A 57,671-nucleotide genomic window follows, 5' to 3' on the forward strand; every position below is an offset into this window, starting at 1 on the left:
CCATGATTTCACGCTGCGCCGCACCGATCTGGAGCAGCCAGTCCGAAAGGACCCACCCGGCGACACCGACGCCGACGGCGGCCATCCACCCGGCATGCACCCACCGGGCCGCGCGGGCCTGATTCGCCGCCTGAAGCACACTCAGAATGGCCAGGATGATCAGGAACGCCTCAAGTCCCTCGCGCAGCAGGATGGAGGCCGCCACCAGGAACGAGAACCAATACGACCGCGGCCCCGAATCCAGGACGTCCCGTGTCGCTTCAATGGTCGCATGGGCCCGGGCCACGGCAGCCGCGACATCACCCGCGTCCGCGAGCTGTTCGATTCCCGACCGGACGTCCATCATCCGACTCTCCAGCTCGATGAGCAGCGTCCTGTCCCGGGCTCCGATGGCCGGCTCGACGGGTTCAATGCCTTCCAGGTACGCCGCCAGTGCATGCTGGCGCGCCGCACCCGGATTTCCGGACCGGTAGGCGGCCAGCGCCTGGTCCAATTGCTGGGCGGCCAGGTCCAATCCGGTGCCGGATTCGAGCGTGGGCGTATGGGTCCGGAGCGCGGACACCGCCGCTTCTGCAGGAATGGCCGTTGGACGGTCCGCGGTCGCCAGATGCGCCGCCAGCGCCACGTCATCCAGCATGGCTACCTGTTCGAGCGTCGCCGGGATTTCGGACACATCCCCGAGCGGATCGTTATTCCCATCATCACCCGATCCTGCAGTCCCGCTGTGCGCCAGGGATTTGACGAAGAACGCCACGTCCCAGACCTCCTGATCGGAAAGCATGGAGTACGCAACCATGGAGGTGCCGTCAACGCCGAGACGGATGGTATTGTAGGCCTGGAAAGGAGATATGGATGCGATGCGCTCGCCGCTGTTGAACACCGTGGGTGCCGGGTCCAATCCGGCTGCCTGGACCCCGTCTGCGGCACCCCCGGCGCCGTGGCACGCCGCGCAATACTGCTGGTAGATACGTTCCCCGGATGCCAGGTCAGGCCATGCGGCAGGCGCCCGAAGGACATCCGTTCGTCTGAGGATTTCGTTCCGTATGGAGCGCGCCAGGCTCGCTACCGAGTCCGGATGCGCCTTCGCGTCTACCTGACCGGCCAATCGATCGAGCCGGGTCTGCAGTGCATGGGCCTCGTCGAGCGCGTCCGCTTCCACCAGATCGTCGAGAAGTGCCCGCGCCGTTGCCGCGAAACTGACCATTTCTGCGAACTCGGCCTCGTTGACGATGTCGCCATCCTGAACCGCCACGGCGTAATCGGCAGCCATGTAATCCAGGACATGCACCAGCGAACGGGTAACGGACTCCGGGGACTGTGCTGCGGCGTGGTCGGGACGCCCCGCAGAAGCGGCCAGCACGAGCAGGAGCAAACAACAGGAAGGGAGACGCACGAGCGTTTTCGGGGCTTATTTAGACCGGGTCCAAATATACGTCGGGGCTGCCCGTCATGCCATCCGCAACACACAGGTGGCACTCATCCCGAACCGACATCCCGCTCGCGGCGCCTCCGTAGGGCGCGGGACCAGACAATCACACGAGTTCCGACATGCGCACACGCATCGCATCCTTTGCATTCCTGCTGTTCCTTGCATCATCCGCCACGGCGCAGGAGTCCATCACGGCCGTCTATGCCGAGACGCCTCCCCGCATTGACGGTGTGCTGGACGACCCCATCTGGGATCTGGCCCCCGTTGCCGACCGCTTCGTGCAACGCGAGCCGAATGACGGAGCGGAGCCGACGCATCCGTCGGCCATGCGGATTGCCTTCGATGAAGAGAACCTCTATTTCGGGCTCAGCTTCTACGATTCGGAACCGGAGCTCATCCGGGCGCGCAACCTGGAGCGGGGCGGTCCCAACGGAAACGATGACATGTTCTGGTTGCTCATCGATACGTACAACGATGATCGCAACGCCTACCTGTTCGAAACGAACGTTCTGGGGACGCAGGACGATGCCATCATTTCGGACGAGAGTATGCAGCACAGCGACTGGCAGTGGGACGGCATTTATCACAGCGAGGGGCGGATAGCAGAGGACGGCTGGCATGTCGAGCTGGCCATCCCGTTCAAGACCATCCGGTTCGACAACAAGGAGGAGTTGACCATGGGCGTGGCGCTCATGCGGTTCCTGAACCGCACCGGTGAACGATCCATGTGGCCGCATATTCCCCGCTCGTACTCCGCCGGAATTTTCCAGGTGTCCCAATATGCGGATCTGAGAGGGGTCCGCAATGTCGAGCGTGGCCGGAACGTGCTCATCAAACCCTTCATCATCACGGGAGCGCAGGATGTGCGCACGTCGGGCACGTCGGTGACGGACACGCAGCAGGACGTTGGATTGGACGTGAAGTGGGCCGTCAATCCGAACGTGACGGTCGACGTTACCCTGAATACGGATTTTGCCCAGGTCGAGTCCGACAACGTGCAGCTGGACCTGACCCGGTTCAACCTTTTCTTTCCCGAGAAACGGGAATTCTTCCTGGAGCGTCAGGCCCTGTTCACGCTCGGCAATACCGGGGAGACCGAAACCTTCTTCTCCCGTCGGATAGGCATTTCGAATGATATCCTGGCCGGGGCCCGGGTCGTGGGCCAGTTCGACCGGTTGTCCGTGGGCGTCATGAACATCCAGACGGAAGCCAATGATATCCTGGATGCGACGAACAATACCGTCCTGCGCCTGCGCGCCGATGTGTTCGGGCGTACCACCGTCGGTGGCATCCTGACCAACCTTGAGCAGGGCGACCGGTTCAATCGGGCGTTCGGGGTCGATGCGCGCAGTCGTTTCATGGGCAACAGTGAGGCATCCGCCTGGTATACGCGGGTGGAAGACTCCAATCCGCTGGCATCCGATGCCGCAGGTGCGATTGCCCTGTCGTGGCGCCGCGCAGACTACCAGATCGGGGTGAATCATACGCAGGTCGGCAAACGGTTCAATCCGGCGCTGGGCTTTGTCAGCCGTCGGGACATGAAGCGGTACCAGGTCAACGCTGGATACAACCCGCAGGTAAACGGGAAATGGGTGCGGGCCTGGTCGGTTTCGGGTGTCGGTGCGCTTGTGAATGGCCAGGACAACGAGCTGCAATCATCGGACGTGCAGTTGAACGGCCAGGTCCACCTGCAGTCCAACGACATGCTGCTGTTCAACGCCGGGCAGAACTTCGAACGGCTCGAACACTCGTTTTTCGTACGTCCCGATGCCGAAATCCTGGCGGGAGATTACACGGCACGTACCGTGGCAGCCGGGATCCAATCCGACAACAGCCGATTCCTGTCCGGTCGGGCCATTGTCCGGACGGCCGAGTTCTTCGGGGGCGACCGGATGGCGTATCAGTTCGGGTTTGGTGTTCGGACGGGAAAGTACTTGAACTTCGACGCCATCATGACGCACAACCGGTTCGATCTGCCCATCCCGAACGGCGAGTTCACGGCGACCTCATTCGGCATGAACATCAACGCGGCCTGGAGCCGGAAGCTGTTCGCCAAGGCACTCATCCAGTACGACAACTTCTCCGGCAACGTGCAGGCCAACATCCGGATTGACTGGATCCATTCGCCTGGCGCGGACCTGTTCCTCGTTTTCAACACCAACTACAACATGCTGAACGCCGAAGACCAATTCGACGTGCGCGCCGCCACGCTCAACAACCGGGTCGGCGTCGCCAAGCTGACATACGTGGTGCAGTTGTAAGGAGATCGTGTAACCGCGTACAGGTGGACCTGTCAGGTCTGGCCAGTGGGGTCTATATTTACAGGCTCAGTGCTGGCGCTTCAGTCCTGACTCGAACCTTGCAATTGCTGAAATAGGCACGGCAGAGCTTTTCGACGTCCCGATGGGCGTAACCCCCTAACCAATCTCCATTGTGAGAACACACGCCGCGCTGCTGTGCATGGTGTTCGTTGCCGCCTTCGCGGCGGGAACGGCATCGGCGCGCCAGGTTCCTGTGTTCGAGCGGTTGTCCGTGACAGATGGGTTGTCGCATCCCAAAATCAACGGCCTTGCGTTGGATGAACAGGGGTTCCTTTGGATAGCCACCGGGGGCGGACTTGATCTGTACGACGGAATCCGTGTTCGCCATCTTGCAACGGGAAAGCCGCCTGGTGGGTATTCCTCGTCGGTCGGGCCGCTTCTGCTTGGCCGCGAAGGGATGATGTTCGCAGGGACGGAATGGGGGATCATGATGATCGACCCTTCAACGTTCACGTCAACCAGATTTCCGTATTCGTTTCCCAGCGGCGGCGCGCCCGTGGCGCTTGCAGAAGACGCCAACGGGGGAATCTGGGTTGCCGCGTGGACGGACGGATTGCAGATCCTGGATCCGGATTCGGGGGTGTTCACGCGCAAAATGTCCGACTCGCTGCAGGCCCTGGACGTGGTACGTGGACAGGATGACTCCATGTGGATTGCGACGGCGACCGGCCTGGCCAGGCTCATGCCGGATGCCGATGAATTCACGTTCATGCGGTACGATTCAGAAAGGCCGCATTCCATCCGGTCGGACCGGGTCCGCCGAATAACGGTGTCGGACGATGGCCGGATATGGGTTGGAACGGAGTCAGGTCTGGACGTACTTGATCCACGGAGCGGGGTGTTTTCACCTGTGGATGTTGGAACCCGGTCGGACAAGATGATCGCCGATCTGACGTGGGACGTCTCCGGCACGCTCTGGATTGGCTACGATGACGCATTGGTTTCGCTGGACGCGGACTCGGGTGACTATCATGTGTTTGAACATGCCCCGGGTGACCCTGAACGTATGGTGGCCGGTCGGATTACGGCCATCCAGACCCTTTCGGGCGGAGGGCTGGCGGTCGGCTCCGATAGATCGGGGTTGAGTCTGTCGTCACTGAATGCAGCTGCCTTGACCCGGGTGTCGAAGACGAGTGACGCAAGGTGGGAATTCCTCGGCTTGGTGGGCGCATTCTCTGAACTTCCGGATGGCAATGTGCTGGTCGGCGGAAGCGAAGGATTGTTCAAATACCGCCCGGCCGACGGGTCGGTCGAAATGCTGGCAGACGTAGTAACATTGACCGGGGGATCATCCATCAACGTGCTGCACGTCACGCGCGACGGGCACGTATGGATGGGCACGGAGGGCGCGGGGTTCGGACAGTTGGACATGGTTTCCCTGACCTTCAACTCGATTCCCTCTACCCGTCGGGACGAAGCCTTCGTCTATGATATCCAGGAAGATCCGGACGGCATTATCTGGGCCGGCACGTTCGGCGGCTTGATTTCCGCCGCGTCACACGGGGAACGATTGGATGCGTATCGCCATGATGACGGATCCGGTCTGGCCGCCAACTGGGTGTCCCAGTTGGACTTGGACGCAAACGGCAATCTGTTGATAGGCACAAATCTTGGATTGAGCATTCGTGGCCGGACATCGGGTACGTTTCGTCACATTGGATACGGTGAGGGCGTGACGCTTCGGAATGCAGGTATTGTCAGCGGGTTGTGGGCGACGCCAGAGGGCATCTTCCTGGCGACGGGAGGCGCGGGACTGATCGAATTGAACCCATCCGATTGGACGGGGCGACAGTGGGACGTCGATGCCGAGCTCTCCGCGGTGATCGAAGACCGGAACGGGTACATTTGGCTCCAGAGCCCTTCCGGATTCACGCGTCTGGACCGGTCATCCGGAGAAACCATCCGGATCGCGTCAGACGTGGGTGTCATGCCCTTTGATTTTGCATTGGGTGCGTATACCGCCACGACGGGTGGCGATCTGCTTTTTGGAACACAGAACGGATTTTTTGTCCTCGACCCTGAACAATTGGCCGGCAACAATGACGTTCCGCGAGCCAGCCTGGCCGGTGTAACCGTACGGGGTGCGCATGTGCGTACGGAAAATGGTCAGTTGGTCGCTCCGGTTGCCAGCGGAGACATGCCCGTTGTTTTCCAGTATGCTCCCGACATCTATCCAGGCAACAAGCCCTTTGCGCTCGTCTACCGTCGTGCCGATGCTTCGGAGCCCTGGATTCGTCTGGAGGGTCCAGTCGGAGATCTGACATTCAATTCGTTGCCCACAGGAGAATTGGTCTATGAAGCGGCATTTCAATCCGTTGACGGCCGGGTCGGGGTCCCGGCCACCATCGCACTTACGGTCCTTCCGGTGTGGTACCGGAGTTGGTGGTTCACCACACTGTCGTTCTTCGGCGTGGCCCTGGCCGGATCCGGCGCAGTGGCGTACCGTGTACGAAGCATCAAACGTGACAATATCCGCCTGGAGCAGGTCGTAATAGATCGGACGGCGGAACTGGAGGACAAGCGCCTGCAGCTGGCAGAGCGGAACGACCAGTTGGCCGCATTGGACGAAATGAAGTCCCGGTTTTTCATCAATATCAGCCATGACTTCAGGACACCTCTTACGTTGATCCTCGGACCCCTTCAGGATTTGATCGACGCATCCGAAGGGGAAGAAAAGCAGTCCATCGAACGCGCGTTGCGGAACGGTCAGCGCCTGTTGCGACTCATCAATCAGGTCATGGACCTCGCCAGACTGGAGGCCGGAGCATTCACACTTGAGGTCGTGCCGACGGACGTGCGTGACCTGGCGCGCAAGACGCTGGGGGCGTTTGAGAGTATTGGTGCGCTGCGCCGCATCCAGACCGGGCTGTCAGGAGGTGACGAGCCCTTGGTGGTCGGCGTAGACCCGGCACAGGTGGAGGTTATTCTCCTGAATCTGCTTTCAAATGCCTTCAAGTATACCGAACCGGGTGGAACGGTATGGGTGGACGTGCGTGCGGTCCATGAGGACGGCGTGTCGATCTCAGTCACGGATTCAGGGATCGGCATACCCGAAGAGCATTTGCCGTATCTGTTTGATCGGTACTACCGGGTACGAGCGCCCATGGGAGACCTGCTGCCCGGGTCGGGCGTCGGCTTGGCGTTGGTGCATGAGTTGGTTGAATTGCACCAGGGCAGCATTTCCGTTGTCAGTCGCGTGGGTGAGGGGAGTGGGACGACGTTCACGATTACCCTTCCGTCCCTGCCTTGGGAGCACGGTCCGAGACCTTCCGCGCGTCCCGAGTACGAGGGGTATTACGATGTTTTCGGCGCTGCCAGTGACGCTCGGGATGTAGCTCATGAAGGCGATCGTCCGACGGTCCTGGTCGTGGAGGATCACGGCGACTTGCGGGCCTACATCCGTGAGCATCTGGATACTGCATATGCCGTCGCTGAGGCTGCGGACGGTGAGGATGGACTTGCCTTGGCCATTGAACTGGTGCCTGATTTGATCATTTCGGACATCATGATGCCGCGCAAAGACGGACTGACCCTGGTTCGCGAGCTCCGGAGCGATACACGAACCAGCCACATTCCGGTCATCCTGCTCACCGCGCGCGCCGATGTGGAGAGTCACATTGAGGGTGTGGAAACCGGAGCCGATTCGTTTCTGCCAAAACCGTTCAACGCGCGCGTCCTGAAAGCGCAGATCGCTTCCTTGCTGGAGCGTCGAAACCTGCTCTGGAATGCGTACAGGCAAGGAACGCTGCACGAACCTGACGACCCCGTCGTTTCCGCCCTGGATACGGCATTGGTGGAGCAGATTTCGTCTTTCGTGGCGTCGCGGTTGTCCGACCCCGATTTCAGCGTGGATGAACTGGCCGAGTATTGCGGGATGAGTTCGCGACAGCTCTCCAGGAAAATGGCGGTCGTGTTGGATACGTCGCCTGGTTCCTACATCCGGACGCAACGAATGCGCGAGGCTCAGCAGTTGTTGTCGGACCCGAATTCATCTGTAAAGGAGGTATCGTTCCGTGTCGGATTCCGGAGCGAGACGCATTTCTCGAAGCAGTTCAAAGAAGCGTACGGTGTGACGCCAGGCAACTGGTCCCGGCGTTGAAACGCGCATTTGGAGCCAATCTGTCCGGATACCATAGGCATTTGTCCGGATAGCAGAGGCCTTCAGCCGGCGGAGAGGAGACCTGGGGGAGTAGACTATGCATGCCGTTTCCCGGCACCCGCATTTGCGGTTCACCCCCTCTGGAAATTCTGTTGGCTTCCGACGAAAACGAACCCCGAAAGAACGAATCTGCTCCGGTATCGGAAGCCGTTCGATTGGAACTGGAAGCATTGGCCGCCGACCTGGCGGAGCAGAACGAGAGGGAGAATCGCAAGACATCGTCCAGCGACGAAGCTGGATCCGAAGAATTGCCTCCAACCAATCGATCCCCTCGATGAAACGCTTTCCCCTCCTCATCGCCCTGCTGTTTTCTGCCACTTTGCTGATCGCATGGGCCGGTCCTGGCGACCCCGGCTCCCTCGAGGTGACCAATCGTGATGGAGAATCGCTTCACCTTGGCGACGCGGGGACGTCTATTGTCAACGGCGTCTATCTCCCGAATGGGACAGCGAATGGGTACCCTAAATACCAGAAGGACAACTCAATTTTCGTGTACAAGGTGGCCAATGGGCGCTGGTACATATCGATGGTGGACGGCAGTGAGGTCGAAAGCGATGTCTATTACTACAGCCGTCCGGCCAGCACAGTGGATTTCGTCACAGACGGACGTGTATTCTTGGATTGGGTGGGTTGGGCCAATGGAGCTAACCCGGCTCCCGAACGGTGGTTGGACGGCTTTGGGCAGGACGTCATATTGGTGAACGATGAAGTTTCATCCTACGTTAACGAGGACGACGAAGGCAGTCGCAACCTAACCGTATTGATGCCGTCTCCGTCAAGCAACGATGTGACGGTGAACCTCAGCTATGCAGGCACCGCGACCGGCGGCGGCGTCGATTATACCGCTCCGGCATCGGTCATCATTCCGGCCGGCCAAAAGACGGCGACCGTCACGATCACGGCGGTGGACGATGCTATCGAAGACACGGATGAAACCATCGACGTCAGTATCGGCTCCGTCACAAATGGGACGTTCCAGGCGCCGAACACACAGACACTGACCATATACGATGATGACGCCCCGTTTCCCACGGTATTGATTGCGTCTGGTGCTGCTGTCGGCGGCACGGGAGTGACGGTGAACGGAACGTACACGCAGGTTGGGACCCGCAATGGTGTTCCGGAATACTACCGTCCCGATCCCGGTATCTACCTTTTCATGGATGCGGATGAATTTTGGTACTTCAACACTGAGGACGGCGATTACGATGCGGGTAGATCCCTGTACTCGACCGATGACAATTTCCGGCGCCCCTACCTGGAGGACGATCCTGCACCCGACAATTGGGTACCCGGAGACGTGTCTCCCGGGGCGCCCGGACCAACCATGTCGATCGGCGCGACGCCGCCACCGGCACCCGTCCTGGTCGAGTGCTTGATCAACGGGAGTTTTGAACTGCCAGCCGAAAACGACTACATCGGGTCACCGTCCGAAGATACCGTTCCCGGGTGGATGACGGTCAATTTCGACTATTTTGAGTATTGGCAAGTGCCATTGGCACCGTCCGTACCTGATGGTGTCCAAGTCATTGAACTGTATTCCGGCGGCCAGGAGACCATCTATCAAGATTTCCAGACCACGCCGGGTGAGGTGCTGTCGTATTCGTTCTACCATCGCCAACGGGACTCCGCCCAGGAATTGGCCAATGTTGCATTTGGTGCACCGGGTGCCACAACTGTTGTAGGCACCACAGAGGGCAGCACGACGTCGGCGTGGACGGAATTCACGGGGACCTACACGGTGCCGAGCGGCCAGACGCTTACCCGATTTGAAATCCAGGGTGCCGTCGCGTCTGTCAACTATAGTGGAACGGGAGGCAATCTCATTGATGCGGTGTCTGTTCAGGGCACATCCTGTCCGCCACCGGCAGCTGCTTCGCCCACCATCTGGTTTACCACATCGTCATCGTCCCTGGATGGCATGCCAGAAGGTTCATTCGGTGAAGAAGAAGGCACGATGACGCTCAGTGCCACGGTTCTGGACAACGAGCCGGTGGTTTCCGACGTCACCGTCGACTTCACGTTTGCCGACGTGACGGCGACCCGCGGCGAAGTGTACGACTACTCCGCGCCTATGAGTGTCACGATTCCGGCCGGTGAGTACTACGCAGAACTGGTCGTGTCGCTCTTCGACGATGATGTGTATGAAGGGGACGAGACCTTTACGGTTCAGATGGGATCGGGTAGCGGCTATGACGTAGACGATGACACGCCGCAGACCATCACCATCGTGGACGATGAAACTTCCCCGGTCATCTCGTTGGCCGCAACGCCATTGACCGTGATCGAAGGGAATAAAAAGGGGGGCACTGTGGAGTTGACGGTATCCCTGTCCGGCAAAAGCGCGTCGGTAACGGGGGTGGAGCTCAATTACGGAGGAACGGCAACCAAATCTGACTTCACCGGCGCAGGTGTCATCAAGATTGGGGCCGGAGCGCTGTCGGCCGTGACGACCTTGCAGATTGTGGGTGATCTGCTCGATGAGCCGGATGAGACGATCGTCGTGGCGTTGGCCTCACCCAGAGGCGGCACGATTTCGCCGGACGCCAGTTTGAATACGCAGACCATCACCATCACGGACGATGATGATGCGCCGGTCGCTACACTGACGCTGGACCCGCCTGGAAAGGACGAGGGACTCCGCATATTCACGATCGATGAAAATGGTGGCGAGACCACAGGAAAGGTGAAGGTCATAGCCACGCTCGACGCGCCCAGTGGATTCAATATCCAGATTCCATTGACCTTTCCGGACTTGCAGGAGGGTGGACTGACACTCGCCGTACCCGTTGTGGAGTGTGGAGCCTCAAAGAACTGCTCACCGGGAGCCGGCGACTACAGCATCTCACAGAACTTCATTTACATCCCGGCCGGACAGACCGCTGGTGCGGTCACCATTCTGGCGATTGACAACGCCGACTATGCGGGCGACCGGAATGCGTACGTCGTGGTCGGATCGCCATTGAGCAATGTAACCGCCAAGGCCTCTCCTGACGACCGTGTTACGGTGACCGTGAAGGAGGATGAAGCGTTCCCATTGAGCGCGAACACCTATTCGCAGGTCATCCAGGAGAATGCCACCCTCGTCATTGATCTGCTGACGATTGCTGCCGGCGCCACGAGCGTCACTGAGGTCACGAATCCGAACAACGGAGGCACGGCAACCCTGGATGTGGCGACGGGCAAGGTCACGTATACGCCGAAGGCCAATTACGTGGGAACGGAGAAATTCAGCTACACCGCATCCGGTGGCGGTCAGAACCGTTCCGGCGATGTGTACATCACCATTACGGCAGTTCCGGACAATCCCGTTGCTGTCGACGTGGCCCTGACCGGCTCGGACTACAAGGAAGACACCCCGTTCCAGGTGGCCCTTACAGAAATGGCGACCGATCCCGACGTCGGCGATGTGCTCACGTTCACCTTCGAAAGCCAACCGGCGAACGCCACGGTGACCGTTGATGGAAATGTGATCAAGGTGGTTCCGACGGCAAACGCGAACGGTGCCGATCAATTCACGTTCTCGGCAAAGGATCAGACGGGACTTGCATCGGAGACGAAAACCGTGTCATGGACGCTTGCTGCGGTGTATGACACCCCGACGTTTGCGAATGGCTCGACCTTCGATGTTGAGCTGGGCAAGAGTCGTGCATTGAATATCAATGACATCCTGAATGGGGTGGATGGTCCGTCCACGGTGTACCGGATTTACGCGATCACGAGCCCTGATCCCGGGCCGAAGCCGTGGGTGGCTGGAATCGATGTCACAATGAAGACCACGAATGGAAATGGTCTTGTGATGGACAAGGATCAGAAGACACTGACCTATACCGCCTCATCGGACTTTGAGGGATCTGAGGAGGTCACGGCTATTGTCGTCAACACCCTCCCGGGTCCGTTTGTACTGAATGATATCAACAATCCGTTGAAGTCGTTCGGTGCGGACTTCGTCACGCTGACTTTCAAGGTCGTCTCGCCGTCGACGGTTGTCGCACTGACGGCCCCTGACGGAGACCCGGCCCAGTATCCGATCTACCGGACGGACGGTGGAACCGGATCTCCGAATACGCGGACATACGCGCTGGATGCCGGCTCGGCCGTGGGCCTTGAAACCACGGTTGTCCTCGAATCCACCGGTTCGGCGGTACTCGGCACCGACTTCAGGATCACGGACATGAATGGCGCCGAAACGACGACGTTCAAGATTGCCGCGGGCTCGAAAAGTGCATCGTTCAAGATTCTGGCACTGCCGGGGACTGAGTCCCGTGTCATTGGACTGTCCATCAAGTCCGTCACACCGGGCTCGGCCTCGACGACGGCCAAAACGCTGACTATTCCGCTTGTTGCCGGGAAGGCTCCGACGGTTGAGATCGCCGAATCGAATTCCTCGTCCACCAGCATTCACGAGGGCGGTCCGCTGACCGACGGCGGTGCCGGAACGTCATTGAAATGGGTTGGACTGCGTTTGGCCGATGGTGCCACCGCTGCGGCGGACATCCCGGTTACCGTTTCATTTTCCGGAGCGACGCAAGGTGTGGACTTTGAAGTCCGTTACCACAAGAACAGGGTCGAAGGTTCAGTCGGAGTCCTTTCGAATGGTTCCATGTTCGAAATCGGGAAAGGCCTGAAGGATGCGTGGTTGGAAATCCGTGCACTGGACGATGAGATGTACGAAGGCGACGAGACGCTGATGATTACGATCGTTTCGGCCGTGGGCGCGCAGCCCGCCATGTCCTTCACTTCACTCGCCATCAAGATTGTGGATAATGACGTGGCTTCGATCGAGACCTTCGATGACTACGTGTCTGTACAGATGGAACTCCAGTGCCCCGACTGTCCATTCCCGACCCCGGACATTGGCGAGGTGGTGATTGACCCCGCTGACCTGCTGGCCAACGACTCGCAGGCCGGTCGAAGTGTCAACATGCTGCAGGTGACCTCGTTGACCAGAGGCACGGATCGATCATCAAGTGTGGATGTGGACATCGTGATTGGCAAGGAAGGGAGCACGTATCGGGTTCGCGTGGAAAGGGGCCCTGGTGGCGAGTTTGGTACGCCTGTGCTTGACTACCGGGTGATTGGCACGGAAGGTGCAGCTACGTTCCCGTTCAATGGCACAGAGGCTGATAAATCAGCGTGGTATACGGCGAATGCTGAATTGTGGGCAACGGGCCACGTGGTAATCGAAGAAGGCGTAAGGTCGAATCGCGCGACGGTTAGTGTCACCCAGACCGGAGCCTACCAGAACCAGCCGATTCAGCTTGAGTCGCCGCTAAACACAACGCTTGAAGCCGTGCAGAGCACGACCAATCCGTCTCCCAAGCCGCTTCCTGCGGGCGTGGAGTCGCCCGTCGGATTCCTGCGATTCAATATCACCAACGTTCAGAACGGTGCCGCGCGGGTCGCAGTGACACTTCCACCCGGCGCTACGGTGTCGGAGTATTGGAAATACGGTCCTCGCGTGGGAGCCAATGTTGAATGTCCTGCCGCCGCCGCATCTGCCGCCAATAGCGCCTGTGAGAAGGGGAAGGAAGCCAACTGGTATAAATGGGACTACGACGAGGCCAAGGGTTACGGCGCAAGGCAGGAGTCAATCCCAGGCGGCAAAGTACTCGCCTTGTACTTCAAGGATGGCCAGCTCGGCGACTTCGACATGGAAGTCAACGGCGTCATCGTTGACCCGGGTGTGCCGGTATTCACGACCAATGTCGCTCCCGTCGTCGTATTGGACAGCGCAGTCGTTGTGGAAGACAACGCGGTCGATATCGACTTCCTGACCAATGATTCAGACGCTGATGGCGATGCGTTGGTCTATGCCATTACAACCGATCCTGCCAATGGTACATGGTCCGATAACGGTGACGGCACGGGTACCTACACACCGAACGCCGACTTCTTCGGCACGGACTCATTCACGTACACGATTGACGATGGCTACGCCAACGCTGAAGTTGGTACAGTGACTATCGAGGTGACCGGCACGCCGGACCTTCCGATTGCCATTGATGATGCCGCAACGACCGCTTCGGGCGTCAAGGTGTCGGTGAATGTCTTCGCCAACGACTACGACCCGGACGGAGACGAGCCGTTCTACCTGTCGGCCATCAGCAATCCAGCGAACGGTGTGGCGGCTTTCATGTCGGATGGAACGGTGACCTACACGCCGAACACCGGCTTTGTGGGCCAGGACACGATAACGTATTCCATCACGGACGGCGTATCGGGCATCTTTGCGCAGGCTACAGTGTCGATCACGGTAACCGGTACCGCGGCAGGCCCCGTGGCGTCTGCTGATGTATCCACGACCGCCGAGGAAACGGCGGTCAATGTGGATGTATTGGCGAACGACATCAATCCGCAGGGAAATGCCCTGGCAGTCGCGTCGTTCACGCAGGGCGCCAACGGTACGGTCACGGCAGGAGAGGGCGGAACGCTCGTCTACACGCCGGCGGCTGACTTCAACGGCACGGACACGTTTACCTACACGGTCACGGATGGCGGAGTCACGAGCGGCGCGGTCACGGTTACCATTTCCGTTACGGCGGTGAACGATGCACCGGTCTTTGAGACCGGCGCTGCCATATCCGGTACGGAAGGTGGGGTCGTGATTGGCGGCGCGGTGCATCCAGAAGCATCTGAAGCCCAATATCAGGTGACGTTCTCTGGAACTGCCAGCGACGTGGACGACGCGGAGCTGACGTACAGCTACCAGTTGGCCTCGCGGACAGACTTCACGGAAGTGCTCCTGACGGCACCCGCATCGGCCGAGGGAGCGTCCATTCCCTGGACGGACATCCTGGATGCGCTCGCCGCAGCCAATATGGTGCCCGGAGCCGAGATCACGATCGCCCAGCGCATGGTGGTGACGGATACCGGAGGACTTTCCGCACGCACGGAAGCCCAGGAAATCACGTTCATCCGCGGATTCATAACGGCCAACGGAGAGATCGGGGAGTTGCCGACGGAATACTTCCTTGATGGCAACTACCCGAATCCATTCAATCCAGTGACGACCATTCGTTTTGGATTACCCGCATCGGGCGATGTCAGCGTGGTGGTCTACGATTTAATGGGTCGCCAGGTGGCCATGCTCGTTGCCGGCACGCTGCCGGCGGGTGTCCACGAGGTGCGGTTCGATGCGTCGAACCTGCCGAGCGGCGCGTACATCTACCGGCTTGCAACGCCTGCCGGGCAGTACGTCAAAACCATGATGCTGTTGAAGTAGACGGTTCGACGGCCGGAGCCGCCTCAGCCAATCTCAACCGATCGTCCGGTTCAGGTAGGCCTTGAGGCGGCTCCAGGCGTCTGCGGCGGGGGCGGTCCGGACGTCCGGATCTTCGTCGACCCGCAGCCAGAAACCGTGGTTGACGGCATCGTAGATGTGCAGGTCGTGCTCCACGCCAACCGAGTCGAGCGCGGCTTCGAAGCGGGCAACGCTTTCGGGAGCGGGTCCATTATCCAAGGCGGCAAATGTGCCATAGACTTCGTGGTCCATGGTGGCGAGCACAGCCGGATCTTCAACCAGGCGTCCGTAGAAAATGGCGGTGGCGTCATGATCGTCTCCGTCCAGTCCGTAGGACAACACAATGCCGCCGCCGAAGCACCAACCCACGGTGCCGACCTTGCCGGTAACGTCGCCACGCGACTTGAGGCTGGCCACGGCGGCGTTCAGATTGGCGACTACGGCGGGCATGTTGCCCGTCGCTTCGGTCATGAGGGCCACGTTTTCTTCCCGGTTCGATCCCGTGCTTCCCCCGTACAGGTCGGCAGCCAGGGTGACGTAGCCCTCGGCGGCGAAATCATCGGCCATTTGCCGCACCCGGTCCGTCAGACCGTTCCATTCGTGGACCAGGACCAGCGACGGGAAAGGACCATCGCCTTCGGGCACGGCCAAATAGCCGGTCGTAGCACTGTCTCCATCCACGTAATGGAAGTCCTGACCCGTCAGGGCACCTCCTTCACCGATGATGGCCGGTGGCAGGTCCACGGCCGGTTCAATCGGGGTGTCCGGAGTCGGCTCAGCGCATGCACCGATGAAAAGGACCATCAGTAGGACAGCGATTGTTCGCAGGAGGGGCATATAAATGGGGACGAGCGAGGTCATGGGAGTCGGCACGGGTATGAGAACAGGCATGGGATCGGCAATCGGGAAAAAGGAGACGGAATTCGGGTTCTGGTAAATCGAAGTATCGCATATACGTACCCGGAATCGCAATCCATGTAAGCAAAATGCTCTGCGTTTGATTTTGGGTAAATTCGTTCATTGATTGGATTTGTGTATCCTCGTCGAACCCAGACACCTCCAATCCCGGTCCAATCATGCCCCGTTCCGGCATCATTCCCATCGTCCTGTTGTTCGCCCTTACGTCGGTCCATTGCGGCCCGGAAACCCTGCAGGGCGAGGAAATCGCCCTACTGACATCCGCCCCGGCGGTGCCTCCGCCCATCACGCGATCGCATCCCACGAAAGTCATCGTGGAATTGGAGACCACCGAGGAAGTGGGCCGTCTTTCCGACGGCGTCGAGTACACCTTCTGGACCTTCGGGGGGGAGGTCCCGGGCAAGTTCATCCGGGTCCGGGAGGGAGACCTGGTGGAGTTCCACCTGAACAATCATCCGTCCAGCAAAATGCCCCACAATATCGACCTTCATGCCGTCACGGGACCCGGCGGTGGTGCAGCGGCATCGTTCACGGCACCGGGCACGGGAACGACGTTCTCGTTCACCGCCCTCAATCCGGGACTGTACATCTATCATTGCGCCACGGCCCCGGTGGGCATGCATATCGCCAATGGCATGTACGGACTTATCCTGGTCGAACCGAAGGAAGGATTGCCGCCTGTTGACCGGGAGTACTATGTGGTGCAGAGTGAATTCTATACCAGGGGCGACTATGGCGCACCGGGCCTGCAGCCGTTCGACATGGAAAAGGCCATTGAAGAAGATGCCGACTATGTGGTCTTCAACGGATCGGTCGGTGCACTGTCGGGGGACAATGCCCTGACGGCGAATGTCGGAGAACGGATCCGATTGTACGTCGGCAACGGCGGTCCGAATCTGATTTCATCGTTCCATGTGATCGGGGAAATTTTCGATAACGTCTATACGGAGGGGGGGACGGAGATCAACCAGCACAACGTACAGACCACCCTGGTGCCGGCCGGCGGGGCGGCCATGGTCGAGTTCACGGTGGATGTGCCCGGCAACCTGATCCTGGTTGACCACGCCATCTTCCGCGCGTTCAACAAGGGCGCCTTGGCCATGATGACCGTGCACGGCAATGAAAATCCTGACGTGTATTCAGGTCTGCAGGAAGAGACCGTGTATCTGCCGGAGGGCGGCGCCATCCAGGAGATGCCAAGCGCCGATACAACCGGCGGGGTAGCCCTGGACGAGGATCCGATGGTCGCCGGGGCCCGGCTCTTCGCATCCAATTGTGCGGCCTGCCATCAGCCCGAAGGCCAGGGTCTGGCCGGAGTCTTTCCACCGCTTGCCGGATCGGACTACCTGCTGCAGGATCCGACGCGGGCCATCAATGCCGTGGTACACGGACTGTCAGGCGAGATCGTCGTCAATGGGGAGACGTACAACGGCGTCATGCCCGGTGTCCGCCTGAGCGATTCCGAAGTGGCGGCCGTCATGACCTACGTGCTGAACTCCTGGGGCAACGATGGCCCGGAAATCACACCGATGGATGTGACGCGGGTGCGCAGTCAGCATTAGCACTGAGGACATCCAAGACGTCCAACGCCGAATACGAGAGGGATCCCGGCTTCTGGAAGTCCCCGATGAACCGGGTTTCGTCACCCAGCGTGACGATGGGGGCCTCCACATAGCCGTCCTTCCGGGGCTTGGCCATTCCGCCCGTCGCCAACAGGTTGTTGCACAGGCACGTCCGACCGGCGGTGTCGTCCGTAACGCCGCCTTTCCGGGCATAGTCGTCCACGGGCTCGGCCGGGCATCGGTATTCCATGCGACCATCCTCCGTCACGGACAGGGTCCGGAGCAGGCCGACATCGCAGAGCCGGGGCCGTTCGGCGTAAACGTCCGGACGGGACATGGTGGCGGGCAAATCAACCACCTTGAACGGAAACCCGGTGGGGGACGTGACTGGACTCGTGTGCACGACCCCTGTCGGTTGGTTGGAAATCCATTCCAGGGTCGCCGCCTTCAGCGTCGGCTCCATGCCGGACTCCTCACACAGGGCGAAGGCCGTTCCGACCTGAATGCCTGCGGCCCCTTCCGCCATCGCTTCGGCCAGACCACCCGGGCGGCCGAATCCCCCGGCCAGCCAGAACGGTTTTCCGAGGGCGCGCATGCCGGCAAGGTCCACGTCATCCTTGGGACCATAGATGGGTTCTCCGGCTTCGGAGAGGGTCAGTTTCCCGCGGGGAGGTGCATTGTGTCCGCCAGCCGTCGGACGCTCCACGATGAACCCGTGGATTTCACCCTCGCTGCGTTTCAGGAGCGCCTGCGCCAGAACAACGGATGACACGATGGGGATGAACTTCGGGCGTTTCAGCGGCCCCAACCGTTCCCGTGCGCCCGGAAATACACGCTCTGGGTCGAATGCGATGGTGGCATTGCCGCCCGCGACATCCAGCCGGTACTCGACGGGCTCGTGTCTGGCCAGGCGGTCCAGCAGCCCGGCGATCTGGGTCGGTATGCCGGCACCCATCAGGACGTAGTCGACCCCGGCCAGCATGGCCCCGTAGAGCGACGCCGCGGTCGGCATCTGGATTTTTTCAAGCAGGTTGAGCCCCACTGGATTCCCATGACCCCGTTTGGCCAGGTGGATTTCCACAAAGTTGCCCAACGCAGTCAGCCGGTCCAGGAAACGGGCCGGCTTGATGGTATACATGGGATGCGCCACGTAGGGCGTTCCTTCCTGACGTCCTCCCGGCACGAAATACCGGTCGAGGACGCCCCTGACCGGCTCGGCGAATGGAAACGCGGCGAGGGCCTGGCGCATGCGTTCCAAGGGATCGCCGTCCTGGAGGCGCGCCGTCAGCAAGTGGCTGATGCCGGTTCCGGAAACCACCCCGAGCTGTCCGCGGCCGGAAACGGCCGCCGCCAATTGCCAGTTGGAAATGCCCACACCCATGCCGCCCTGGATGATGGAAGGAAAAGTGCTCATCGGGATCCCAAGTATTGTGGAGTAAAAAGTCCGCAATACAACGACGCATCACCACGAAGGTTGCACGCGTACCGGTCCTATCGGTACTCCGGGTTCGGGTGGTCGAATCGCTGCCCGGCATCCCAGGCCGTGCGCTGGTTTCCATGGGCCGGCACGCCGCCCGCATCCTTCAGCATCCGCGCCATGTGCATCAGATTCCACGTCATGAACGTGGTATTGCGCTGCGTGAACGCGTTGCCGAATCCGGCGCGCGTACCGTCGTCGAGCGTATCGCCATAGCTCGGGCCCGGACCGGCCTCGCCAATCCAGCCGGCATCGGCCTGCGGCGGGATGGTGTATCCAAGATGTTGCAGCGCATAGAGTACGCCCATGGACACATGCTTGATGCCGTCTTCGTTTCCAGTCACCAGACAGCCCCCGACCTTGCCGTAGTAGATGTACTGACCCTTGTCGTTCGTCTGGGCGGACTGGGCATACAGCCGCTCAATGACCCGGGAGCACACTGAAGACCGTTCCCCGAGCCAGATCGGCGTGCCGAGAACCAGAATATCGGATTCGCGGACAATGTCGAAGAGGGAAGGCCAGTCGTCTTGGTCGGCCCCGTGCTCGCGCATGTCCGGTTGGACGCCCGGTGCAAGAACGTGGTCCACGGCCCGGATCCGCCGCACATTCACCCCTTGTTTCTCCATGATGCCCGCCGAAACGTCAATCAGCAGATCGGTATGCGACGGTTCGGGGGAGCGCTTGAGCGTGGTGTTGATGAATACGGCAGTGAGGTTGGAATAATCGGCCATGGTCACTTTTTCCTGCTTTTCCTCTTGGTGTCTGGACCCGACTTATCGTTTCACATGCTGTTCCACGCGTTGGAGCGCATCCCGGATATCCGACAGAAGGGCGATCACGGACGGATCGGACGACACAAGCGTTTCACCGGCCGACGCCAACGATCGTGCGTGCGAGGAGGGTACATCTCCCGCCAGCTTGTCCCGCTGCGCGATCACGGCTTCCTGGAAGGCATGCACATCCCGGATGCCGACCAACTTGGCATCGGCCTGTCCCTGTGGGCCACTGCTGCCCGCCGTCTCGATCTGCAGGCTTGTAATGCCCAGCCAGCGCTGGAACGGACCGTGGTGCAGGCTCATGTCCTGGATCTTGTCCAGCATGATGGTCTTGTCCTTCCGGAACACCACGCCACGGGAAATGCGCAGCCGCCGCTCGGTCAGTTCGCACCGGATGGAGTCGAAATAGCGCCCGGCCCACCACCACCCGGCGAACAGCCATATGGGCAGGATGGCAATGCCGATTACGCTGATGAACAGGATACCCAGGCTGCTCAGGAACAGATACAGCTTGAGTTTGGTGTCGAACGTGGCTTTCGCCAGCACGGGTTCAGACATGATGCACTCCGGATGGGTTTTCGCCGAAGATACGCGTCAGAGCGTGTACCGGACCTGCACAAAGCCGTTATCGGATGCGTCGCAGCCCGTCAAGGTGAGTTGCGCTTCTGGAATTCCCGAAGCAAACAGCGGAATACCGTCCCCCAGTACCACCGGAATGACGGTGATGGTGATGTCGTCAATCAGTCCGGCAGAGAAGAACCGCTGGATGGTCACACCGCCGTCAATGTACAGGTGCTGCTTTCCTTCGGCCGCCAGGGCATTCACGACCGTGGTCGGTTCGCCGGCCATGACGCGAACGTGGTCCGTCAAGTGCCGGGGGATGGACACGGCGCTGTCCGAAAGGACAACCAGAGGGGTACCGGCGTACGGCCAGGGTTCGAACGTGAGGACCTTTTCGAAGGTGTTGCGGCCCATGACGATCGTGTCGATGGTTCGGATGAAATCAGTGTACTGCACGCCTTTCATGGGCGACGCAGAATATTCGGGGCGGTGCAACCAGGAAATGTCACCGTCGGAACGGGCGATGTAGCCGTCCAGGCTGGTGGCGATGTAAACGGAACAGGTCATGACTGCCAGATCATGTCGGTGGGGGATTCGTGCGCGAGATGGAATCCGAGCCGCCGCGCCACGGCCACGCTCGGGGCGTTGGCCGGATCGCATCGGATTTCAAGGGTCGTGAGGCCGGGCCAGGGTGTCGCCACACCCGGAATGGCGCGGATGGCCTCTGTAGCATATCCCTTGCCCGTGGCATCGTTCCGCAGCCAGTAGCCGATTTCCAATCGGTCCGCTTCAGAAATCCGGGTTCGGTGGTCCCGAGTCCGGGGGAACAGGCTGATTTCGCCGAGCGGCAATAGTGGGCCCTCTGCCTCGAATATCGCCCATCGGAATGCCTGCCCGGCGGCGAAATCCGCACGCCAGTCCGCAATCCGGGCTTCCAGTTCGGGGATCGTGCCCGGCCTGGAGACCCGTGCCGGGATCCATCCTGTCAGATGCTCCTGGTTCACGGCCAGGACACGGGCGAGCCCTTCGGCATGATGCGTGTCCCACGGACATAATAGAAGCCGGGAGGTCTCCACGAAGGTATTGAACGCCGGGCGCTCCATGTAGGTCAGATCGGGAAACACGGGCTCGTCGTGCGGCCGGGATTGCTCCACAAAGCCAAGGGCGGAATACAGCCGGATTGCGGCTTCGTTGGCCGGATCCACATTCAGGCTTATGCCGGACGCGCCCTGCTCCACGGCATGATCCATGAGCGCCATCACCAGCCGTCTCCCGAATCCCTGTCCGCGCAGGTCGGGCGCTACAATGAGCCGGCCGAGGTGGAAGCGATGCCTCTCCTTGCGGACCAATTGTCCGAATGCAACGAGATCACCTCCGTCCGTGTCACGGTGGCCGGTCGTGTTGTTTTCACGCCTTGCGCAAAATGCCAAGGATGTGTACCGGTCAAAACCGATTTCTTCGGACAACTCCGCCAGGGTGAAGGGCCAGGAAATACGCGGGCCCGCCCAGCGTCGGCAATCGTCTTCGGATCCAATCCAGCCGGCAACGGTGGCGAGATCGGCGTGCGTGGCGGGACGCATCAGGCAGCCTCTTCCACAATCGCGGCGCCCAGACGAAGCACGCCGTCCATCAGTGCATCGGCATCGGCGAGCGTGGTCCGGTGGCCAACGAACGCTGCACGGATGGCGTTCCGACCGCCAATCCGGGTGCTGGACGGGACGGCAATGCCCTTTTCCTGCAATTGAAGAAGGATTTCCCGGTTGAGTTCGTCCAGAGCGTTGTCAGAAAGTGCTCGGTCCGAAGGCCGGTAGCGGAAGCATACGATGTTGAGGGGGGCCGGGGCGAGGCGTTCCAGATCGGCATGTGCGTCCACCCGGCCCGCCACATGCTGTGCTTGTTCAACGTTGCGCTCCACGGCCTCCACGAACCGGTCCATTCCGTAGGCCTTCAGCGACATCCACACCTTGAGCGCCTTGAACCCGCGGGTCAAATCCACGCCCCGGTCGGCAAAGGGCAGTCCGCCAGCCATGACGCCGCGCTCGTACGGGGTGAGATACGCTGCAGGCGCCGCAAACGCCTGTCGATGCGCCGCGGCATCCCGCACCAGTACGCACGCGCAATCAAACGGCATGGAGCCCCATTTGTGGACATCGAAGGCCAGGGAATCGGCCCGCTCCATTCCGGCAACCTGGGGTCGCAGGGCCTCGGACGTCCAGGCCCAGGCGCCGAACGCCCCGTCCACGTGGAACCACAGGTCCTCCTCGGCCGCCAGGTCGGCAAGCGCCACCAGATCGTCCGATGCCCCGGTATTCACGGTCCCGGCCGTTCCCATGATGCAGAACGGCACCCGTCCGGCGGCGCGGTCCTCCTGGATGGCGGTGCGCATGGCGGCCACGTCCACGCGGAATTCCGCGTCGGACGGAATCCGGCGGAACGCCCGATCGCCGAGCCCGAGCAACTCCATGGCCTTGCGTGCCCAGCCGTGCGTCTCATCGCTGCCGTAGACCATCAATTCCGGTCCGGCGCGAAGGCCGTCCGCGCGCGCATCGAAAGGCGCCTTTGTGCGAAGGGCCGTGGCCAGCGCGAGCGTGTTGGCCATGGATCCGCCCGTGACCAGCAGGCCGCTCGCATCGTCCGGAAAACCCATGGCCTCGGCGAGCCACCGGATGACTTCCATTTCCACCAGCTTGGGGGCGTGGTTGAAGCCCGCCAGATGGGCATTGAGGGCCGACGCCAGCATGTCGCAGAGGGCGGCGAAGGCCGTCCCGTTGCCCTGCACCCAGCCGAAGAACCGGGGGTGCAGATTCCCGCTCGGATAGGGACGGACCCGCTCCAGGAACGCACTGTACGCGGCCTCCTCGCCTTCGCCGGTGCGCGGAAGGGGCGCCTGGAACGAGGCGGCCACCTCGTCCGGCATGGCCTGCCACGCGGGCGTGTCGGACAGCCCCTGCAGATGGTCGAGCGTTTGGTCCACCATCCGGTGGGCAAGACGGCGGAAATCGTCCCAGTTCGCAGGATCAAGGCTCATTTTGGACCGGTGTTTGGCGTGCGGCGTGCAGGGGCGGCTGAATTTTGTATGCGAACGCTGCGCGGCGGGTGTGTTCCAGTCGCGGGCGTGCTAACCTGTGGCATGAACATCCTCACTGTAGACGAACTCCGCAAGAGCTTCGGCGTGAAGCCGCTCCTGGAAGGGGTCACTTTTGGCCTGGCGGACGATGAGAAAATGGGCCTCATCGGCGCCAACGGCTCCGGCAAGACCACGCTCATGCGCATTATTGGCGGTCTTGAACCGGCCGATGCGGGACGCATAATCATCCCGAAAACCGCCCGTGTGGCCTATTTGCCCCAGGATCCCGAGTTCGATCCCACCATGTCGGTCCTCGATGCGGTGTTCGACCAGGGCGACCCGACGCTCCGGTTGCTGCACGATTATGAAGAAGTATCCCGGAAGCTCTCGGCCGGTGAGGATCCGGACGGGAAGATCCTGGCGCGGATGAGCGAGCTGAGCCACCGGTTGGACGTGACGGGCGCGTGGGATCGGGAGGCCGAGGCGCATGCCATTCTGGACCGGCTGGGTATTGAGGATACCGACGCCAAGGTCGGGACCCTGTCCGGCGGGCAGCGGAAGCGGGTGGCACTGGCGCGGGCGCTGCTCATCCAACCCGAGCTGTTGCTGCTTGACGAGCCCACGAACCACCTGGACACGGAGACCATTGCGTGGCTGGAAGCGTATCTGGCACGATTCCCGGGGGCGCTGCTGCTCGTGACGCATGACCGGTACTTCCTGGACCGGGTCACGAACCGGATGCTGGAAGTGCATCCGGGTGGGGTATCGAAGTACGTTGGCAATTACTCCCGGTATCTGGAACTGAAGGAGGAGCAGGAACGGCTGGAGTCGGCCACCGAGCAGACGCGGCGCAACCTGGCGCGACGGGAACTGGAGTGGCTCCGGCGGGGCCCGAAGGCCCGGACGTCGAAGGCCAAGTACCGCGTGGAGCGGGCCCAGGCGTTGCAGGAAGACGGCAAGACGGGCCCCGATGCCTCTTTGGAATTATCGGCCGCTGTGTCACGTCTGGGCAAGAAGGTCATTGAGCTGCACGACGTCCGGAAGGCGTGGGACGGGCAGGTGGTTGTGGACGGCTATTCGCGCCTGTTCACGAAGGATGACCGGATTGGCATCATCGGACCGAACGGTGCGGGCAAGACGACGCTGCTGGAAATGATTGCCGGTCGCCTGGAGCCTGACTCCGGAACGGTGGAGGTCGGATCCACCGTCGTGGTCGGGTACTTCGATCAGGAAGTCCGCACGTTGAACCCGGCGCTGCGCGTCATAGAGACGGTGACCGAGGTGGCGGACCACGTCAAGACGGCCGATGGCCAGGTGATTTCCGCCAGCCAGATGCTCGAGCGGTTCCTGTTTGCACCGGCCGTGCAGTACACGCCGGTGGCGAAGTTGTCGGGTGGGGAGCGGCGCCGATTGCACCTGCTGCTGGTGCTCATGGCGGCCCCGAACGTGCTCCTCCTCGACGAACCGACCAACGACCTGGACATTCCGACACTGGCCGCACTGGAAGAGTATCTGGATTCCTTTGCGGGTGTGGTACTCGCGGTATCGCATGACCGCTGGTTCCTGGACCGCACGGTCGACACCATCCTGCACTTCGAGGGAGACGGGCATATCAAGGAATACCCCGGCAACTATTCGGCGTGGTTGGAGCGGGTGGGCGAAGAGGAGGCAGAGGCCGCGTCTGCCGCTGCGTCTGCGTCTGCCGCCCCTGCGGCGCCGAAGTCGGCCGCCCAGCCCACGCCACAGTCGAAAAAGGCTGGTTCAGACGCGAAGGCGACCCCACCGAAGCCAACCCAGCCGATGACGAAGCTCTCCTTTAAGGAGCGCAAGGAAATGGGCGAGCTGGAGGAGCGGATTGCCGCCGCGGAGGCCCGTATGGCCGTAATCGACGCAGAAATTGCGGAGAATGCGTCGGATTTCGAGCGGGTAGCGGCCTTGACGGAGGAATTGGGCGCGATTACGACCCGCCTGGAGAAGGATGTGGAGCGATGGGGCGAACTCGCGGAGCGGGATCAGTCGGCGTGACCCGAGTCATAAGGTTCTGAGGGTTGGGACGTTGATTGTGCCCGCAGGCCCCACAGGGACAGCCCCGCGGCAGCGAACGAGAGGACAGCGGTAATCCCGAGCAGGGTGGCAACGAGTGCCTCTGCCGCCGGGGATGCCGAGGCGCCGGCCGACGCAACCGGGGTCATATTGCCGGCACCCAGCAGTGCCCCGGCCATGCATCCGGCCCAGTTGGCCCAGCTGGAACCGATCCAGGACCATTCCAGAACAGACCGGTTGCGCGCGGAAAGGCGGAAGCGGGGCCATATGATTCCCACCCCCAACAGCAATGCGGCACTCAGGATGCCGATGGTATGCGCCGACAGCCCGAGTCGCGGAATGGGCATGGCAGGAACGAACAGTCCCCCGACGAGGGCGACCAGGAACAGGGCGAAGGCGTGTCGCAGCAGTCGATCATTCATGGAAAGAATGTACGGATGCTCCAGCGTATCTTTCATGTTCTGTACTCCGTCCATTTTTCGGCCCCAAGACTCGCATGCACACCATCTCCTATTCGCCGCTGACGCTGCCCCGGACCCTTGTCCGTTTGTCTCGATTGGCCTTTACTCAGGCTGAAGGTACCCGTCAGGCAGGCGTTCTTGCCGTGGTATTGGTTCTGTCTCTGGCCATGTGTATGTCTGTCGTGAATCCTGCACATGCCCAGCAACAGGTCGCCAAGTCGGGCGCGGCCGAGGGGGTCGCGGACGGGAAGCAGATGGCAACACAGGAGGCCAATCAATTCGGGTGGGCCCTGGCGGTGGACGGTGAATGGGCGTTCGTCGGTGAACCCCAGTCGCGATTCTTTCAGTCGAACGCGGTCATGGTGTTCCGTCACGACGGCAGCGCGTGGGCGCCGGTCGATACGCTCACCGGTCCGAACCGAGGCGCGCGCTTCGGTGCCGCATTGGCGTTGTCCGGCGGGTCGCTGTACGTCGGTGCGCCCGACGACGACGGAACGGGCGGCGTCCATGTCTACACGTTGGAAGGGGACACCTGGACGTGGTCTTCGGTGGTGCGTCCTGACCCGTCGGTCCCGGGAGCCGGCTTCGGCACGGCCCTGGATGTGGACGGAGACCTGCTGCTCGCCGGCGCCCCCTACGAGAACGGCAACAACGGTGCCATCTACACCTTTTCGCGCCAGGCCGGCAGTGGATCCGGATCGACCTGGGAGCAACAGGCCCGGTTGGAAGGCACGCTGTCCGGTGAGGCCCTCTTCGGATTTTCGGTCACCTTGGCCGGGGAAGGGGCCGTGGTCGGTGCCCAGTACAGCGCGGGGCGCGCGGGTGTGGCCTACTACTTCAAGCGGGATGCATCCACCGGCTCCTGGACGCTCGAGCAGGAATTCACGGGATCCGGCGTCGTGAGCGGCGGTCGGTTCGGCCGATCCGTATCGGGCGGTCCGACGGCGCTCGCCGTCGGTGCTCCGGCATTCGAGGGCGGACGCGGGCGCATCTTCACGTACTCCTACAAACCGAGCATCTCGCGGTGGGTTGAATCCCAGGGACTTTCCATGTCCGGCGGATCGTCCACAGGCTACTTCGGGTGGCACGTCGCCCTGCACGGAGATCGCTTGATGGCCGGAAGTTTCTCGAATGGACGGACCCAGGTATACCGCGTGGACGCCGAGGTCTGGAGTCTGGAGCAGGACATGGCCGTGCCGGTCCAGACGTCCAACGTCCAGTTCGGTTACGTCACGGCCCTGTCCGCGGACGCGGCGCTGGTCAGTGGTGGCAATGCGGAAACCGTGTATTTCTATGACCGGAGTACGCCGCAGTCCGGACTCGCGTTTTCGGGCAGCTGGGGCATTGAGTCGGACCTGCCATCGGCCATTACGGGAGGCGCTGCGTGCCAGGACGGTACGGCTGCAGGATTTCCTTGCGAAGGGGTGGATCTGTTGTCCTTCCTGCCCATCGAACAAATCGGTGGAGCGGCAGGGACCCGCCTGAATGACATCTGGGGATGGACGGATCCGGCCACCGGTACGGACTATGCGCTCGTTGGTCGTACCGACGGAACGGCGTTCGTCGATCTGGCCGATCCACGTGAGCCCCGCTATGTAGGCACGCTGCAGACGCGCACGAACGCATCCACCTGGCGCGACATCAAAGTGATCAACGATCATGCCGTCATCGTGGCAGACAATGCGGGCAGTCACGGCATGCAGGTGTTTGATCTGGCCAACCTGCGGAATGCCACCGGCGCCCCGGTCAACTTCCAGCCGACCACCGTCTATACGGCGTTCGGTTCGGCCCACAATGTGGCCGTGAACGAGGCATCGGGCCACGCGATTGCCGTGGGCATTTCGGGTGCCCAGAGTGTGCCGGCGGGGGCGGTCTGCGGCCCCGGCCCGCATCTCATCGACATGTCCAATCCGGCGTCACCCGTTTTTGCCGGCTGCTACCTTCCGGGTCACGGCCGCAGCTACTCGCACGACGTGCAGTGTGTCCGGTACAACGGACCGGACACCGCCCACGCCGGCAAGGACATCTGCGTGGGCTCGGATGAGGTCGGCATTTCCGTCACCGATGTGTCCAATACGACGGTGGGCAAGGAGCTCAGTCGCCTGGCCTATCCGGCGGTCGCCTACGCCCACCAGGGCTGGTTGACCGAAGACCACCGCTATTTCTTCCTGGGCGACGAACTGGATGAGTCCCGGGGACTGGCCTCCAACACGCGGACACTGCTGTTCGACCTGGAGGACCTGGACGAGCCCGTGCTGGTCGGTGAAATCCTGGGCGCATCGGCCTCCATCGACCACAACATGTACACGCACGGCGGTTTGTTGTACCAGGCGAACTATGCCAGCGGACTGGTCATCCTGGACCTGAACGCGACATCCACCCTTTCTCCGCAGAGCATCTCACAGGTGGCCTCATTCGATGTGTACCCGGGTGACGACGGTACGGCATTCGTTGGGGCATGGAGCGTCTACCCGTACTTCGACAGCGGCGTGGTCCTGGTTTCGGGGATCGAAAGTGGACTCTACGTGCTGAAGCTCTCGAGCAACACGTCTACGGCCGTCGCGCCCCGTCCGGACACGCGTCCAATTCGTCCGGGAGATGTCCGCCTGCAGGTCTATCCGAATCCATCCCAGGATGGGGTCACCGTGTCGTTCGAAACGAACGGAACCGGCCCGGTCCGCGTCGATCTGTATGACGGGCTTGGCCGCCGCGTCCGCCACATCCATGACGGCGTGGGAGGCACCAATGGCCCGACGACGGTCCGTATCCTGACCGACGGTCTGCCGGGCGGTATCTACTTCGTTCGCGCCCTGTCCGCCGGGAAGGTGGTCTCGACGCCACTCGTTGTAGCCCGGTAAGCCAGGAGGAAGAGAACGGCCAGGACGAGATCAATGAGCACCGGTGGCAACATGTCGGCGGTGACGCGGCCACCCGCAATCATGTACAGCACAGGCACGCCGAACAACAGCTTTTCGGCGATGGCGGGCAGCATCATGGGCCGGAAGCGGAAGACGTCCCATGAAATCAGGAGGAACGCCAGCTGCCAGGCCAAGGCGACACCGACAAAGCCGTAGTACTGCTCGGGTCGGTTCGTGACCGGTTGCATGTATTCGGCCAGCGCCGATTCGAACAGGTAGAGCGGTAGCAGGGTGACCAGGCCGTAGATTCCGGCCCAGAAGAACACCCGTCGGGCGAATTGGGGCGACATGGAGGTCAGGGGTCAGGGGTCGGGGTGATTTATTCCGTTCGCAGCGAGTCGGCCGGATTGGCCAGGGCGGCGCGGATGGATTGATAACTGACGGTCAGCCAGGCAATCGCGAGGGTTGCCAGGCCGGCCATCACCAGGAGTCCCACACCCAGGTCGGTGTGATACTCGAATTCATCGAGCCACTTGTTCATGACAAGATACGCCACGGGCGCGGCCACCAGAAACGCGCCGCCTACCAGGATGAGGTAGTCGCGGGACAGCAACCCCACGATTCCGGGTACCGATGCGCCGAGCACTTTCCGTACCCCGATTTCCTTGGTCCGCCGCTCGGCAGTATAGGAGGCCAGGCCGAAGAGGCCCAGACACGCTATGAAAATGGCGACGAAGGCGAACACGTTGGACAGGGAGCCCAGTACGGCCTCGCTCCGGTACATCTCGTCGAACTGCTCGTCCAGGAAACGGGCCGTGAAGGCATATTCGGGGTTGAACTGCTTGTAGACGTCGGTCAGCCCGGCCATGGCTTCCTTGGTGCGTGCGCCATCCATCCGGACGAACAGGATGCTCGTGTTGTCGGGCTGCAGGCGGAAGATGACCGGCGTGATGGGCCTGTACATCGAACTCAGATGGAAGTCTTCCATGACGCCCACAATGGTCCCCGGCGTTCCCCAGAACGAAATCTGCTGCCCGACCGGATCGTCCATGCCCATGGCTTCGGCCGCCTGCCAGTTCACCAGGTAATTGGTGGAATCCGATGCGAAATCGCGGGAAAACGACCGCCCGGCGGCCATCCCGATGCCCATGGTTTCCACGAAATCGTGGCCTACGGCAGCGTTCCAGAACAGGGTGTTGTCGTCCGGATCCTTCCCGTCCCATTCAACGCCGATGGTGTCGTTGCCGATCTGCAACGGGTTGTTGTTGGCGGTGGTAACGCCGGTAACGCCCTCGACCTGCATCAATTGGTTGCGGAAGGCCTCGTACTGGTTGGCAATGCCGCCCTCAAGCCGCACCATGGCTACGTTCTCACGGTTCATGCCGAGGTCCTTGGTCCGGATGAATTCCAATTGGCGGTACACGGTCAACGTGCCGACAATCAGGACAATTGACATGGCGAACTGCGCCACGACCAGCGCTTTCCGGAGCCCGGAGCCTTTGCCCGCCGATCCCGAGCGTTTGTCGAATACGCCCACGACGGAGAAGGAGGACAGGTACAGCGCCGGGTACGAGCCGGCGAGCAGACCCGTTACCAGGGCAAGACCCGCAAAAAGCGCCCAAAGGGCCGGGTCCAGCGTACCCAGGGTGACGGATTTCTGCGTAAGGGAGTTGAACGCGGGCAGCAGGACCATGACGAGACCGGCGGCCAACACGAAGGCAATCATGGCCTTCAGCAGCGACTCCCCGATGAACTGGAACGCCAGGGACTTCCGCGTCGCGCCCACGGTCTTGCGGACCCCGATTTCCCGGGCCCGCTGCGAACTGCGGGCGGTGGCCAGGTTCATGAAGTTGATGCTGGCAATCAGGATGATGAGCAGCGCGACGATCCCGAACATGCGGACATACTCAATCCGGCCACCAACCAGCACGCCGTTCTCGAAATCCCCGTGCAGGTACCGGTCGGCGAACGGGTAAAGGAAAACGTCCGATTCGTAGGAGTCATTGTGCTGGTCGATGATGTCCTTTATCCGGGCGTTGAAAGCGGCAACATCGGCACCGGGGACCAGGGTCGCATTCAGGCGGAGGCCATTGTTGTTCCAGGCCTCCACCCATTCGTTCCGTCGGATGTATTCCTCAATGGGGATGATGTATTCGAACTGAAGTGAGGATGCGGCAGGCACGTTCTCGAACACACCGGTGACCGTAAGATCTGTCCGATTGTCCAGCCGGATGGTGGAGCCCACGACGTCATTCCGATTCCGCCAATCGGTGCCGAAAAACCGTTCCGTCGCCGATTCGGACAGTACGATGGACTCCGGGACCTCCAGGACCGTGGCCGGATCGCCCACCACCAGAGGGAAGCTGAACATGCGGAAAAAGTCGACGCCCGCCCAGTGACCGTCCAGCCGGTAGACGTCGTTCCCGCGTGCCAGCATGGAGGTCATTTCCCATGAAATGAGGGCAGAATACTCGATTTCGGCCCAGTCACTCCGGAGCGCATCGTCCAGCGGTTTCGGCATGGATGGGGTCGTACCCCGCTGACCGCCGAAGGTGGAATGCCGCATGACCGAATACAACCGGTCCGAGTTCTCGTGGAACTGATCCACCTGCAACTCATCGTGCATCCAGATGAAAATCATGAACGCGCAGGCAAACCCGACGGCAAGACCCAGAATGTTCAGTGCAGAATAGCCCTTGTGGCGCATGATGTTGCGCAGGGCAATGGTAAAGAAATTGCGGAGCATCGATGTGCGGCGGTGTCGCGGATGAGGACGAGTTGCCTATTCGACACGGAAAAGCCGGAAAAGGGTTGCACGGAATGCCCTTTCCGTCAAAAAATGGAGAGTCCCGACTTCGTCGTCAGCAACTCCAGTGCCATCGTTCCGGCCACCGAATTGCCCTTGGGACTGAGGCCGGGCGACCACACGGCCGCTACGAACTCACCGGGCATGACCGCGACAACACCACCTCCGACCCCGCTTTTCGCCGGCAACCCGACCCGATAGGCATAGTCGCCGGCTTCGTCATACACACCACAGGTCAACATCACCGCATTTACGCGCTTGGTTTGCTGTCGGGTTGCCATTCGTTTTCCCTGCGGGGTCAAACCTTCCGACGCCAGATAGTACATGGCAGCCGCCAGCTCCTCACAGTTCATGCTCAGGGAGCACAGACGGAAATAGGCGTCGAGCACATCGTCGGGATCGTTTTGCAGATTGTCAAAGGACTTCAGGAAGTGGGCCAGGGCGCGGTTTCGGTAGCCGGCCCTGCTCTCCTCTCGGGCGACCTCGACGTCGTATCCTACATCCGCTCCGGTATTCGACCGCACGAAATCCAGAATGAGGTCCTCCGCATCGGTGGCGTGCGCAAGGACGGCATCGAGAACGACCAGCGCTCCGGCATTGATGAATGGATTCCGGGGAATACCCCGTTCCAGTTCCAATTGAACCAGTGAGTTGAATGAATTCCCCGACGGCTCCCGGCCCACTCGCTTCCAGACGGAATCCCCTTCGCGCTCAATGGCCACGGACAGGTTGAAGACCTTGGCAATACTCTGGATGGAGAATCGTCGCGTGGCATTGCCGACGCTGAACTGGCGGCCGTCCAGCGTCCGGACCGTCATTCCGAACTGTTCGAGCGGGACCGCAGCAAGCGGGGCGATGTAATCAGCCACGCGGCCGACCGACAGCAACGGACGGACTTCTTCTTCAATCTCGTGCAGGATTCCTTTATAATCGGGCGTGCTTTGCATTATTCGGCGTGCGCAAGAAGGATGCTCATGCAGGTCAGTCCGGCCTCAGCCTTGAGGAATTCGGAAATGTCCGTGGACATCACGCGGTACCCCCGGGCGTCCAATCGTTCGCGCGTTTCTGTGAATCCCGCGTGCATACAAATGGCCTGGCCCACCCGCAGGACGTTGGCGGCAAACGGCTCCGCGGTCGGTACGTGGATGCATTGGAAATCCCGGAAACAGGCGGCATCGACCCAGTCAGGGTTGATCAGCACGGTGCCATCGTCGACTGCGGTCACGCCCGTTTTCAGGTGAAGGCATCCGGTCACCGCCACGGGCACAATGGTGTAGCCGAATGGCGCAACGACCGCTTCCAAAGCCTTCAGTCCTGCTGTGTCGGTGCGGGACCCCTGGCCGACAAACAACGTGCGGTCCACCCGAAGCACATCGCCTCCTTCAAGTTTACCGGGGCCGGCGAGTCGGTGGACCGGTCGAAAAGCCTTCAGCGCGTGTTCAATGGCGGTCGTTTCCGGTCGACGCGATGCCGTTCCCATGGGGGTCACGACCGCCACTTCGTCCAGGACGACCGCGGTGTCTTCGACGAAGACACCGTCGGGAAACGCCTCATTGCCCTGCACCTGGACCACGCGCGCGCCGCATTCCCGGAGCAGGGTGCAGTAGGCCGTGTGCTGCGCCTCGGCACGTCGTTGGTCAATGCGTTGCACCGGCAGGAAGGTCAACTCGCATCCATCCAATCGGGGCGATGGAGCGTGGGTCAGCGCAATCAATGAACGGGCATCCGTGTGCGGAGTGGTTGTTACGTGGACGGATTGCACCATGAGTTCATATGGGCGATGTTACTTTGCATCAACATCAATAAACCAATAAACGGTAATCCCATGAAACGCCACGCATCGGCCGTCTGGAAAGGCGGCATCAAGGACGGAAAAGGAACCATTTCAACAGAAACCGGCGTCCTTTCGGACACGCAGTACTCCTTCAGCGCCCGGTTCGAGGACGGCATCGGCACGAATCCCGAGGAACTCATTGCCGCAGCGCACGCCGGCTGCTTTGCGATGGCCCTCTCCGGACAGCTTGGCGCTGCCGACATGACGGCGGAGCAGATTGACGTGAAGGCCACCGTGACCCTGGAAAAAGGAGAAGGCGGATTTGCCATCACGGCCGTCCACCTGGACCTCGAGGCCCGGATTCCCGGCGCCGACCCGGACGCGTTCAACACGGCGGCCAACAATGCCAAGAAGGGCTGTCCCGTCTCGAAAGTCCTGAATGCGGACATTACCCTCGACGCACGGTTGGTCTGATGGCTCGAACCCTTCGCCGCTCGTTGCGCATCCTCACACTGGTCCTGTTCGCCGGATCCACCGCCGGAACCGCTGCCGCCCAGGACGGGCTCGGCTCGCCGCCGGAACTGGCCGCCCTCGTGGAATTCAGTCAGACGCAGAGTGATTTCCGCGTGGCGGTGGACCGGTACGAGGAGGACCGGAGCGCGCTGCTCCGCCGGTATGACGTTCCGCTGTCGCCCGTCCGGCGGGAGCGCATGGACGCCTTCTACGGGGACTGGCTGCAACAGCTCTCCGCGCTGGATTTCAACGCGCTGAACCGCGAAGGGCAGATCGATTACATCCTGCTGCGCAACGAGATGGAGTTTCAGCGGGAACTGCTCCGGCAAGAGGCGGAGACCGTCGCGCGCATGGCACCCCTCATGCCGTACGCTCGCGACCTGGAGCGCCTGCAGGAAGCGCGGCGCGACCGGCTATCCGTGGACGCCCGGGTGACCGCCGACCTGCTGGACCGGGTTGCTGGCGAGATCGAGGCCCTCGTGGCGCATCTGAACAGTGGAGGCGCCGTGGACCCGGCGCCGAAAGCCGTTGACGCGGAGCGGGCCGCGGCCCATGTAGAAACGTTGTCGCGCATCCTTGAATCCTGGAACCGGTATTTCGACGGATACGATCCGCTTTTCACCTGGTGGGTCCCCGAGCCGTATGCACGCGTGCAGGCGGCGCTCGAAGCCCACGCCGCAGCCATCCGGAAGCGGTTCGTGGGCGATGCCGTGAACGGGCCCGTGATCGGTGATCCGATCGGCGAGGAGGGCCTGCGGGCGCATCTGGTGCGGGAGATGATTCCGTATTCGGCCGATGAGCTCATTGCCATTGCCGAGGCGGAATTCGCCTGGATGGAGGACGCGCTCAAGGATGCGTCGCGCCGCATGGGATACGGCGACGACTGGAAGGCCGCCCAGGAGGCCGTGAAGCAGCTTGCCGTCGACCCCGGGGAGAAGCCGGGTGTGGTCCTGGACCTGGAGCGGCAGTCCATCGACTTCATCGAAGCGCGGGACTGGATTACGCTGCCGCCCTTGGCCCACGAGGTCTGGCGCATGGAAATGATGTCGCCCGAACGCCAACGCGTGGCGCCGTTCTTCCTGGGCGGGGAGACCATCCAGATATCGTATCCGACGGACGAGATGACCCATGCCGAGAAACTCATGAGCATGCGGGGCAACAATCCGCACTTCAACCGGGCCACGGTGCATCATGAATTGATTCCGGGACACCATCTGCAGCAGTTCATGACGCGCCGGTTCAACGACCACCGGAGCGCGTTCGGAACGCCGTTCTGGACGGAAGGGTGGGCGCTGTACTGGGAAATGGTGTTGTGGGATGCCGGCTTCCCGCGCGGCCCCGAGGACGAAATCGGCATGCTGTTCTGGCGGATGCATCGGGCGGCGCGCATCATTTTCTCGCTCAGCTTCCACCTGGAGCGCATGACGCCGCAGGAGGCCGTGGACTTTCTGGTGGACCGTGTCGGTCACGAACGTGCCAACGCCGAGGCCGAAGTCCGACGCTCGTTCGCGGGATCGTATCCGCCCCTGTACCAGGTGGCGTACATGATGGGCGGCATCCAATTCCGGGCCCTGCACAAGGAGCTGGTGGACTCCGGACAGATGACGGACCGGGAATTCCACGACGCCATCATGAAGGGGGGCAGCATGCCCGTCGAGATGGTGCGCGCCCGACTCACCGCCGAGCCCCTCACTCCCGACTACACCACGCGCTGGCGCTTCATGGAATGATGTAGTACAGGAGATACGCGACGTAGCCCGCGAGGAAAAGAAACCCCTCGCGGCGCGAAATCACGTATCCGCTGAAGAAGATGGGCAGACAGGCCATCGCCGTGACCACCATAACCGGCAGGTCCACACGGAGGGCGGTCGCCGATACGCCGAGCCCCTCGGCCGCGACCAGGCTGGACACGCCGAGCACGGCCAGGATGTTGAAGATGTTGCTGCCCACGACGTTGCCGACGGCAATGTCCCGCTCGCCCCGGAGGGTCGCCACGATGGACGTGGCCACCTCGGGCAAGGACGTGCCTGCGGCCACGATGGTGAGCCCGATGACGAGTTCATCCACGCCCATCCACTGGGCGACCGTCACGGCTCCCGTCACGAACATTCGGGCGCCGAGCACCAGCATGCCGAGGCCGACGAGGACGAAGAGGGTATTGCGAAGGGGGTGGGCCGGCTCCCGAACGATGTCGTCCATGGGGTCGGACGTGCTCCCCGGGCAGACAGCCGCCGCGGTTTCCGCCCGACCTTTCTGTGCCAGGAACAGGGTGTAGGCTACAAGGGAGGCCACAAACAATGCTCCCTCGAACCTGTCGATGGCCCCGTCCCACGCGACGACCAGCGTGGCCACGGACAGGACGATCATCACCGGGACATCCAGTTTTACGAGCTGCGAAGACACGACCAGCGGAGCAACCAAGGCGCTCGCGCCCAGGATGAAGAGCACATTGAAGATGTTGCTGCCCACCACGTTGCCAACGGCAATGTCGCCCTGGCCCGAGACGCTGGACAGGATGCTCACCACCATCTCCGGTGCGCTCGTACCGAACGCGACAACCGTAAGACCAATGATCAGCGACGGAATTCCCATGGCGGAGGCCAGTCGGGAGGCGCCCCGGACCAAGCCTTCGGCTCCCGCCACGAGCAGTCCGAGTCCGAGGATCATGTAGAGGGCGGTCAGCATGGGTGCGGGTGGTTGTACGCGGCCGGTCCTACGGCGCGGGGAAACGGATGGCGGTGATCTTTGCCTTGAAGAAGGGAAACCAGTCGTCTGTTCCAATGGGGTTGCCGGCGTCGACGGCCGCCCGTGAGGGTTTCCCTCACGGCATCGACTTTGCAGGCATCGTACACTGGATGCAATGGTCAATAATACGGCGGACATCATGAAGCACGTTCTCATTCTGGTATTCCTTCTCCAGGCCTGCGGGCCTGCCGGAGACGATCGCCCCGATACGATCGATTTCGATGTTGAGGCGAATTACACGAAGAAAGAGGTCCAGATACCCATGCGCGACGGGGTGCATCTGTTTGCGACCATCTATACCCCGCGCGATACCACGCAGCACTATCCGTTTCTCATCCGACGGTCACCGTACGGATCCGGCCCATACGAACCGGGTGAATACCTGAACCATGTGGGGCCCAACGGAACACCCCGGTTTGCTGAGGAAGGCTACATTTTTGTCTACCAGGACGTCCGGGGACGATTCATGTCGGAGGGCACATTCACCAACATGACGCCGAACCATCCGGGAAACAGGCCGGATACGCCTCCGGATGAGAGCAGCGACATGCACGATACGGCCGAATGGTTGCTGGAAAACGTACACCCGAACAATGGGAAAATCGGCCTGTGGGGCATTTCCTACCCGGGTTTCTATGCTGCGGCCAGTGTTATCGATACCCACCCGGCCGTGAAGGCGAGTTCACCTCAGGCACCCATAGGAGATTGGTTCATTGGAGACGACTTCCACCACAATGGAGCGTTCTTCCTGCAGGATGCATTCCGGTTTTTCTACCGGTTCGACCACATAGAGCCCACACCCACCCAGGCCAGACGGGAGCCGGCCTTTGATTTCGGGACCGACTCGGCCTACGAGTTCTTCCAGGCGCTCGGGCCAATCAAAAATGCCAACGAGCGGTATTTCCACAACCAGGTTCCCTCCTGGGATTCACTCATGACGCACGGCACCTACAATGCCTATTGGCAAGCACGCAATATTGTCCCGCACATGGAGAATGTGACCTCGAGCATGCTCACCGTCGCGGGTCTGTTTGACGCCGAGGATCCGTATGGTCCGATCGCGATCTACCAAAGCACGGAGGCCCGCAATCCCGGGATCGACAACAAACTGATTCTGGGTCCGTGGTATCACGGAGGTTGGGTACGTGCCGATGGGGACAGCCTGGGAGCAGTGGGTTTCGGACAGAAGACATCCCTGTACTATCAGGAGAATATTGATCTGGCCTGGTTCAACCAGCAGCTCAAAGGCAAGGGAAACGCGGGTCTGCCGGAAGTCATGGCCTATGGTTCGGGCACTGACGCATGGCGGGAATTCGACGCATGGCCGCCGCCCGATGCCACGCCCGTTTCCTTCTGGTTCGGACCCGAGGGGTCGTTGAAAACGGAGGTGCCCGTCGAAGTCGAGGGCAAGGACAGTTGGGTAAGCAATCCCGCCAATCCCGTGCCATACACGGGTGAACGAAGTATAGCCCGGTCCCGTGAGTACATGGTCGAGGACCAGCGCTTCCTCCAGGGACGGGAAGACGTATTGACGTTCGCGTCCAAGGAAATGACGATGCCCTCCACGTTTGCAGGCCCCGTGGATGTCGAACTTTTCGTGTCCACCACCGGCACGGATGCCGATTTCGTAGTGAAGGTGATTGACGAATATCCGGATGGATTCCAGATGCTCGTGCGGGCCGAAGTGTTCAGGGGGAAATTCCGGAACAGCATGTCTGCTCCGGAGCCCTTTATTCCCGGACAGGTCGCCCGGGTGTCGTTCAGTACACCGCATATCCTGCACACGTTCAAGCCCGGCCACAGAATGCTTGTGCAGGTACAAAGCAGCTGGTTTCCGTTGGTCGACATGAACCCGCAGACGTTCACGGACATCTATACGGCGGACGAAAGTGCCTTCCAGTCGGCTACCCATTCGCTGCACCGTGCGGCAGGTCAAGCCTCGCGGATTACCCTGCATCGTATTCCGGAATAAGACTCGGCAGGTGCCGTACATGAAGACGCTGATCGTTCTGTTTACCGGCCTTCTGCTCGCACAAACCGGTTGTGCACAGGAACGGGCACCGTGGACCGCACCATCGTTTACGCAACAGGATTCGTTGCGCGGGTCCATCACGCCCGAGAGGGCATGGTGGGACCTCACCTATTACCATCTGGACGTCACTGTGGACCCGGAAGGCAAATCCCTTGAAGGGCGGAACGCCATCCACTACAGGGTTCTGGAGCCGGCTTCTCGCATGCAAATTGATCTCCAAGCACCCTTGGAGCTGCGACACGCCGAGCAGGACGGGCGCGCCCTGTCGTTCACCCGCGACGGTAACGTGTACTGGCTGGACCTGGTGGCACCCCAGGTAGTCGGTGAAGTCCGGAGTGTGGTGCTTTCCTACGGAGGCATCCCCAAGCCCGCCGAGAATGCACCTTGGGATGGCGGATTCAGCTGGGCACAGGATGAACTGGGCAATCCGTTCGTGGCCACGTCGTGTCAGGGTCTTGGAGCGAGTGTCTGGTGGCCATGCAAGGATCACATGTACGATGAAGCAGACAGCATGCTCGTGAGTGTGACGGTGCCACCGGGGCTCATGGGTGTCTCGAACGGGAGACTGCGAAGCCAGGATACGCGGGATGATGGATGGACGACGTTCCATTGGTTCGTATCGAACCCCATCAACAACTACGGCGTGAATGTGAATATCGGAGATTACGCATCGTGGCACGAGGTGTACGACGGTGAGGCGGGCCCGCTCGATCTGTCGTTCCATGTGCTTCGCCCGAATGAGGATCGGGCCCGCCTCCATTTCCGTGATGTACATCGGATGCTGGAGGCCTTCGAGCACTGGTTTGGACCCTATCCCTTCCGTGAGGACGGGTACAAACTGGTGGAAGTGCCCTATCTGGGAATGGAGCATCAGAGCTCCATCACATACGGAAACGGTTTTCAGGACGGCTACCGGGGCCGAGACCTGAGCGGTTCAGGTTGGGGGCTCAAATTCGACTTCATCATCATCCATGAATCGGGTCACGAGTGGTTCGCCAACAACATCACCTACCGCGACATCGCGGACATGTGGATACATGAGAGCTTTACAGCCTATTCGGAAAATCTGTTTGTGGACTACTGGTACGGGACCGAGGCGAGTGCCGAATACGTGATCGGGACCCGCTCCAATATCCGCAATGACCGTCCGATAATCGGAGAGTACGATGTCAATTTTGCCGGGTCCGGGGACATGTACTACAAAGGCGCCAACATGCTGCACACCATCCGGACGGTGCTCGGCGACGACGATCACTGGCGACGCATGCTTCGAGGTTTGAACGAAACGTTCTGGCATCAGACGGTCACGACTGAGCAAATCGAGTCGTGGATGATCCAGGAGTCGGGCCTGGACCTCGCGCCCATCTTTGACCAGTATCTTCGCGATACGCGCATTCCGTTATTGAAAACGGAATGGGACGGCAACATGCTGGCCTACAAGTGGGACGACGTGGTCGAGGGGTTCAATATGCCCATCGAAATCCGGGTCGACGAGGGGCAATCGGTCCGCCTGGTACCAACTACGACGTGGCAGTCCATGCGCATGGATGCATCCGGCACGGTCACCGTAGACAAGAATTACTACGTGCGAACAGTTCAGGCCGCTGAAGCAGGGTATTCACGTTGAACAATCCGCCATACGAATGTCCGACCAGAGTCCGGTAGGGCGTGGGAATACATGTAATACGACAGCAAGGACTTCGGAGCGCAGGCTGTCCGGCTCGCCAATGGTCAGGAGGGGTGAATAAGGGGCGGCCGGCGCTACGGCGCGGGGAAACGGATGGCGGTGATCTTTGCCTTGAAGAAGGGAAACCAGTCATCTGTTCCAATGTGGTTGCCGGCGTCGGCTTGGAAGGGCAGCATGAATCCGTCCACGTTCCGGAAATCCGAGAGCAGGCCCCCGAACGGCTGCAACCGGAAGACGTTCTCCGGATTGGCATTGGTCCAGCGCATGAACGAAACCCGATGTGGGCGGCCGTCGACGTCCACCGCGACATCCACGGCTTGCGTGAAGCCGCCGTGGGTGACGGTCACGCGAGCGGTGTTGGCGTCGACGGCCGCCCACGAAACGCCCGGTCCCGGCAACAGCGCCGCGGGGGTCCAGAAAACGGCTTCCGCAACGTATCGGCCAAACGCTGAGCGGGCATGATCCTCGGAGCCGCCTGCGCGGGCCACGGGAATCAATCCCAGGATCCGGAATCGGGTCCAGGTCCCGGCATCGGACCCGGATATGGGGACGGGGCCGGGGAGGGTCAGTTTCCATACGAATCCATGCGGTGCGGCCAGGATCTGGTTGGCGCGCATGACCTTGTAAGCGGGGTTTTCCCGGGTCCCCAGACTGAATTCACCTTCCATGGTGAGTTCGGCCACGGTGCGGAGTGGCGTACCCGGCTGGATGGCGAACAGGAAGAACCGGCGGGCCGGTTCGGGCAGGTCTGCGACCATGTCGGGCGTGAACAGGGCGGGCACAGCGGGCTGCGTTGCCCGCAGGCGCTGCCATTCCGCGCGGTCGGCTCGGGCATCCATCCAGCGCAGCGCGAGCAGGGCACCCACCCCGAGCAGCAGCACCAGGGCGAACGCGTAGAGGAGCATGGTGGGCCATGAAACGGCGACGGTCATGGGTTCAGCGCAGGATGAAGTCGATGACGACCGGCCGATGATCCGAAATGACGGGCTCGTCCAGGAGCTCGTGCCGGATGACTTCGAACGCGTCCCGGGGGCGCAGCAGGATGAAGTCGATTTCCTTGACCGGATTGAACGACGAAAACGTCAGGTTGTCGTCGCCTTTGGGCACGATATGCCAGCGCTCCGCCAACCACCCCATGACCGTTCCGCCGGGTTCGGAGTTGAAATCACCTGCCAGGATGGTGGGCCGGGTTTCTTCCGAAAGATGCGCCTCGAGCTCCTGCGCCTGTGCCAGGCGTTCCTCTTCGGTGCGGTAGAAATGGATGCCGACCAGGCGGAGTTCGCGGCCCGTTTCGGGCGATGCGACAACAGCAGACAGGGCCGTTCTGGGCTCATCCCCGTCCGGCAGGCGGATGTTTTCGGTCGCGACAATCGGCCATGCGGAGAGCAGTGCCATCCCGTATTTGCCGCCCTGGTAGGGCATGAATTCCCCGAACACCGGCGCCATACCGGTCAGTTCGCCGAGGACGGTCGCCTGGTCCACGCCGCCCGTCCGCTCGACCACGCTGTCCACTTCCTGGAGCGTGACCAGATCCGGCTGGACCTCCCGGATGAGCGCGGCAATCCGCTCCAGGTCCGTGACGCCGTCCATGCCCTCGCCGTGATGGATGTTGTAGGCGAGGACGCGGACGGTGTCGGCCGACGGCTGGGCCGGTTGGGGCGGCCGCTGCGTTTCCGCGCCGCACGCCGAGAGCACAAGGATCAGCAAGACGACAAAAGGGGCAGTGGTAGTACGAATACTCATGGGTGACGACGTTTCGGAAACCGTATAGATGGCATGGGATATAATTGTACGGCAAAATACCGTACAAAAGGACAAGGTCTGATGTCATGAAGCCCGAAGACGCACCCAAAACGGCCCGAATGGAACTTCGCGCCACAGAATATCAGAAATCCGTCATTGAAATGGCGGCGTCCCTCGTGGGCGAGTCCGTAACGTCGTACGTCCTGTCAAAGGCGCTGGACGATGCCCACCGGATCATCCGGGAGAACCATGTCACGGAGCTTTCATTGGCCGACTGGGAACGGTTTTCGGCCCTCCTGGCAGAAGACGCCGCGCCGAATGAGCACCTGAAGAACGCCCTCAGGGCGTACCGGGAGCAGGTAGCAGAATAGGACATGCTGGATTCGCTCCAAACGGCCCCTCTCCGCATCCAAAAACTCTCACCCCGGCACAATCGAAAAGGATTCGATTGCGGCGTCGAGCCGTTGAACGAATACATTCAGGCCTACGCCAGACAGAATGAACGACTGGGGATTAGCGTGACCCGTGTGGCCGTGCGGGGGGACAGCCCCGAAATCCTGGGCTTTTATTCGCTTTCGTCTGGTCACGTCACGTGTGGCGAATTGCCTGAGCAGGAGGCTCGGCGCCTGCCCAACTATCCGATTCCCGTTGTCCGGATGGGTCGTCTGGCGACAAGTTTGGCTGCGCGCGGCACCGGAGTCGGTGCACATTTGTTGATCGATGCGCTCCGTATTTCGCTGGGTGTGTCGAAGGACATTGGCATTTACGCGATTGAAGTCGATGCCAAATCAACGCAGGCCAGGGAATTCTATCGCCACTACGGATTCGCCCCGCTCAGCGACCATCCACTCCACATGTATTTGACCATGAAGACGGTTCAGGCGCTCTTCGGGTAGGGCACGTCTGCCCGTCAGGGGTTCGGTTTTTCAGCCGGATTGCTGGTACGGGATTCTTCCTCCAATCGTTGCGCGAGACGGGTACGGCCTGCTTCGGCATATCGAAGGCAGGCTTCCCGGTCGATGAGCGGCTCGGCGCCTTCCATCCGATCCCAGAATGAGGAGGCCGAAGGATGCGGCGTCACCAGGATATCACATGACAGGGACTCCAGTGACTGGAAGCCCCGTTCGAAGGCAGGAAGCCCGGCACTGCCGGTGAAATGAAAACCGTCGGCCGACACCGGGGTCTGGCTGTCCGCATAGACGATATCCAGGCAGGTGGCGTCCGTGCAGGACGACCAACTCCACGTGGTTCCGCCCGGCGCATGACCTTCGGTCAGCCACGGTACGAGTTCCAGGTCGCCCAGACGTACGGGATCACCTTCGGAAACCGTCTCGACGTCGGCCACCGACGGAAATGCCAGATGAATGGCGAACTGCGGGTCGTCCGGGCCCGCATTGCCCGCCCGGAGTGCAGCGGCACCCGCCGCCACGGCGGCTACACGCGCACCCGTGACCTGCTGCAGCGCGGCAATGCCACCGGCATGATCGAAATGCGGGTGGGAGTGGAGAATGAGCCCGATATCCTCTGCATGGAATCCCAGCGCGGCAATATTTTCGAGAATGAGAGGTGCGGAATCCGGGAGCCCGCCATCAATCAGGACATGACCCGTATCGGATGTGATGAGGATGGATGCCAGCCCCCGCGTCCCGACATACCACGTGTTGCCATGGATATTGAACGGCTCCTGGGGCTCGTTCCACCCGGCACACGCACCGCAATCATCCGCGGAATAGGGCTGAGTCAGTTCAGAAAAAGGAACCTCGGGTGCACAAGAAGAGAGAACCAGAAGGGCCGCAACCATTGCCAGGTCACGGGCCAGCTTCGAACGAATGTGGGCGGGCCATTCGGCCGATGGGCATATGATCATGAACGATCCGGGATGGAAAGGGACATCCGCACAAGATACGTTTCGCCCATTTCGCCGCTCGTTGTAGCCCAGATTTCGTCCAGATTGTACGTCCAGAGGGACACGCCCTCCGGCACGTGGACTTCGCCCAGAAACGTACCGTCATCCTGGAACACATCGTACACGACGGGCTCTCGCCAGGTTCGCGGTGGCGGAGCGCCTTCTGGTGGCGCGGGCTCGCCTGCCCGATCGTGCTTCACTGCTTCTACGTAGCGCCTGACCCAGATACTTCCATCTTTGCCGGAATAGATGGTCCGGTAGAACGGCTTCACGGAGGGTGTAGGCGGTGGAAGCTGGGACATGAACTGTCCTTGCGTTTCGATCTGCCACTCCCGAACGGCTTCCCATTCAGCTCGTTCTTCCGAATTGAGTTCGACGCGTTCGAGGTCCCGCGACAAGACGACCGTACCCTCCGGCTTTCGAAGTTCGATGGCATAAGCGTCGCTTCGACCGACCACGACGTATCCGTCGGGATGCAGGTCCCAATCCACACCGACACTGAAGAAGCCGGACGGTGGCAGCTCATCTCCGGGCATGCTCGGCGCATGCAGCGTATCGACCGGAAGCCCATTACCATCCAGACGCAGCAGTCCCGTTTCGAAGGGCTGGTCTTGCTGAGGCCTCGATGTGACAATCCGGGCATAGACCTGTCCTTGCCGATCCACGTACATGGCCCTTGACGTGTACAACCCCGAATCCAGTCCCCATTGCTCGGAGAACTCCCCGTCCGGGGTATACATCGTGAATCGGCGGTTGCGGGGATCCCGGACAATGAGGCGTCCGTCCGGCAGATGGTCCATGCCCAGGATGATGTCTTCGTACTCACCGGGCCCGGATCCCTTGGCACCAATCGTTTTGATGTAGGTGCCCTCAGCATTGAAGTGACGGATGGCGGGTACGCGGTCGTCGAACGCGTAGACTCCGCCTTCACCGTCGGGAACGAGCTCCGTTATGCGCCCCAACATGTAGGCGTCCTCATCGCTTTCCAACGCGCCAATGCGGAGGTCTTCGGTCAGCGTGGCGGGTTCGCCCCATTCGCCGAGTGACGAGTCGGGTCCGGAGGCGTCACCTCCACAGGCAACGATCGTGCATGCCAGCGTCCCGGCCAACATGAAAAGCACTGCGGATTGGATCCATCGGGAGGTGTGCATGGCGGTCCAGGGATGATGAAACGATTCTGGTTCGTGCCCACGACGGGTCGGCAAAGTACAGAATCATCAATTATCCGGCTTCTGTACTTCCCTTGCCACCCTATCTTGACCGCATGGAACTGCAGGAGTTGCTCATAACGACCTTCGTGGCGGCGGTGCTGGCCGACGTCTCCATGGTATTCGGTGTCGCGCCGTTTTTTGTCATCAAGAACCTGTCCGACAAGGTGACCGGGACGATGGCGGCGGCGGCAGCCGGGATGATGGCGGCGGCCAGTCTGGTCCAGTTGGTTGGGGAGGGCCTGGATCGCACTCCGGGCCTGGAGGCGTGGGAGGTCACCGCAGGCCTTGCGGCAGGATCGCTGATGTATGCGGCCGCATCCCGGTGGATTCGGGACAATCCGAAGTTCGACCTCATGAACCTCCGCAGGACAGGAGGGGCGCAGTCGCTCATGATCGTGGCGGCCATGACGGTGCATTCGGCCCCGGAGGGTGTGGCCATCGGGGTGGCGTTCGGTTCGCAGGAGTTGGGTCTCGGATATTCGGTGGTATCTGCGTTGGCCGTGCACAATATCCCGGAAGCGATCGCCATCACATTGGCGCTCAGGGCCAATGGGGTCTCGGTCTGGGCGTGCATGGGCTGGGCCCTGTTCACCAGTCTCCCGCAGCCCGTTTTTGCGCCGCTGGCCGCCTGGTTCATCTGGTTGTTTGAACCGCTCCTGCCGGCGGGAATGGGTTTCGCCGCCGGAGCCATGGTCTACCTGGTCGTTGCCGATCTCCTGCCGGACGCCCTGAAGCAGACGTCCAAAGGCCGTGTCGCGGCCGCATTCATGGGCGGCGTCATCCTGATGATCCTTCTGGGTCGGGCCGTGGGGTTGTAGGCGACTCAGTCGAACGTCAAGCCTTTCAGGACGTGCAGTGCCGTGCCGACGGCGTCCACAGGTACGAAAATGTGGTCGTGGAAGGCGCCCGCCACCACGTTGCAGGCTACACCTTCATTGGCCAGAGCCGCTGAGAACGCCGCCGTGAGTCCAACGGCATCCAGGTCGGACGGCATCCGGAGCGAAATCCACGCCGCGCGGAACAGGATTTCCAGACCTTCGCGAAGGGCTACGGCCTCTGGAACCACCACGGTCACCCCCTCCGACTCCAGGATGCTGGCGACAGGATGCAAGCTCCGTGCAACATCCGGGTCCTGGACACATGCGAATACGAACGTCCCTTCGTGCAGAAAGGGCTCAAGTGCAGTTTTCATTTCGGCCGTGAGTCAGGTGGCGGCTGGACCAGGAACGGGAAAGATGCGCCGGCCAGCGGGAAGTTTCCGGTATGCGTCTCGCTTCCACGCTTTGATCCCCATCCTCCGGGAGTTGTAATCCGTACATGTTGACTCGGCGGGCGGGTGCACGCCGGAGCAACGGTTCGTCCCAGCCTGCGGGCAACTCATCATCATTTTGGCAACATTACGGTGTGACGTACGCATAATGCGCATGCAAAAACACACTCTATGTGCACTGGTTGTCGACGACGAAACGCTCGGGCGCGAGCGGATCCGCATGCTGGCCGGCAAGCGCGACGATCTTGTGGTAACGCACGAAGTGTCCGATGGCCGGAAGGCGGTCACCCATTTGCAGGATCATCAATTCGACGTCGTCTTCCTGGATATCGAAATGCCGGAACTGACGGGGCTCGATGTGGTGCGCCAGATCGGCGCGGAACACATGCCACCCGTCATTTTTTGCACGGCGTACGACGCATACGCGATTGAGGCATTCACCGTCCATGCGGTCGACTACCTCCTGAAGCCGATCGATCCCGACCGCTTCGACCAGGCCGTTGACCGGGTTGTTGCCCGTGTCGGGAGTGACAGTCTGCGCCAGATCAATGCCCGGCTGGAAGCACTCGTGACGGAAGATGCATCACGCGCCGCGCCGGTCCAGCGATTCATGATCAAGGAAACCAACCAGATCGTTTTCGTGAAGGCCGACGACGTGGATTGGATCGAGGCGTCAGGGAACTACGTGGTGTTGCATGTGGGGCAAAAGCGTCACCTCCTCCGACAGACCATGAAGGATATAGAGGGACGGCTCGACAGCCGGCGATTCCTGCGTATCCACCGATCTTCCATCGTCAATCTGGATCGGGTACAGAAAATGCACCCTACGTACAATGGGGAGTATGAGGTTCGCCTCGAAACCGGGGCCCGGCTGACGTTGAGCCGGTCCTATCGCTCCGCGCTGGAACGCTTCCGGTGACATCCCGCCAGCGACATATCCGCGTCTTCGTCGTGTCCGCCGTCGTGGCTACCGTCATTGTGCTTGGATCCACGTTCCAGGACTATTTTGAGTATGGCATGCGGCAAGGACACGATGTCCGCTTCCTGGACATGCTCATGTGGCCGTTGGTGTTGTGGTATGCCTGGGCATGCCTTGCACCATTCGTTTTCGAGTGGTCGTGGCGCCATCCGGTTCGACGCCACCGGTTTGCCGGGCCGTTCGGCATGCTCCTTCTGGGACAACTCGTTGCCGTTTCCGCCCACATTGTTGTTCAGGTTGTGGGCATGCTGGTACCGCAGTTTGCCGGTGTCCATGACTCGCTCCTGGACACCATCCTGGATCACACAACGGCGTCAGTTCTGCTCGACTCCCTCGTCTACTGGTGTCTGGCCATCGCCGCGCAATGGGCCCGCATGTACGACGATGCCCAACGAAACCTTCTGAACGCCGCCCGGCTGGAGGCCGAGTTGGCGTCCGTCAGGCTGGAGATACTGAAGACCCAACTCCATCCGCACTTCCTGTTCAATGCGCTGAACAGTATTTCCGCCCTCATGCATCAGGATGCGGCATTGGCCGATCGCATGCTGAGCAGGCTGAGTATGTTGGTCCGGACGGCCCTGGAGCGGAGTGGTCGGTCCGAGGTCCGGTTGCGGGAGGAGCTCAAGTTCCTGGAAGAATACGTGGCGCTCGAGCGCCTCCGGTTCGGGGATGGCCTGAAGATCGATATGGACATCCAGGAAGGTATCGAAAGTTGTCTGGTACCCGGCTTCCTTTTCCAGCCCCTTGTCGAGAATGCCATCAAGCATGGTTTCTCGGGCGGGAGTCGGGGCGGAACCGTTCGGATCATGGGACGGTCGCTGGAGGGCACGTTGCGGCTTCGGGTCGAGGACAACGGGCAGGGACCGTCGGAGTCTTATAGTGGCATGTCGACCGGCGTTGGCCTCGCCAACCTGCACGAGCGGCTCAGCCGTCTCTACGGAGCCGCGTTCACCATGGATGCCGGACCCGGGACCGGCGGCGGTTTCTTCGTCGACATGGTACTTCCCTGCCGGATGCCGTCCCCGGTCCAGGTCGGCCCGTAACGGTTGGCCGCCACTGGTCACTATCGCTCAACTGTTGCGTGGCGGGGCGGGTATGCTTCGGTGAATCATCCGGAATATTCATGGTCGATCGCCGACATTTTTTGAAGCGCTCTTTGGGAGCAACGCTGCTCGCAGCGATGCCCGGGCCCCTGAAGTCATTTGCGCGACCACTGCCATCCGGAGCCGACGAGGATGCATTCTGGGCGTCTGTGCAGCGCGCATTCACGGTTGAGCGAAGCATTATCCATTTGAACAACGGCGGTGTGTGCCCGTCTCCCCGTGTGGTGCAGGAGGCCGAGTTCGCCATCATGGCAGAGGCCCAGCGTGGTCCATTCTACGCCTTCGAAGGCCAGGTGGCGCCCCAGATTGAAGCCGTCCGTGATCAACTTGCACGTCACCTGGGATGCACCGGCGATGAAGTGGCTTTCATGCGTAATACGTCGGAAGCCATGGAGACCGTGCAATTCGGACTGTCCCTGGATCGGGGTGACGAAATCGTCACCACGATGCATGATTATCCGCGCATGTTGCGCACATGGGAGCAGCGCTCCCGGCGCGATGGCGTGGTGGTCCGGAAAGTCCCGGTACCTGTTCCGCTGGCCAATCCCGAAGATCTGGTCGGGGCGATCGTGGGGGCGATAACCCCCCGTACCAGGCTCGTCATGTGTTGTCACATGGTGGATTTGACCGGTCAGGTCTTACCGGTGCGCGCCATCGCCGATGAGGCGCACGCCCGTGGCGTGCCCGTTCTCGTCGATGGCGCGCAGACGTTCGGGCACCTGCCTTTCACCATGGATGACCTGGACTGCGACTACTTCGCGACGAGCCTGCACAAGTGGATGATGGGCCCCCAGGGTACCGGAGCACTGTACGTCCGGAAAGACCGGATTGCAGACATTTGGTCCCTCATGTCGTCGGATGCCTCTTCATCGTCCGATATCCGGAAATTCGAGGACATCGGCACGTCGCCGCCGGCCAGGATCCTTGCCCTGGCCGATGCCATGGCCTTCCACGCAGCCATCGGGTCGGAGCGCAAGCGCGACCGGCTCGTAACCCTGCGGAATTACTGGCTGGGCGACGTCCTGCGCTATGACCGCGTCCGTTTGCTTACAAATACCAATGCAGCCGGCGCCCTCGCCACCATTTCCATCGACGGAATCGATCCACTCGCTCTCCGCAATCATCTGTGGGACCGGCATCGCATCCGCGTTCGGCCCATCAGGCAAGAGAATGTGAGCGGGATTCGTGTCTCCGCTGGCATCTACAACACCTTCGACGAACTCGACCACCTGTCGTCCATCCTTGAACCCATAATCCGATACGGTATATGAAACCTGCCTCGCTGCTTACCATGCTCCTCTGCCTTTTGACGCCCGGGATCGTCATGGCCCAATCCGACGACGCCGTGCGAATGGCGGAGGCCGATCTCGCTACCGTCTTCAACTACATTGAATACGACGACATGCTGTCGTCCGCCGGACAGATACCCTATGACCAAGTCGCGTCCTTGCGGCAGGCCGGGTTTGAGGTCGTCGTCAACCTGGCTCCCGTGAGCGAATCGGCGAATGCTCTGGAAGGGTTCCTGGTCGTGCAGGAAGGGCTGACCTTTCTAAACATTCCGGTCTCTTTCCGGGAGCCATCCCTTCAGGATTTGACGGTCTTTTTTGACATGATGAAGGCCAATGAAGGCCGGCGAACGTTCGTTCACTGTGCGGCGAACATGCGCGCGACGGTGTTTACGTATCTGTACCGGACGTTAATACAAGGAGTCGATGAAGCGTCCGCCCGCGCAGACATGGAAAAGATCTGGGATCCGAATGGGTCGCCGGCGTGGGCTGCGCTCATTGAAAAAGCAAAGGTTGAATTCGGAGAGGGGAGGTAACGAGATGACATTCATTCGAATGGCCGTACGGTGCATGGCCGCGCTCATTGTCATCGCTTTCCTGGCCGAGCCTGGTACCGTGCGGGCTCAGACCGAGCTCTCTTCGCTCGAAGACCGGGATGGCGTCCTGTACGCCGCTGGCTCTTCCACTCCCTTCACAGGTGATGTGGTGCAGGGTCCACTCACCGGTCAACTGGTCAATGGCCGACGTGACGGGGAGTGGGTGCACCGACACGATGCGGGTTGGGTAGACTATCGGGTCTTTTTCGACGCCGGCGAGCGCGTGGCGCAGAAGGTGTTTTTTGAAGACGGGTCCATGCAGGGAGAGACCTATTACCGGAATGGACGATTCCACGGTCCGTTCAAACGATGGGACCGTCACGGTACGCTGAGGACCCACTTTGCGTATGAGGACGGCCAGATGCATGGCGTGCAGCGGATCTATGCGACCGACGGAGAAATCCTGCTATCCTCGGAGTATGCCCGAGGTACCGAGCACGGGGCCACCACGTGGTGGTTCGGGACCGACCGCAAGCGCTGGGAAACCCATTTCAATGCCGGTGCCCGGACGGGTACGTGGACACAGTATGCTACCGACGGGTCTGTCTTGGTGCGCAGCGAATGGAACGAAGGTCGGTTGGTCTCACGATCCGGAAATCCGCACGGCATGCATTAGCCTCAAAGGCAACCCTCAAAACAAGGTGTCAGACGGGGACCACATTATTGGCGCAAGGTCCTTTTTGGCCCTGGCCTACTTCAAACTCAACCTCTTGTCCTTCATCAAGCGTGGCGAAGCCGCCCGTCTTGATCTCGGAGTGGTGGACGAAAAGGTCCTTGCCGCCGTCGTCGGGCGTAATGAAACCAAATCCCTTGTCCGGGTTGAACCACTTCACTTTTCCGCTGCTCATGCTGTTCCTTCAAATAATCTTGGAATGAACAGATAGTATAGTCCTCAGCAGCGGTAGGAAATGCGAAGAGGCGTCGTATATCGCCATTCTCCTTGCACATATTGACTCGGCGGGCAGGTGCACATAAGTTGCACATATGCCCGCATCATCCCGAAATCCTCTCCCGTTCGCGCACCTCCACGCGCGCAGCTGGTTCTCCTTCCTGGCGGGCGCATCGCCGCCGGAAGCCCTTGTGGCAGAAGCCCATCGGCAGGGTGTCCGCGCGCTGGCGCTGACCGATCGGAACGGCGTGTATGGGGCGGTACGCTTCCAGAAAGCGTGCAAAATGGTGGGAATCAAGCCGCTTTTCGGCGCCGAGGTGACGGTCGAGGAGCAGCCGCTGGTCCTGATTGCCGAAAACCAGGAGGGCTTTTCGAACCTGAACCGCATGCTCACGGCCGCCCACCAACGCAGCCGCGAGGCGCCGAGCGTGACCCTGATGGAGTTGATGCAGCATGCCGAGGGCCTGTTCTGCCTGACAGGCGCCTACGGCAGCCATCTCTACGGCCTGATTGACGGGTTGAAGCGGGAGGATGCGTTCCGCTGGGTCCAACACCTGCACAGCCTGTTCGGGGATCGGCTGTCCATTGAAATAGCCACGCATGTGCATCCGGGCGACCGTCGGCGCATGGCCGTACTCGAGCGGCTCTCGCGGGAAACCGGTGTGTCCCTGGCAGCTACGGCGGCGGCGCTGCACGCCCGTCCCGAGGAGTACCGGCGGTATGACCTCATGACGTGCATCCGCCACAACATCACCATTTTCGACGACCACCCGGAGCGCCCCCGGAACGCGGAGGCGTTCCTGCGCGCACCGGGTGCGCTGCAGAAGCTCATTCCATATCCACAGGCCTTCCTGCGGACGCAGGAAATTGCCGACCGCTGCACGCTGGACCTCATTCCGGGCTACATCACGCCACCGGCCGCGGCCGTTCCGCCGCCGCACACGGCCCGCGCCTGGTTGCATTCGCTCTGCCGGGAGGCGTTCGCCCGGAGGTATCCAGAAAGCCCCAGGAATGCCGAAAACGTACGGAAAAAGGCCGCCGTACAGCTCCGGAAGGAGCTCGACGTCATCGGGCGGCTGGAATTGGACGAGTTCTTCCTGGTGGTCCACGAAATCGTGGACAAGGCGCGGGAGCTCGGCATCCGGTGTGCGGGGCGGGGCTCGGCGGCGAATTCCATTGTGGCGTATCTGCTGGGCATAACCGGTGTGGATCCGGTGCGCAACAAACTGCTGTTCGAACGTTTCCTGCACGCTGGCCGGAAGGGCACGCCCGACATCGATGTGGATTTCGATTCCGACCGCCGCGACGAAATCATTGCCTGGATGGAGGAGCGGTTCGGCATGGAGCAGACGGCCATGACCGCCACGCTCATTACCTACCGGGTGCGCTCGGCGGTGAGGGATGTCGCCAAGGCGTTCGGGTGGCCCATGGATACGGTGAACCGGCTCTCGAAGGCCGTGCCGCCCTACGGCAGCCGGATTCCGGACGACCACCGGGTGCGGCTTGAACGGATTGTGGGGGCCAGTCCGCTCCTGGACAAGCTCCTGGAAATGGCGCAGGACCTGATGGGAGCCCCCCGGCACCTGGGGCTGCACTCGGGCGGCATGATCCTTTCGCGCACGCCGCTGTCCGAATTCACGCCGGTGCAGGTATCGGCCAACGGGGTGAAGGTGGTGCAGTTCGACAAGGACGACGTGGAGGCGCTGGGGCTGGTCAAGTTCGATGTGCTCGGCCTGCGCATGCTCGCCACGCTGAGTGAGGCCGATGAGCTCATCCAGCGGCACACGCCGCCCGGACCCGATATCGACGAATTGCCGCTCGATGACATCCGCACCTTCAACATGATTCGCGCATCGAAAACGCTCGGCGTGTTCCAGATCGAGTCGCAGGGACAGTTGCACCTGCTGGCACAGCATCAACCCGAGGACTTCCAGGATCTCATCAACGAGATCGCGCTGTTCCGGCCGGGGCCGCTGCAGAGTGGCATGGTGCATCCATTTGTGCGGCGGCGGCGGGGGTTGGAGCCCGTGACCTATCCGCATCCGCTCATGGAGCCGCTGCTGCGTGACACCTACGGCGTCATTGTGTACCAGGAGCAGGTACTGGAGGTGGCGCACAAGTTCGCCCACATGTCCCTCGAAGAGGCCGATGAATTCCGGCGTCTCATGTCCAAATTCCGGGATCCGGGGGAAATGGAGGGGATGCGCGACAGGTTCGTGGCGGGGGCCATGAAGAACGGCGTGGACCGGGAAACGGCTACGGCGGTGTTCGAGAACGTGGCCAATTTCGTGGGATACGGTTTCTGCCGCAGCCACGCGGCGGCGTTTGCGAAGACCGTCTACCAGTCGGCGTACCTGAAGCGGCACCACACGGCGGCCTACCTGGCGGCGTTCATGCAGCACCGGCCCGGCATGTACAATCTGATGACGCTGGAGGAGGAGGCGCGGCGGTTCGGGGTCCGGACGTTGCTGCCGGACATCAACCGGTCCATGGCCCGTTACGACCTGGAATGGGTGCCGAAGCCGGACCCCGGGCGCACGCGGCATGATGGCGAGGCGGCCGACCGTGCGGCGCGTCCGCCGGCGCGGCCGGTGCCCACTGAGCTGGCCATCCGGAAGCCTTTGTCATCCGTCCAGACCGTGACGCAGGAAAGTGCCCGCGACATCGTGTGGGAGCGGCTGAACGGGCCGTACACCAGCGTGCGGGATCTGTACGAGCGCGTGCCACTCACGCTCGACCAGTTCCGGAACCTGGCCCGATCGGGCGCGCTCGACGGCCTGGCGGGGGACAGCCGCCGGGCGCTCTGGGAAGTGGGGCTGCTCCACAAGAAGCTGCCTACGCCGGGCCGGCGCCGGGCGAACCTGCTGTTTGATTTGCCGCCGTTCACGGAGGACGACGTCCCGGACCTGCCGTCCCTGACGCTCGACGAACGCCTGTCATGGGATTACGAATCGCACCACGCGGCGCGCATCCACCCCATGGCGCTGGCCCGGCGCACGCTCAACGAATACGAAATCCGCCCCATTGCCTCGTGCTTCGACCTGGGCCGGGTGGGCAGTACGGAAGGAGCCCGCAACGATTCCCGGGACGGCCCGGTGGTAACGGTGGCGGGCATTGCCATGCTCCGCCAGCGACCCAAGACCGCGAACGGGGTCATGTTTCTCACGCTGGAGGACGAAACCGGCTTCGTGCAGACGGTCATCTATGCCACCGTGCTGGATGCCCTGGAGCATATTTTCAGCCAGTCGGCCATGATCGTGCGGGGGCAGCTGCAGGTCATGGGCAACTGGCGGGGGCTGGTCGTGCAGCACGCCTGGGCGCTCGACGGCATTCTGGGCGGCTACGAGGGCCACCCATCCATGGGCGGCGGCCGAGACAAACACGTCAAACGGGTGGGGTCGGCGGGCAGATCGCAACTTTGATGCGGAAGTCACGTTTCGGACGGGACTATATTGATGCATGGTATAGCTCCAAGTCATATACCGGTCCCAACCGAACGAAATCGAATGCTCCCCAAAACTCTGACAGCCGCTGCACTGCGACCCATGGTGTTGGCCACGCTTGCGGCAGGAGAAGCGTACGGTTACCAACTCAGCCAACGAATCGAATGGATTTCCGGAGGGGCCATTGAATGGAATGCCGGGACGCTGTATCCCGTACTCCACCGCCTTGAAACCGAAAGCCTGATTGAATCCATCTGGCGCCCATCGGACGCAGGTCCGCGGCGCAAGTACTACCGGCTCACCATGAAAGGAAAGAAAGCCGTCGAAACCGAGAAGGCACAGTGGATGACGGTTCACGACGTTCTGTTGCGGCTGTGGCAGCCCGACGTTTCATTCGGGACGGGCACATGAGAACGCGGAACGCCTTCGATTTGGAGACAGCCATTGCGACCTGGAGGGCTTTCTTTCAGCAGCGCCGTGCATTTTTTACGGAAGACCTGGAAGAGTTGGAGCTGCATCTGCGCGAGCACACCGCCCACCTCATGGAGTGCGGCCTCTCGGAGGAGGAAGCATTTCGACAGGCCACCGCGCATCTGGGAAACGTGGTGCTCCTGGACGATGCCTTCAAAGAGGTGTTCTGGTCAAAAATCAAACACAAAGGCCGGTTGCTCCGCACTCTGGCATTCCAATACGCCATGTTCAACAATTACCTGAAAACGGCACTCCGGAATCTGCTGAGACACAAAGGATACAGCGCCCTGAACATCTCGGGCCTGGTGGTTGGAATGGCCAGTGCCTTTCTGATCCTGATATGGATATCGAATGAGCTCGGTGTGGATCAATTCCACGAGCATGCCGATCGGTTGTACCAGGTGAAGGTGAACAGTGTGGAGGACGCAGGGATTGCAACGTGGTCGAACGCACCCATGCCGCTTGCGGCGGCGCTTGAACAGGACGTTCCCGACGTCCGGTCGGCCGTGCTCATGCTGCCCGTCAAGGCTGTCCTCCAACGGGACGATTACGTCGGCCGCGAGGAAGGGTACCATGCCGGACCGGCCTTCTTCGAGATGTTCACGTTCCCCCTGTTGGCCGGAGATCCGGCCAGCGCACTGGATGCGCCGGGCAGCATCGTGATTTCCGAGCAAATGGCCATCGACTATTTTGGAGCGGGGTGGGACCATGCCGTGGGCAGCACCCTCACGTTGCATTCCTGGCAGTCGAATGGCGGCGTATTGGGCAATGCCATTCACGTGGAAGCGGGCCGCGAATACCTCGTAACGGGTGTGCTCAAGGACGTTCCGGCGAACTCATCGCTGGACTTCGACTTCATTCTGCCGGTGCAGGAAGTCGCGAACGCATTTCCGCACATCACATCGTGGGGCCCCCGCTGGTTCGAACTATACGTCCTGTTCGAAGCGGAAACGGCAATGGACGGGTTGCAGGCCACCCTGGCACCCTTGCTCACTCGTCACGTAGAGGACGCAACGAATCAAGCGCTCATCATCCAGCCGTTCGTCGAAACGTATTTGCATGGGTCCTTCGTGGACGGGCGCGCAGCCGGGGGCAGAATACAACGGATATACCTGATCGGACTCACGGGTTTGGCGATCCTGTTGATTGCCTGCATCAACTTCACCAACCTGATTACCGCGCGTTCCAACCTGCGTGCCCGGGAGATCGGTGTACGCAAATCGTTGGGAGCCACACCGGGGTTCCTCGTGCAACAGTTCCTCGGTGAATCGGTCATCACGGCACTCCTGTCCATGATCGGAGCCGTGGTATTGATGCTGGCATTGCTTCCGACGTTCTCAGGCATAACGGGTACCGCGCTGACAGCGGCGGACCTGACATCCGGGCACTGGATGTTGTTCATTCTGGTCGCCCTGCTGACCGGCCTCCTGGCTGGAGGCTATCCGGCGTTCCGATTGTCGAACATGCAGGCCATCCGGAACCTGAGGGGGCAATCGGGTGGCCAAGTCCGGAACGGCCGGAGCGGAACGTCGGCACGGGAAAGCCTGGTCGTGGTGCAATTTGCCATTTCAGCCTTCCTGATTGTCGGAACGCTCACCATTCATGATCAGATTCAGTACCTGCAATCCGCCGACCTGGGGCTGGACAAGGAGAACGTGCTCATGATGCCGGTGGAGGGAGCTCTGGCCAACAACCGGGAGGGCGTACGTGCGCAATTGCTCCAGTCCACGGCCATCGAAAGCACCGCGCTGTCCAGTGCCAACCCGCTTGGAGTGGCCATGATGAACAGCAATGTGCGGTGGGAAGGCAAGGAAGAGGGAGAGGATGTCCTGTTCACGGTTCTGGAGACCGATGAACACATGGCGACCACCATGGCCATGACCATCACGGACGGACGATTCTTCGACCCCGGCAAGGACACCGGTCAATTGCACTACGTCGTCAATGAAACGGCTGTCCGCGCGTTGGGGCTCGATGCGCCGGTCGGTCACCCGTTCGCCCTCGGTTATGAGGTGGATGGGCCCGGCACCGGAAGCGGCATCATCGTCGGCGTCGTGGAGGATTTCCATTCAGGGTCCATGGCTGACCAATACATCATGCCGCTCGTCATGACATTCGACGCGGAGGCCGCCAATGTAATGCTGGTTCGTTACGAACCCGGCCAGACGACCGAAGCCCTGGGTGCACTGCGGAACACCGTACGGCAGTTCAATCCGGGGACGCCATTCGAGTATGCGTTCCTGAACGCCGAGTGGAGTGCCAACTATGCGGACGAAACGGTTCTGGCAACGCTGTCACGGCTCTTCGCATTCATGGCCGTGTTGCTGGCGTGCCTCGGGCTG

41 protein-coding genes (2 of these 41 cut by a window edge) are annotated in these 57,671 nt (G+C 61.2%); 21 read left to right on the top strand and 20 right to left on the bottom strand.

The window, feature by feature from the left end; translation table 11 throughout:
- Window positions 1-1,393 carry the 5' portion of an FTR1 family protein gene (locus tag RIE53_08920; protein ID MEQ9104807.1) on the bottom strand. 569 nt of this gene lie to the left of the window's left edge, so the window shows 1,393 of its 1,962 coding nt (coding positions 1-1,393); it begins with the start codon at window positions 1,391-1,393; the stop codon falls past the left edge of the window.
- A gap of 155 nt (window positions 1,394-1,548) precedes the next feature.
- Here RIE53_08920 and RIE53_08925 point away from each other — a divergent pair, with 155 nt between their 5' ends.
- The 3 genes from RIE53_08925 (at window position 1,549) to RIE53_08935 (ending at window position 15,134) form a co-directional block, all read left to right on the top strand.
- Window positions 1,549-3,690, top strand: a complete 2,142-nt coding sequence (locus RIE53_08925) for a DUF5916 domain-containing protein (protein ID MEQ9104808.1) — start codon at window positions 1,549-1,551, stop codon at window positions 3,688-3,690.
- Window positions 3,691-3,862: 172 nt separating this feature from the next.
- Window positions 3,863-7,849: a response regulator gene (locus tag RIE53_08930; protein ID MEQ9104809.1), complete on the top strand. Its 3,987-nt coding sequence runs from the start codon at window positions 3,863-3,865 to the stop codon at window positions 7,847-7,849.
- 334 nt (window positions 7,850-8,183) lie between these two features.
- Window positions 8,184-15,134, top strand: a complete 6,951-nt coding sequence (locus RIE53_08935) for an Ig-like domain-containing protein (protein ID MEQ9104810.1) — start codon at window positions 8,184-8,186, stop codon at window positions 15,132-15,134.
- A gap of 33 nt (window positions 15,135-15,167) precedes the next feature.
- On the opposite strand, the gene RIE53_08940 is transcribed toward RIE53_08935, so the two are convergent.
- Complete coding sequence (locus tag RIE53_08940) at window positions 15,168-16,043, bottom strand: dienelactone hydrolase family protein (protein MEQ9104811.1); 876 nt, start codon at window positions 16,041-16,043, stop codon at window positions 15,168-15,170.
- A 185-nt stretch (window positions 16,044-16,228) separates the two neighbouring features.
- On the opposite strand from RIE53_08940, the gene nirK reads away from it, so the two are divergent.
- The gene (gene nirK / locus RIE53_08945) at window positions 16,229-17,632 is read left to right on the top strand and encodes a copper-containing nitrite reductase (GenBank protein MEQ9104812.1); all 1,404 of its coding nucleotides are present in this window, start codon (window positions 16,229-16,231) and stop codon (window positions 17,630-17,632) included.
- Here the strand turns inward: nirK and RIE53_08950 are convergent.
- From RIE53_08950 to RIE53_08975, 6 genes are all read right to left on the bottom strand, one after another.
- Window positions 17,592-19,046 (bottom strand): nitronate monooxygenase, encoded by a 1,455-nt coding sequence (locus tag RIE53_08950; protein MEQ9104813.1) that lies wholly within the window; start codon window positions 19,044-19,046, stop codon window positions 17,592-17,594. The two genes, nirK and RIE53_08950, sit on opposite strands and share 41 nt — an antisense overlap.
- A gap of 77 nt (window positions 19,047-19,123) precedes the next feature.
- Window positions 19,124-19,840, bottom strand: a complete 717-nt coding sequence (locus tag RIE53_08955; protein ID MEQ9104814.1) for an NAD(P)H-dependent oxidoreductase — start codon at window positions 19,838-19,840, stop codon at window positions 19,124-19,126.
- A 42-nt stretch (window positions 19,841-19,882) separates the two neighbouring features.
- Window positions 19,883-20,443, bottom strand: coding sequence for a PH domain-containing protein (locus tag RIE53_08960; protein ID MEQ9104815.1), 561 nt, complete (start codon window positions 20,441-20,443; stop codon window positions 19,883-19,885).
- Window positions 20,444-20,479: 36 nt separating this feature from the next.
- Window positions 20,480-21,013 carry a dihydrofolate reductase family protein gene (locus tag RIE53_08965; protein ID MEQ9104816.1) on the bottom strand — a complete coding sequence of 178 codons (534 nt, stop codon included), beginning with the start codon at window positions 21,011-21,013 and terminating at the stop codon, window positions 20,480-20,482.
- The gene (locus RIE53_08970) at window positions 21,010-22,026 is read right to left on the bottom strand and encodes a GNAT family N-acetyltransferase (GenBank protein ID MEQ9104817.1); all 1,017 of its coding nucleotides are present in this window, start codon (window positions 22,024-22,026) and stop codon (window positions 21,010-21,012) included. Before RIE53_08970 ends, RIE53_08965 begins: the two co-directional genes overlap by 4 nt.
- Complete coding sequence (locus RIE53_08975) at window positions 22,026-23,474, bottom strand: pyridoxal-dependent decarboxylase (GenBank protein ID MEQ9104818.1); 1,449 nt, start codon at window positions 23,472-23,474, stop codon at window positions 22,026-22,028. The genes RIE53_08970 and RIE53_08975 overlap by 1 nt, the downstream gene beginning before the upstream one ends.
- Before the next feature lie 102 nt (window positions 23,475-23,576).
- Here RIE53_08975 and RIE53_08980 point away from each other — a divergent pair, with 102 nt between their 5' ends.
- On the top strand, window positions 23,577-25,538 hold the full coding sequence (locus RIE53_08980; GenBank protein MEQ9104819.1) for an ABC-F family ATP-binding cassette domain-containing protein: 1,962 nt from the start codon (window positions 23,577-23,579) through the stop codon (window positions 25,536-25,538).
- Here RIE53_08980 and RIE53_08985 read toward each other — a convergent pair.
- Window positions 25,526-26,014 carry a hypothetical protein gene (locus RIE53_08985; GenBank protein MEQ9104820.1) on the bottom strand — a complete coding sequence of 163 codons (489 nt, stop codon included), beginning with the start codon at window positions 26,012-26,014 and terminating at the stop codon, window positions 25,526-25,528. The two genes, RIE53_08980 and RIE53_08985, sit on opposite strands and share 13 nt — an antisense overlap.
- Window positions 26,015-26,052: 38 nt before the next feature.
- On the opposite strand from RIE53_08985, the gene RIE53_08990 reads away from it, so the two are divergent.
- Window positions 26,053-28,875: a choice-of-anchor B family protein gene (locus tag RIE53_08990; protein MEQ9104821.1), complete on the top strand. Its 2,823-nt coding sequence runs from the start codon at window positions 26,053-26,055 to the stop codon at window positions 28,873-28,875.
- On the opposite strand, the gene RIE53_08995 is transcribed toward RIE53_08990, so the two are convergent.
- The 4 genes from RIE53_08995 to RIE53_09010 form a co-directional block, all read right to left on the bottom strand.
- Window positions 28,812-29,225: a hypothetical protein gene (locus RIE53_08995; protein MEQ9104822.1), complete on the bottom strand. Its 414-nt coding sequence runs from the start codon at window positions 29,223-29,225 to the stop codon at window positions 28,812-28,814. The two genes, RIE53_08990 and RIE53_08995, sit on opposite strands and share 64 nt — an antisense overlap.
- 29 nt (window positions 29,226-29,254) lie before the next feature.
- Window positions 29,255-31,621 carry an ABC transporter permease gene (locus RIE53_09000; GenBank protein MEQ9104823.1) on the bottom strand — a complete coding sequence of 789 codons (2,367 nt, stop codon included), beginning with the start codon at window positions 31,619-31,621 and terminating at the stop codon, window positions 29,255-29,257.
- Window positions 31,622-31,707: 86 nt separating this feature from the next.
- Window positions 31,708-32,628, bottom strand: a complete 921-nt coding sequence (locus RIE53_09005; protein ID MEQ9104824.1) for a glutaminase — start codon at window positions 32,626-32,628, stop codon at window positions 31,708-31,710.
- Entirely contained in the window at window positions 32,628-33,446 is an 819-nt protein-coding gene (locus tag RIE53_09010; protein ID MEQ9104825.1) for an arginine deiminase family protein, read from the bottom strand. Before RIE53_09010 ends, RIE53_09005 begins: the two co-directional genes overlap by 1 nt.
- A gap of 60 nt (window positions 33,447-33,506) precedes the next feature.
- Here RIE53_09010 and RIE53_09015 point away from each other — a divergent pair, with 60 nt between their 5' ends.
- On the top strand, window positions 33,507-33,929 hold the full coding sequence (locus RIE53_09015) for an OsmC family protein (GenBank protein ID MEQ9104826.1): 423 nt from the start codon (window positions 33,507-33,509) through the stop codon (window positions 33,927-33,929).
- Window positions 33,929-35,698 (top strand): DUF885 family protein, encoded by a 1,770-nt coding sequence (locus RIE53_09020; protein ID MEQ9104827.1) that lies wholly within the window; start codon window positions 33,929-33,931, stop codon window positions 35,696-35,698. The genes RIE53_09015 and RIE53_09020 overlap by 1 nt, the downstream gene beginning before the upstream one ends.
- Here RIE53_09020 and RIE53_09025 read toward each other — a convergent pair.
- Window positions 35,688-36,653: a calcium/sodium antiporter gene (locus tag RIE53_09025; protein MEQ9104828.1), complete on the bottom strand. Its 966-nt coding sequence runs from the start codon at window positions 36,651-36,653 to the stop codon at window positions 35,688-35,690. The two genes, RIE53_09020 and RIE53_09025, sit on opposite strands and share 11 nt — an antisense overlap.
- 199 nt (window positions 36,654-36,852) lie before the next feature.
- Here RIE53_09025 and RIE53_09030 point away from each other — a divergent pair, with 199 nt between their 5' ends.
- The gene (locus RIE53_09030) at window positions 36,853-38,685 is read left to right on the top strand and encodes a CocE/NonD family hydrolase (protein ID MEQ9104829.1); all 1,833 of its coding nucleotides are present in this window, start codon (window positions 36,853-36,855) and stop codon (window positions 38,683-38,685) included.
- 19 nt (window positions 38,686-38,704) lie between these two features.
- Window positions 38,705-40,372: a M1 family metallopeptidase gene (locus RIE53_09035; GenBank protein ID MEQ9104830.1), complete on the top strand. Its 1,668-nt coding sequence runs from the start codon at window positions 38,705-38,707 to the stop codon at window positions 40,370-40,372.
- A gap of 134 nt (window positions 40,373-40,506) precedes the next feature.
- Here RIE53_09035 and RIE53_09040 read toward each other — a convergent pair whose 3' ends face one another.
- On the bottom strand, window positions 40,507-41,364 hold the full coding sequence (locus tag RIE53_09040) for a hypothetical protein (protein ID MEQ9104831.1): 858 nt from the start codon (window positions 41,362-41,364) through the stop codon (window positions 40,507-40,509).
- 4 nt (window positions 41,365-41,368) lie between these two features.
- Complete coding sequence (locus RIE53_09045; protein ID MEQ9104832.1) at window positions 41,369-42,175, bottom strand: endonuclease/exonuclease/phosphatase family protein; 807 nt, start codon at window positions 42,173-42,175, stop codon at window positions 41,369-41,371.
- 86 nt (window positions 42,176-42,261) lie between these two features.
- Here RIE53_09045 and RIE53_09050 point away from each other — a divergent pair, with 86 nt between their 5' ends.
- Together RIE53_09050 and RIE53_09055 are read left to right on the top strand one after the other, a co-directional pair.
- On the top strand, window positions 42,262-42,546 hold the full coding sequence (locus tag RIE53_09050) for a DUF1778 domain-containing protein (protein ID MEQ9104833.1): 285 nt from the start codon (window positions 42,262-42,264) through the stop codon (window positions 42,544-42,546).
- A gap of 3 nt (window positions 42,547-42,549) precedes the next feature.
- Complete coding sequence (locus tag RIE53_09055; GenBank protein MEQ9104834.1) at window positions 42,550-43,071, top strand: GNAT family N-acetyltransferase; 522 nt, start codon at window positions 42,550-42,552, stop codon at window positions 43,069-43,071.
- A gap of 14 nt (window positions 43,072-43,085) precedes the next feature.
- Here the strand turns inward: RIE53_09055 and bla are convergent, their stop codons facing one another.
- On the bottom strand, window positions 43,086-44,042 hold the full coding sequence (bla, locus tag RIE53_09060) for a subclass B3 metallo-beta-lactamase (protein MEQ9104835.1): 957 nt from the start codon (window positions 44,040-44,042) through the stop codon (window positions 43,086-43,088).
- Window positions 44,039-45,232 (bottom strand): 6-bladed beta-propeller, encoded by a 1,194-nt coding sequence (locus tag RIE53_09065; protein MEQ9104836.1) that lies wholly within the window; start codon window positions 45,230-45,232, stop codon window positions 44,039-44,041. Before RIE53_09065 ends, bla begins: the two co-directional genes overlap by 4 nt.
- 92 nt (window positions 45,233-45,324) lie before the next feature.
- Between RIE53_09065 and RIE53_09070 the strand changes: the two genes are divergently transcribed.
- The gene (locus RIE53_09070; GenBank protein MEQ9104837.1) at window positions 45,325-46,110 is read left to right on the top strand and encodes a ZIP family metal transporter; all 786 of its coding nucleotides are present in this window, start codon (window positions 45,325-45,327) and stop codon (window positions 46,108-46,110) included.
- A 5-nt stretch (window positions 46,111-46,115) separates the two neighbouring features.
- On the opposite strand, the gene RIE53_09075 is transcribed toward RIE53_09070, so the two are convergent.
- Complete coding sequence (locus RIE53_09075) at window positions 46,116-46,484, bottom strand: ACT domain-containing protein (protein ID MEQ9104838.1); 369 nt, start codon at window positions 46,482-46,484, stop codon at window positions 46,116-46,118.
- 232 nt (window positions 46,485-46,716) lie between these two features.
- Here RIE53_09075 and RIE53_09080 point away from each other — a divergent pair, with 232 nt between their 5' ends.
- The 5 genes from RIE53_09080 to RIE53_09100 all read left to right on the top strand — a co-directional run bounded on the left by RIE53_09080 (window position 46,717) and on the right by RIE53_09100 (window position 51,142).
- The gene (locus RIE53_09080; GenBank protein ID MEQ9104839.1) at window positions 46,717-47,481 is read left to right on the top strand and encodes a LytTR family DNA-binding domain-containing protein; all 765 of its coding nucleotides are present in this window, start codon (window positions 46,717-46,719) and stop codon (window positions 47,479-47,481) included.
- A 44-nt stretch (window positions 47,482-47,525) separates the two neighbouring features.
- Window positions 47,526-48,584, top strand: a complete 1,059-nt coding sequence (locus RIE53_09085) for a histidine kinase (GenBank protein ID MEQ9104840.1) — start codon at window positions 47,526-47,528, stop codon at window positions 48,582-48,584.
- Window positions 48,585-48,664: 80 nt separating this feature from the next.
- Complete coding sequence (locus tag RIE53_09090; GenBank protein ID MEQ9104841.1) at window positions 48,665-49,915, top strand: aminotransferase class V-fold PLP-dependent enzyme; 1,251 nt, start codon at window positions 48,665-48,667, stop codon at window positions 49,913-49,915.
- Window positions 49,916-49,935: 20 nt separating this feature from the next.
- Window positions 49,936-50,466 carry a protein tyrosine phosphatase family protein gene (locus RIE53_09095; GenBank protein ID MEQ9104842.1) on the top strand — a complete coding sequence of 177 codons (531 nt, stop codon included), beginning with the start codon at window positions 49,936-49,938 and terminating at the stop codon, window positions 50,464-50,466.
- A gap of 34 nt (window positions 50,467-50,500) precedes the next feature.
- Window positions 50,501-51,142 (top strand): hypothetical protein, encoded by a 642-nt coding sequence (locus RIE53_09100; protein ID MEQ9104843.1) that lies wholly within the window; start codon window positions 50,501-50,503, stop codon window positions 51,140-51,142.
- Between the two features lie 28 nt (window positions 51,143-51,170).
- Here RIE53_09100 and RIE53_09105 read toward each other — a convergent pair whose 3' ends face one another.
- Window positions 51,171-51,374: a cold-shock protein gene (locus RIE53_09105; protein ID MEQ9104844.1), complete on the bottom strand. Its 204-nt coding sequence runs from the start codon at window positions 51,372-51,374 to the stop codon at window positions 51,171-51,173.
- A gap of 136 nt (window positions 51,375-51,510) precedes the next feature.
- On the opposite strand from RIE53_09105, the gene RIE53_09110 reads away from it, so the two are divergent.
- The 3 genes from RIE53_09110 to RIE53_09120 form a co-directional block, all read left to right on the top strand.
- The gene (locus RIE53_09110) at window positions 51,511-54,837 is read left to right on the top strand and encodes a DNA polymerase III subunit alpha (GenBank protein MEQ9104845.1); all 3,327 of its coding nucleotides are present in this window, start codon (window positions 51,511-51,513) and stop codon (window positions 54,835-54,837) included.
- 84 nt (window positions 54,838-54,921) lie between these two features.
- Complete coding sequence (locus RIE53_09115) at window positions 54,922-55,269, top strand: helix-turn-helix transcriptional regulator (protein ID MEQ9104846.1); 348 nt, start codon at window positions 54,922-54,924, stop codon at window positions 55,267-55,269.
- Window positions 55,266-57,671, top strand: partial view of an ABC transporter permease gene (locus RIE53_09120; protein ID MEQ9104847.1) — the 5' portion only. It continues 324 nt past the right edge of the window; only the first 2,406 of its 2,730 coding nucleotides appear in the window; the start codon lies at window positions 55,266-55,268; the stop codon falls past the right edge of the window. The genes RIE53_09115 and RIE53_09120 overlap by 4 nt, the downstream gene beginning before the upstream one ends.

This window comes from Rhodothermales bacterium, assembly GCA_040221055.1.
GTDB lineage: Bacteria > Bacteroidota > Rhodothermia > Rhodothermales > UBA10348 > 1-14-0-65-60-17.

What these genes read in the sequence shown, in the direction of transcription:
- RIE53_08925 (MEQ9104808.1), top strand. Translation starts at nt 1,549, where the DNA reads ATGCGCACACGCATCGCATCCTTTGCATTCCTGCTGTTCCTTGCATCA.
- RIE53_08935 (MEQ9104810.1), top strand. Translation starts at nt 8,184, where the DNA reads ATGAAACGCTTTCCCCTCCTCATCGCCCTGCTGTTTTCTGCCACTTTG.
- RIE53_08940 (MEQ9104811.1), bottom strand. Translation starts at nt 16,043, where the DNA reads ATGCCTGTTCTCATACCCGTGCCGACTCCCATGACCTCGCTCGTCCCC.
- nirK (MEQ9104812.1), top strand. Translation starts at nt 16,229, where the DNA reads ATGCCCCGTTCCGGCATCATTCCCATCGTCCTGTTGTTCGCCCTTACG.
- RIE53_08950 (MEQ9104813.1), bottom strand. Translation starts at nt 19,046, where the DNA reads ATGAGCACTTTTCCTTCCATCATCCAGGGCGGCATGGGTGTGGGCATT.
- RIE53_08955 (MEQ9104814.1), bottom strand. Translation starts at nt 19,840, where the DNA reads ATGGCCGATTATTCCAACCTCACTGCCGTATTCATCAACACCACGCTC.
- RIE53_08960 (MEQ9104815.1), bottom strand. Translation starts at nt 20,443, where the DNA reads ATGTCTGAACCCGTGCTGGCGAAAGCCACGTTCGACACCAAACTCAAG.
- RIE53_08965 (MEQ9104816.1), bottom strand. Translation starts at nt 21,013, where the DNA reads ATGACCTGTTCCGTTTACATCGCCACCAGCCTGGACGGCTACATCGCC.
- RIE53_08970 (MEQ9104817.1), bottom strand. Translation starts at nt 22,026, where the DNA reads ATGCGTCCCGCCACGCACGCCGATCTCGCCACCGTTGCCGGCTGGATT.
- RIE53_08975 (MEQ9104818.1), bottom strand. Translation starts at nt 23,474, where the DNA reads ATGAGCCTTGATCCTGCGAACTGGGACGATTTCCGCCGTCTTGCCCAC.
- RIE53_08980 (MEQ9104819.1), top strand. Translation starts at nt 23,577, where the DNA reads ATGAACATCCTCACTGTAGACGAACTCCGCAAGAGCTTCGGCGTGAAG.
- RIE53_08985 (MEQ9104820.1), bottom strand. Translation starts at nt 26,014, where the DNA reads ATGAAAGATACGCTGGAGCATCCGTACATTCTTTCCATGAATGATCGA.
- RIE53_08990 (MEQ9104821.1), top strand. Translation starts at nt 26,053, where the DNA reads ATGCACACCATCTCCTATTCGCCGCTGACGCTGCCCCGGACCCTTGTC.
- RIE53_08995 (MEQ9104822.1), bottom strand. Translation starts at nt 29,225, where the DNA reads ATGTCGCCCCAATTCGCCCGACGGGTGTTCTTCTGGGCCGGAATCTAC.
- RIE53_09000 (MEQ9104823.1), bottom strand. Translation starts at nt 31,621, where the DNA reads ATGCTCCGCAATTTCTTTACCATTGCCCTGCGCAACATCATGCGCCAC.
- RIE53_09005 (MEQ9104824.1), bottom strand. Translation starts at nt 32,628, where the DNA reads ATGCAAAGCACGCCCGATTATAAAGGAATCCTGCACGAGATTGAAGAA.
- RIE53_09010 (MEQ9104825.1), bottom strand. Translation starts at nt 33,446, where the DNA reads ATGGTGCAATCCGTCCACGTAACAACCACTCCGCACACGGATGCCCGT.
- RIE53_09015 (MEQ9104826.1), top strand. Translation starts at nt 33,507, where the DNA reads ATGAAACGCCACGCATCGGCCGTCTGGAAAGGCGGCATCAAGGACGGA.
- RIE53_09020 (MEQ9104827.1), top strand. Translation starts at nt 33,929, where the DNA reads ATGGCTCGAACCCTTCGCCGCTCGTTGCGCATCCTCACACTGGTCCTG.
- RIE53_09025 (MEQ9104828.1), bottom strand. Translation starts at nt 36,653, where the DNA reads ATGCTGACCGCCCTCTACATGATCCTCGGACTCGGACTGCTCGTGGCG.
- RIE53_09030 (MEQ9104829.1), top strand. Translation starts at nt 36,853, where the DNA reads ATGAAGCACGTTCTCATTCTGGTATTCCTTCTCCAGGCCTGCGGGCCT.
- RIE53_09035 (MEQ9104830.1), top strand. Translation starts at nt 38,705, where the DNA reads ATGAAGACGCTGATCGTTCTGTTTACCGGCCTTCTGCTCGCACAAACC.
- RIE53_09040 (MEQ9104831.1), bottom strand. Translation starts at nt 41,364, where the DNA reads ATGACCGTCGCCGTTTCATGGCCCACCATGCTCCTCTACGCGTTCGCC.
- RIE53_09045 (MEQ9104832.1), bottom strand. Translation starts at nt 42,175, where the DNA reads ATGAGTATTCGTACTACCACTGCCCCTTTTGTCGTCTTGCTGATCCTT.
- RIE53_09050 (MEQ9104833.1), top strand. Translation starts at nt 42,262, where the DNA reads ATGAAGCCCGAAGACGCACCCAAAACGGCCCGAATGGAACTTCGCGCC.
- RIE53_09055 (MEQ9104834.1), top strand. Translation starts at nt 42,550, where the DNA reads ATGCTGGATTCGCTCCAAACGGCCCCTCTCCGCATCCAAAAACTCTCA.
- bla (MEQ9104835.1), bottom strand. Translation starts at nt 44,042, where the DNA reads ATGATCATATGCCCATCGGCCGAATGGCCCGCCCACATTCGTTCGAAG.
- RIE53_09065 (MEQ9104836.1), bottom strand. Translation starts at nt 45,232, where the DNA reads ATGCACACCTCCCGATGGATCCAATCCGCAGTGCTTTTCATGTTGGCC.
- RIE53_09075 (MEQ9104838.1), bottom strand. Translation starts at nt 46,484, where the DNA reads ATGAAAACTGCACTTGAGCCCTTTCTGCACGAAGGGACGTTCGTATTC.
- RIE53_09080 (MEQ9104839.1), top strand. Translation starts at nt 46,717, where the DNA reads ATGCAAAAACACACTCTATGTGCACTGGTTGTCGACGACGAAACGCTC.
- RIE53_09090 (MEQ9104841.1), top strand. Translation starts at nt 48,665, where the DNA reads ATGGTCGATCGCCGACATTTTTTGAAGCGCTCTTTGGGAGCAACGCTG.
- RIE53_09095 (MEQ9104842.1), top strand. Translation starts at nt 49,936, where the DNA reads ATGCTCCTCTGCCTTTTGACGCCCGGGATCGTCATGGCCCAATCCGAC.
- RIE53_09100 (MEQ9104843.1), top strand. Translation starts at nt 50,501, where the DNA reads ATGGCCGCGCTCATTGTCATCGCTTTCCTGGCCGAGCCTGGTACCGTG.
- RIE53_09105 (MEQ9104844.1), bottom strand. Translation starts at nt 51,374, where the DNA reads ATGAGCAGCGGAAAAGTGAAGTGGTTCAACCCGGACAAGGGATTTGGT.
- RIE53_09110 (MEQ9104845.1), top strand. Translation starts at nt 51,511, where the DNA reads ATGCCCGCATCATCCCGAAATCCTCTCCCGTTCGCGCACCTCCACGCG.
- RIE53_09115 (MEQ9104846.1), top strand. Translation starts at nt 54,922, where the DNA reads ATGCTCCCCAAAACTCTGACAGCCGCTGCACTGCGACCCATGGTGTTG.